This is a genomic window from Streptomyces sp. BV286, from assembly GCF_019090165.1.
Lineage (GTDB): Bacteria > Actinomycetota > Actinomycetes > Streptomycetales > Streptomycetaceae > Streptomyces.
Genome location: NZ_JAHRIB010000061.1, coordinates 110,211 through 166,857 on the forward strand (window position 1 = coordinate 110,211; position 56,647 = coordinate 166,857).

Consider the following 56,647-nt stretch of genomic DNA (forward strand, 5'->3'; position numbering starts at 1 on the left):
GGGGAGCGGGATACGGGGGATGAGGGTGGCCACCCCGACGAGCGCGACAGCGGAGGCACCGCCGACCGCCCAGAACGCGGAGCGCCAGCCGAGGCTCTCGCCGAGGAAGGCGCCCGCCGGGACGCCGAGGACGTTCGCGATCGACAGACCGCCGATCATCACGGCGAGCGCCCGGGCGCGGGAGCTCACCGGCACCATGGCCACGGCCACGGCCGCGCCGACCGCCCAGAAGCCGGCGCAGGCCAGCGCGCTGATCACCCGGGAGGCGAAGAGCACGGCGTAGTTCGGGGCGAGCGCGCCCGCGAACTGGCCGAGGCCGAAGACGGCGATGAGCGCGATGAGGGTCGTACGGCGGGGCAGCCGGAGTGTCGCCACGGCCAACAGGGGCGCGCCGACGACCATGCCGACCGCGAAGGCCGATATCAGCAGGCCGGCCCGCGGAATGGACACGCCCATGTCGTCCGCGACCGCCGGCAGCAGTCCGGAGAGCATGAACTCGCTGGTGCCCAGTGCGAAGACGGAGAGCCCCAGGACGTAGACGGCCAGGGGCATGCGCGTACGGGTACGGTGGGAGGGGCGGGCATCGGTGCTGGTGCTCTTGCGCGTGGGGACGGGCATATCAGGTGCCAACCTCGACGGCGGGCAGACCATTCCATCGGCTGGGGTTCAGGCCGTCAACCGGTCCAGCTCGGCCGTCAGGTTGTGGCGGGCCGGGCCCTCCCATTCCCTTGTGCCGTACGGGGTGTGGAAGAGGCGGGGGAGGTCCAGGAGCTGCCGGAGGATCGAGGCGCGGCCCTCGCGGAAGGCGTCCGGCGGCACGAAGGCGTACTCCTCGCGGACCGCGGCCGTGTAGGCGGTGTAGGCGTCGGCGGACGAGGCGAGGACCGCCAGGTCGGCGTCGCACAGGACCTGGCCGTTCGGGTCGTCGTCGGCCGGGGCGTGCGTGACCGTCAGCCGGACCAGGCGGGCGACCTCGGTGGTGGCGGTGGCGGACAGGCCGGCCTCGGGGAGCGCGCGCTCGGCGAGACGGGCCGAGCGTTCCTCGTTCTCGGAGCGGTCGGGGAGGTAGACCGCGTCGTGGAACCACGCGGCCAGCCGGACCAGGTCCGGGTCGTCCGCGGCCTTCTCCAGCACGTCGACGTGGTCCAGCACCGCCGTGAGGTGATCGAGGGTGTGATAGCGCCGCTGGGGCTCGGACCAGCGGGCGAGGAGGTTGTCCGCGTAGGGCGCGGGGTCGGGGGTCGCCGTCCCACGGCTCCTGTCGAGCGCGTGGGACCAACGAGTGCGGAGGGCGTCGGGGTCGGCCATGGACCCCATTGTCCGCCCGCCGCCACCTTGTATCTGTCCCGGCCGCCACCTGGCATCGGCCAGGCCGCCACCTGGCAACCGTCCCCGTCGCCTCCTGCCCTCCGTCTCGGCCGCCTCAGGTTCCTCCGTCCCGGCTGGTTACCGGTCGTGCGTCCCGGCTGGTTACCGGTCGTCCGTCCCGGCTGGTTGCCGGTCGTGCGCGCCGGCTGGTCACCGGTCGTGCCCGGCGGTCGCCGCGACGAAGGACGACCAGGCGGCCGCACCGAATACCAGCACGCCTCGGGAGGGGGCCTTGCTGTCGCGGACGGGGACGATGCCGGGGAGGTCGTCGCGGACCTCGACGCAGTCGTCGCTGCTGCCGCTGCTGTAGCTGGACTTACGCCACGACAGGGCCGCACCGGCTATGTCGGCGGCAGCGTTGACGCAGTCATCACCGCTGCCGCCACTGCAGCTGCTCTTACGCCAGGTTGCGGTCGTGAGATCGGGCGCGGGGCTCATGCTCGTACTCCTCGGCCGCCTGCTCGATCAGGTCGAGGGACGCGTCAGGCGACAAGGCCGCGGCCCCGAGCAGATCGTAGGTGAGCGAGCATCGGGTCACCACGGTCGGATCGTCCAACAGACGGCCGGTTTCGGCACCTTGGGCGTACACGAGAGGCGGGGCGTCGTCGAAGGCCATGAGTTTGAAGACGCCCGCCATTCCTGCGTGCGCGCCCTCCGAGAGGGGCAGCACCTGGGCGATGATCCGGTTGCTGCGGATCATGGCGGCGATGTGGCGCAACTGCTCGGCCATGATCTCCGGGCCACCCACCGGGCGCCGCAGAATGATCTCGTCCACGATCGCCCAGTAGCGCGGCGTCGCCGGGTCGTCGAAGATGCCTGCCCGGACCAGCCGGGCCGCCACCCGCTCCTCCACGATGTCCGGCGACAGGGCCCGGTCGTACGCCCGGATCACTGCCCGCATGTACGCCTCGGTCTGGAGCAGACCCGGAGCGGTGAGCGGCGCCCAGTCCTTGACCGACTGCGCCAGCCCCTCGAACTCGACGACGTCCGCGAAGTGATGTTCGTAGGGCGATCTCATCGCGGCTGCGAGGTTCCGCACGAAGAACCCGTCCGTCTTCAGGATCTCGTCGGCCATCTGCGCGTACTCCGGCTGCATCCGGCGGATACCGGCCTCCAGTTGCCCGACGAACGAGCCGCTGACGAACATACGGGTGCCCAGCTCCTCCTGGGAGAGACCGGCCTCCTCGCGCTGGTGGCGGAGCTCGGCGCCGTACAGCGCGCGGGGGGACTGGGACGGATCGAGTCGCTTCGACTGAGACATGGGGGCAACTCCCTTTCGCGCGGCTGACGTTGTCGGACGGCGCCAGGTCGAGAGTAGTTGCACACAGTGACGTTGCGCGTGCGAATGGTGATATCCGTGGATCTCCGTCGACGGGCGCGTAGGCTGACTATTGGACTAGACCTGTAGCCGCCCGAGGGAAGAGGTCCTATGAGCAAGCGTGCAGTCCTGGAGGTGATCGCGCTCGACCCCGAGGACGCGGTCGCCGCCGAGGCCGGAGGCGCGGACCGGCTGGAACTGGTCGCCGACATGGCCGCCGACGGGCTCACCCCGCCCGTCGCGGCCTTCGCCGGGATCCGGGACGCCGTCGGTATCTCGCTGCGCGTGATGCTGCGGCTCGCCGACGGGTTCGAGGCCGGGGACGTGCGGGGGCTCGTACGGGCGGCGCGGGAGCTGCGGGCGGCCGGGGCGGACGAGTTCGTGCTCGGGTTCCTGGACGAGGCCGGAGAGCCCGATCTGCCCGCGCTGGAGTCGGTGCTCGCCGAACTGGACGGCTGCCGTTGGACGTTCCACCGGGCGATCGACCGCGCGGCCGACCGTGACGCCCTGCGCAAGCGGCTCTCCGACCTGCCCGGTCTGGACACGTATCTCACGGCGGGGTCGGCGGCCGGGGTGGACGAGGGTCTGCCGACGCTTCTCGCGGAGGCGGCGAGGCGGGGTGAGCCGGGTTATGAGCCGCGGCTCCTCGTGGGCGGGGGTCTTCGCCTCGGTCACGTGGCGCGGCTGCGGGCGGTGGGGGTCGACGCGTTCCACATCGGTGGGGCGGCCCGGCCGGGGGGCTGGGCGGCGCCGGTCTCCGCGGAGGCGGTACGGGAGTGGCGAGCGGCGCTGGACGCCGCCGCCTGAACCTTGGCCTCCGGCCCCGGCCCCGCCTTGGCTTCCGGCCCGCCTTGGCCTCCGGCCCGGCTTGGCCTCCGGCCCTGGGTGCCTCGATCACGGCTGCGGGCAGGTGGGGGCTGGGTGCGCAGTTCCCCGCGCCCCTGAGGTGGTGGGGCCGCGGGGCGGGTTGTCGGGCGCGGGCCCGACGTGGCTGGTCGCGCAGTTCCCCGCGCCCCTGAGGTGGGTGGGGGGAAGCGGGGAGTGCCGGGCGCGGGTGACGCGTACGGGCAGGGGCGCAGCCCCGCCCGCCAGGGGCGCGAGGAACTGCGCGACCAGCCCCCACCGACCCGCGGGTGACTACCGGTCGGGCAGGGGCGCAGCCCGGCCCGTCAGGGGCGCGGGGAACTGCGCGATCAGCCCCCACCGGCCGGCGGGTGACTGCCGGTCGGGCAGGGGCGCAGCCCGGCCCGTCAGGGGCGCGGGGAACTGCGCGATCAGCCCCCACCGGCCCGCGGGCGACTGCCGGTCGGGCAGGGGGCGCAGCCCCGCTCGTCAGGGGCGCGGGGAACTGCGCGAGCGGCTCCCGCCGGTCCGCGGACGGCGGCGCACGCCGGTGGACGGGCGGCGGGAAGCCGGCGGGGCTACGGCGTGGCCAACTGCGTCGGCAAGGCCGCCGCGTGCGTCACGATCAGACCCGACACCGCTCGGGTCAGCGTGACGTACAGCCGACGCAACCCCGTCCGCTCGTCCGGCTCCGCGTCCACGACGGCCCGGGGCTCGTCCAGCACCACGTAGTCGTACTCCAGGCCCTTGGCGAGAGAGGCCGGGACAAGCGTGAGCCGGGCGGCGGCCGTCGTCTCCTCGCCGGGCGCGAGGTGCGGCAGGCCCGCCTCCGCCAACGCCTCCGCCAGCAACGGCACCCGCACGTCGGCCGCGATCAGCCCCACCGAACCCTCGTGGCGCAACAACTCCTCGCAGGCCGCGACCACTTCGCTGTCCGCGCCGATCCCGCGGACCTCGAAGAAGCCCGGATTCTCCCGCACCGACGCCACCGGCGTCAGGCCCGGCGCGATGTGGGGCAGCAGCCGGGACGCGTACGTGATGACGTCCGTCGGCACGCGGAAGCCCGCCGTCAGTTCCTCGACGACCGCCTCCGCCTTGCCCAGATGGGCCAGCGCCTCGTCCCAGCTCCGCGTCGCCCAGGGCGTCGTGCCCTGCGCCAGGTCACCGAGCACGGTCGCCGAACCGGTCGTGCAGCGCCGGCCCACCGCCCGGTACTGCATGGGGGACAGGTCCTGCGCCTCGTCGAGCACCACATGCCCGAGCGAGTGCGTGCGCCGGACCAGGTCCGTGGCCTCGTCCACCAGCACGGCGTCGGCGGCCGACCACCTGACCGACCTGAGCGACCGAGCGGGCTTCGCCCACAGGATCGTCTTCTGCTCGTCCGCCGTCAGGACACCCTCCGCGTGCAGCGACAGGAAGTCCGCGTCGGAGAGCAGCCGGAACACGAGTTTCGGCGGATCCACCGGCGGCCAGAGCGCCTTCACCGCCGCCTTCACCGCGGGGTTGCGGGCGACGGCGTCCTGCACGCGGTCGTCCGGCGCCTCGCCCGACCGCTCCATCTGCACCAGCACCGCGTGCGCGATGCGCTGCGGCAAAGCCTCGCGGGCGGCCCCGTACCGGATGTCCCGGTCCAGCAACTCCTGCACGATGTCCGTGAGTTCGTACGCCGGTACCCGCCAGCGCCGCGAGCCCCGGACTACCACGACGGGCTCGGTGGGCAGGGTCACGTGCGCGCGGACGGCCCGGCGCAGCACCTCGGCCATCCGGGCGTCGCCCTTGACGACCGCGGTCGTCGCGTCGTCCGCGCCCCGCACCTCCACGTGCGCGACCAGGTCGTCGACCGTGGCCTGCTTGACCTCCAGCTCGCCCAGCGCGGGCAGCACCTGCTCGATGTAGTGAAGGAAGGACGCGTTCGGTCCGATGACGAGGGTGCCGGTGCGGGCGAGCCGCTCACGGTGGGCGTAGAGGAGGTACGCGACCCGGTGCAGGCCGACGGCCGTCTTCCCGGTGCCCGGACCGCCCTGCACGCAGACCGTGCCGCCCAGACCGGACCGTACGATCTCGTCCTGCTCCGGCTGGATCGTCGCCACGATGTCGCGCATCGGGCCCACGCGCGGGCGCTCGATCTCCTGCTGGAGCAGCTTGCTGGTGGCCGCGGCCTCGGCGGGGTCGGAGAGGTGCTCGTCCTCGTACGCGGTGAGGTCGCCGCCCGTGTAACCGAAGCGGCGGCGCAGCGCGATGTCCATCGGGGACTTCTTGGAGGCCCGGTAGAAGGGCTGGGACACCGGGGCCCGCCAGTCGATCACCATGGGGTCGCCCCCGGCGTCGTGGACGTGCCGGCGGCCGATGTAGAAGCGTTCCCCCTGCGCGCCCTCCGCCCGGTCGGCGCCGGGGGCGTGCAGGTAGTCGAGGCGGCCGAAGAAGAGCGGGGTGTGGGAGAGGTCGGCGAGGGCCTTGATGCGCTCACCGATCTGGCGGCTCAGGACCTCCGCGTTGACCCAGTTCGCGGTGACGTCCCGGATGTCGAGGGACTGCACGTCCTCCCGCATCGAACGCAGCGCGGCGCGGGAGTGCGAGAGGTGGGCCCGCTCGCGGGAGAGAGGGTCGTCTGACGGAACGGCGCCGGGCACGGCGGAGTCGGGCGGGGTGGACACGGGCGTTGCCTCCGAGGCCTGCGAGAACTGCCGGGGCGTGGTGAGCCCCGCAGAGTGGCGGTGGGCCGACCGGTTTCCGTCCGGACGGCGGCGCTCCACGACGGGAGGCGGGCAAGAGCGGAGATCCTAGGCGAGCCGGGGCGGTCGGGGCCAACTGTTTTCCCGTGCGCGCGTCGCCGTCCCCTAGGGGACGGAGTCCCCCTCCCTACGGGGTGGGAAGGGCCCGGAGTCGTACGAGGGGACGACGGAGGCCAGGTCCCGAGGCCGATGAAAGCGGGGTGCCCGGATCGCACTATGGATACATGAGCGCAGCGACCTTCACCCCAGCCTCCGTCCGCCCCCGGCCGCCGTCCGGCGCGACCGCCCTGCAGGGCAGCCACCGGCACCGACTCGGCGACGCCCTGCGCGCCGTCAAGGTCTTCACCGGCGCAGCCCTGGGAGTGGTCCTCCTCGGCGAGTACGACGAGCAAGCGGGCGTACACCGCCGGTAGGGCCCCGTCCCCGGCCGCGATCCTCGCCAGGGTCGCGCAGCTGTGACACCCGCGCCTCCACCGCACGGCCGCACCCCGCCCACGGACCGCGCCCACGGGCCCCGTCAGGGGCGCGGGGAACTGCGCGCCCAGCCACGACGAACCCAGCAGCCGCACGGCCTTCCTTCGGCCCCCGGGCCTTCCTTCGGCCCCCGGGCCCTCCTTCGGGCCCTCGGCCTGTCCTCGGCCCCCCGGCCTTCCTCCGGGCCCCCGGCCTTCCTCCGGCCCCCGGGCCTTTCCTCGGCCCCGGGCCCCCGGCCCGGCCTTTCCCCGGCCCCCGCGGAGCGCTCCGCTCAGCTGTCCGCCAGGAGCTCGTCCGCGTCCACGATCCGGTACGCGTACCCCTGTTCGGCCAGGAAGCGCTGGCGGTGGGCCGCGAAGTCCTGGTCGATCGTGTCGCGGGCCACCACCGAGTAGAAGTGCGCCTGGTGGCCGTCGGCCTTCGGGCGCAGCACCCGGCCGAGGCGCTGGGCCTCCTCCTGGCGGGAGCCGAAGGTGCCCGACACCTGGATGGCGACCGTGGCCTCCGGCAGGTCGATGGAGAAGTTGGCGACCTTGGAGACCACCAGGACGCTGATCTCGCCCTGACGGAACGCCTCGAAGAGCTTCTCGCGCTGCGCGTTCGGCGTCTCGCCCTTGATGACGGGCGCGTCCAGGTGCTCGCCCAGCTCGTCCAGCTGGTCGATGTACTGGCCGATGACGAGCGTCTGCTGCCCCGCGAAACGGCGGACCAGCGCCTCCGTGACCTTGCGCTTCGTCGCCGTCGTCGCACAGAAGCGGTACTTCTCCTCCGTCTCGGCGGTCGCGTACGCGAGCCGCTCGGAGTCGGTGAGGTTCACCCGGACCTCGACGCAGTCGGCCGGCGCGATGTAACCCTGCGCCTCGATCTCCTTCCAGGGCGCGTCGAAACGCTTCGGCCCGATGAGGGAGAAGACGTCCGACTCGCGGCCGTCCTCGCGCACCAGCGTGGCCGTCAGACCGAGCCGGCGGCGCGCCTGGAGGTCGGCGGTGAACTTGAAGACCGGGGCGGGCAGCAGGTGCACCTCGTCGTAGACGATCAGCCCCCAGTCGCGGGAGTCGAACAGCTCCAGGTGCGGGTAGACGCCCTTCCTCCGCGTCGTCAGCACCTGGTACGTGGCGATGGTGACCGGCCGGATCTCCTTGCGCGTACCGCTGTACTCGCCGATCTCCTCCTCGGTCAGGCTCGTGCGCTTGACCAGCTCGTGCTTCCACTGCCGGGCCGACACGGTGTTCGTGACGAGGATGAGGGTGGTGGCCTTCGCCTCGGCCATGGCGCCCGCCCCGACCAGCGTCTTGCCGGCGCCGCAGGGGAGTACGACCACTCCTGATCCGCCGTGCCAGAAGTTCTCCACCGCCTGCTTCTGGTACGGCCGCAGGGACCAGCCGTCCTCGGCGAGGTCGATGGTGTGCGCCTCCCCGTCCACGTACCCGGCGAGGTCCTCGGCCGGCCAGCCCAGCTTCAGCAGCGTCTGCTTGATCTGCCCCCGCTCCGAGGGGTGCACGGCGACGGTGTCCGGGTCGATCCGGTTGCCCACGAGCGGGATGATCCGCTTCGAGCGCAGGATCTCCTCCAGGATGGGCCGGTCGGTGGTGGTGAGGACGAGGCCGTGGGCCGGGTGCTTGCTCAGCGTGAGACGGCCGTAGCGGCCCATCGTCTCCGCGATGTCGACCAGCAGCGCGTGCGGCACCGGATAGCGGCTGTACTGCACGAGCGCGTCCACGACCTGCTCGGCGTCGTGCCCGGCGGCGCGCGCGTTCCACAGCCCGAGCGGGGTCACCCGGTAGGTGTGGATGTGCTCGGGCGCGCGCTCCAGCTCGGCGAAGGGCGCGATGACCCGGCGGCACTCGTCCGCCAGCTCGTGGTCGACCTCCAGGAGCAGGGTCTTGTCGGACTGGACGATGAGTGGACCATTCACGCGCGCGTCCCCTTCTGCACAGCCGTGCGAAGTGCACGGCCAAACGTCCAGTGTGCCTGATCGCCGGCCGCTCACGCCGTGGTCCGCCGCCGCCCCGCTCCTGTCCTACTGGATGTCTATTCATTCCAATGAGTGGTGTGAATTCAGATTTACGGTCCTGGACCCGAAGAATGGCGATCCCGCAGGTCACTGCCCCAGGTCGCCGCCCAGGGAGAGCTCACCCTTGCCCGGTCACAGCCATGCCCCGCCGCCCGTACCGCTGCCCGCCGTCTCCCAGCCGACCACGACGCTCGGATACGCCCTCTTCGCCACCCGCTGGCTCCAGGCCCCGCTGTACTTCGGACTGGTGGCCGCGCAGGGCGTGTACGTCTACAAGTTCTTCAACGAGCTGTGGAATTTAATCCTCCGGTGCGTGACCGGCCAGGCGAACGAGACGTACGTGATGCTTGCCGTGCTGAAGCTGGTGGACGTCGTCATGATCGCCAACCTGCTGATCATGGTGATCGTCGGCGGATACGAGACGTTCGTCTCGCGCATCGGACTGCAGGGCCACCGTGACCAGCCGGAATGGCTCTCGCATGTCAACTCCAACGTGCTGAAGGTGAAGCTCGCCACCGCCATCGTGGGCATCTCGTCCGTCCATCTGCTCCAGATGTTCGTGGACGTGCACCACACCTCGCAGCATTCGCTGCTGTGGGGGACGGTCATCCACATGGCGTTCATCGCCTCGGCGGCGATCCTGGCGTACATGTCGGGGCCGATGGCGGAGCACGGGGACCGTCCGCACAAGGGGCATGCGCAGGGGGTGGGGCTCGCCGGGGAGGCGGTCGGGTCCGGGGCCGCCGTCTCGTCCGTACCGGCCGAGTTCGCCCTCACCGTGGCGGCTCCGCCCGCCGTGCGGGCCGCGGTCCCGGTCCCGGCCCAGGCGGCCACCGCCCCGTACGACTCCCATGACGGCTACGGCTCGTACGAGACGGGCGCCGAGGCCCGGATCCGGGACGCCGGGTTTCCCGCCCGGAAGCTGCTGGAGGAGTTCGACGAGGAGCATCCCCGGGGCTTCGACCGGGAGACCGTGGCGCGGCTCGGCAAGCTGGACTTCGTCGCGGCGCGGCGCAACGTGGTGTTCGTCGGCCCGCCCGGCACCGGGAAGACGCATCTCGCCGTCGGCGTCGGGATCCGGGCCTGCCAGTCGGGGCACCAGGTCCTGTTCGCGACCGCGGCGCGGTGGGCCGCGCGACTGACCGCGGCCCGGGCGGAGGGCCGGCTCGCCGACGAACTGGCGGCACTCGACGCCCACCCGCTGCTGATCGTCGACGAGGTCGGCTACACGCCCTTCGACGCCGACACCGCCCATCTCTTCTTCCAGCTGGTCGCGCACCGCTACGAGCGCGGCTCGCTGATCGTGACCACCGACCGTCCGCTCGGCCGCTGGGACGAGGTCTTCGGCGGCGCCGCCCCCGCGCTGGTCGACCGCCTCGCCCACCACGCGGAGATCGTCCGTCTCGAAGGGGACAGCTACCGCATGCGCCGGGCTACTTCAGCGTGGGCAGAGTGATGTTGTTGACCAGCGGTCCTTCGACGGTGACCCCTTCGGTGACGAGCGGTTCGAGGGCCGCCGCCGGGAGGGGCAGCGGCAGCGCGGCGGCCTGCGGGGCCAGCACGCCGATGAGCGCGGCCGACGCGAAGAGGGCGGCCGTGGCGGCGGAACGCGTGTGCGTACGGCGCTTGGGACGCACGGGAATCGCGGCGTGCGCGGGTTGCGTGGCGCGAGTGGGACGCATGAGGACTTCGGAGCCTTTCGGAAGCTGCTGAGCCGGGGTGGGGGCCCGCGGAGGGGACGGGCCGGACTCGGATGCCGAGTCCGGCCCGCGGGGCGTGCGGGGGCGACTCAGAGCGTCAGACCCCCGCCGAGATCGATACCGATCGCCGCGGCCTGTGACGCGAGTGCGCCGAGCAGCGCGGCGGTACCGATCAGCACGGTGGCGACACGACGAGCAGTACGCATGGGACTACCTCCTGGTCGGTGTGATCACGCCGTTGCGTGATCACCACCCAGTGGCTGCCCCGCGAGCCGCGGCCCGATGCGGGAGGCCCCGCAAGGTTCCTCATGGGTGGGAAGCGCCCGGCGTGGCGCGCATGAACCGCCGCGTACACCCGGACGAGTGAGACGGCGGCCGCCCGGCGCGGCCCGGCGCTGACCGGTCGGCGCGGATCGGCCCGGCGCGGCCCGGCCTCGTGCGCGACGCGGGCTCAGGCCTGCTCGTCCGCCAGTTCCGCCACGCCCGTCACCCGGTGCAGGGGGTACGTACGGACCTCGTCCGCGGTGTGGTCGTACGCCGTGACGAAGCCGCCCTCCACCCGCACGGGCGCGATGACGCGCTGGCTGGCGGAGCCCTCGGCGTTCACGTAACCGATCCAGAGGGTGCCGCCGGTGAGGACGGCGGCCTGCATGGTGGCGAGGGTCTCGGCGGAGGTGGTGCGGGGCAGGGCGCCGTTCCGGCCGGGCGACGAAGACGGCTTGCGCGGGGCCGTGGACGCCACGTCACCCGCACGGATGGCGCGGATCGCGGCCCCCAGAAGGGTGGTGTCGGGGGACGGCGGCCCGTCGGGAACCGGCTCGGGCGCCGTGCGCGGGGGCGTGCGACGGGCGTCTGCGCGGGTGATCAGCACGTCACCCTCGGCGGACTCGGCGGCCGGTGCGAAACCCATCGCGCGCAGACCGTCGAGAAGCGTGGCCGGGTCGGTCTGGGCGGCCAGGACCGTGGGCGCGAGGCGGCGCAGCCGGAGCCCCTGCGACCGCTTGTCGGCGATGATCTCGTTCAGCAGCGCGTCGTCGTCGCAGCGGACGTACGCCGAGGCCGCGCCGATCCGCAGGTGGCCGTGCCTGCGCGCCACGTCGTCGATCAGGTAGGCGAGCGGCTGCGGTACCGGCGTACGCGAGTGGGCGGTCAGGAACGCCTGCAGGTCGGAGGCCGAGCGGCCCGCGTCCAGCGCCCGGCGGACCGAGCCCGGCGTGAAGCGGTACACCGTCGCCCCGCCCTTCGATTCCACGTCCGCGAGGACACCCAGCACGTCCGCCAGGGGGCGTCGCAGCGGGCCCGGGGCCACCGCCGTGAGGTCCGCCTGGAGCAGGACGTGGTCGAGGGGCTCCGGAAGGAGGGGCGCGAGGAGACGGCCGGCCCGGGAGGCGGCGGCGGCCACCTCGGCGGGGGAACGGGGCTCCGGCGGGGGCGCCGGATGGTGGTGCCGGTGGTGGACGGGGAGCTTGTCGCCCGGACCGGCGGCCCGCTCCGGGGCGGGCGGGCGCGGCGCCGCCGCTCCCATGAGCGCCCGCCCATGCGCGGACAGCGCGCCCCTGCCGGTGATTCCCAGCGACTCGGCCTCGGTCAGCGTCCACCGGGCGAGCCGGGCCCGCAGGTCGTCCGAGGAGGCGGCGCCGCGCAGGGCGCGCTCCCAGTGCAGCCGGGCGACGAGGGAGTCGGGGGACGCGGCGCCGCCCTCGGGCAGCGCGGCGAGCAGCGAGAGAACCCGGTGACGGACCTCGGGGGCCGCCGAGCGGTCCAGGCCGGGGCCCAGGGCCGACAGGGTGCGCTCCTTGGTGTCCCGGCCGCCGACCACACCCGCCGTGCGGGTGGCCGACAGCCACGCCGTGGCCAGCCGCGTCCAGCGCTCGGCGGCCGGCAGGTCCAGCCACTCGTCGTAGGCGGGCGTCGCCGCGTACCGCTCGTCGGCCGCGCCGTCCGAGGCCAGCAGGCCCGCCGCGTAGGCGAGTTCCACCCAGAACGCGGCGACCGGCTCCGGCACGTCCAGGGCCACGGCCGTCCGCTTCAGGTCCCGCACGCTCAGGCCGCCCGCGCGCATGACGGACGGGCCGCCCTCGTCCCAGTCCTTCAGCAGCTCCTCGACGGTGGCGAGCGCCGTGTACGCCTGGCCGGCCGCCGTGGCGTCCACAACCTGTGGACCGTGCACGGCCGTGGGTTCGACCGGCGGAGGCAGCGGTTCCGTCGTGCGGTGCGCCCGTCCCGCGCGCAGATGGAGGGCGACCTCGCGGGGCAGTACGACCGTGCCGGGTGCCGTCGGCAGGAGCAGCCCGCGGTCCAGGAGCCAGCGCAGCCGGGACGCCGGATCGGCGGTCACCTGGCCGTACGGCGGCCCCCAGACCAGCCGCGAGAGAACCTCCAGGGAGTCCGGCGGGGCCGAGTCGAGCAGGGCGGACATCCGGGCGCGGTCGGTGAACAGCCTCGTGAGCGACTCCACCGCCGACACCGCGTCATGGGTCGTGGCCAGCCCGGCCGCCGCGAGGATCTCCTGGATACGGCCCGGGGACATGCCCGCCGTGGCCTCCGCGACCGTCGGACCCAGCCCGGTCGGGGACGGGTGCTGCGGCGAGGGCGCGAGGAGTTCGCGGGCCGTGCGGACCAGCCGGAGCCGGTCGTCCGCGCCCCACACCAGCGCCTGCTCGCGCAGGACGGCCACGGCGTGGGGAAGGGCCTCGGTGACCGCCGGGTCGCCCGCGTCGCCCGCCAGCAGCTCCAGCAGCGTGCCGTACGGAGCCGGTTCCGGGGCCACGGCCAGTGCTTCCGCGCTCTGGAGGGCGAACCGGTCCAGCCGCTCCAGGGCACGGATCACGGACGCGCGCGTACCGGCTCTGGTGGCCAGCTGGGTGAGGTCCGTCGGTACGGGAGTGATGAGGTCCGGGCGGGCCCGCAGCAGCGCGGACAGGGAGGAGTCGTCGCGGGCCCGCAGGTCCTCCGCGAGTGAACGAGGGTGTGCCCCGGCGGGAGCGGGCTCCTCTGCGGACACCCCGCCGGGCTCCTCTGGTGACTGCTCCTGGACGCTCATCCGATCCACGGTAGCGGGTGGGCGGCCGCCCACGTTCCCGTTGGTGTGAGCCACTGCCGTGCCGGGGCCCGTCACGGGCGGCGGGCGCGGTACCGTCGTTCGCGCGGGGACATTTCAACGCGGGCGCCCCGGAGGGGACTTCGTGGGGATCGAGAGCGACCAGCTCGTATTCGACTATCTGAGCCGGGTCGGCGACCTGGCCCAGCAGAGGCAGCTGCCGTCCGGGACGCGCATGCGGCTCGTCACGGAGCTGCGCGGCGAGATCGACCGGCGCCGGGCCAAGGCGGTCGTCGACAGCCCGGCCGCGGTCCGCCGCATCCTCGACCGCCTGGGCACCCCCGAGTCGGTGGTCTCGGCGGCGAACGCCACCGGGGGCACGCAGGACCCGGCACAGCCGCGGGCCGCCGTCCCCACCCAGCGGGCCGAGGAACCGGAACCCCGGCCGAAGACCCGCCGCAGGGTCCCCCGGCCGCGCCCGGCGGAGCCGCGTGCCGCCGAGACGGCCGACGCCGCGCCCTCCCCGCCGCACCTCGCGAGCACGGACGAGCTCGGCTCGTACCAGCCCGACTGGTGGCGGGTGGAGAGCGGACCACTCGGGTCGATGGACAACGTGCCAGGGTTCGTCGGGGGCATCGAGATCCCCGAACTGCTCAAGCCGCCGCCCGGCGAAGAGCCCGACGAGCCGGAGCCGAAGCCCGTGACGGCGGTCGTCGAACCGGTGGCACCCGTCGAGGCGGCCGGCCCGGCCGGGCAAAAACGCCGCCGGTTCGTCCCGCGCCTGCGGCCCGTCGGCGGAGGCTGGACCAACCCCCTGCTGCTGCTCGCCGCCGCCCTCCTCGTCGCCGGCGCGGCCATCGGCAACCTCGTCATGCTGGGCCTCGGCTGGCTCATCGCCTACCTCTCGCGCCGCCTGAGCCCCACCGAGTCGAAGTGGGCGGTCCTCGGCGTGCCCGGCCTGGTCGTCTCGGCGGGTGTCGTCTGGCTCTGGGGCCGCACGGAGGGCCGCTGGGGCACACCCGTCGCCCAGGGGCAGATGAGCGACGCGGTCGCCGAGACCTGGCCGTGGGTCCTGCGGGGCGCGGCTATCGCTTCCGCGCTGTATCTGGTGTGGAGGTCGCAGCGCCGGAGGTAGCGGACTCCTGGGCGGGGACACCGGCATCGGTACGGTCCGCCCCCTCGGACGGGGCACGCCAGGGCGCTCCGGGCACCACCAGCGGCGACCCGGTCACCGGATCCGGTACGACCACGCACTCCAGCCCGAAGACCTCCCGTACGAGACCGGCCGTGACGATCTCCGACGGCGGGCCGGAGGCGACGATCCGGCCGTCCTTCATGGCGACGAGGTGGTCGGCGTAGCGGGCGGCCTGGTTGAGGTCGTGCAGGACGAGCACGACGGTACGGCCCCGGCCGCCGTCGGGAGCGGGCGCGGCCAGCTGCCGTACGAGGTCCAGGACCTCCACCTGGTGCGCGATGTCGAGATAGGTCGTCGGCTCGTCCAGGAGCAGCAGTCCGGTCTCCTGGGCCAGCGCCATCGCGATCCAGACCCGCTGGCGCTGCCCGCCCGACAACTCGTCCACGGGACGCTCGGCCAGCGCCGCCACGTCCGTGCGTTCCATCGCCTCCGTCACGGCCCGCTCGTCCGCGTCGGACCACTGCTGCCACCAGCTCTGGTGCGGCTGGCGCCCGCGTGAGACGAGGTCGGCGACGGTGATCGCCTCGGGTGCCACCGGTGTCTGCGGCAGCAGCCCGATCTGCTGGGCGATCCGCTTGGTGGGCAGCTCGGCGAGCGAGGTCCCGTCGAGGAGCACGGCCCCGCCCCGCGGTTTCAGCAGCCTCCCCAGCGCGCGCAGCGTGGTGGACTTCCCGCAGGCGTTGGGTCCCACGACGACCGTCACCCGCCCGTCCGGAATCGCGAGGTCCAGCCCGCGCACCACGGTGCGGTCCTCGTACGCGAGGGTCAGGTCCCGCGTCGACAGCCTGCTCATGCCCTGCCTCCAGAACGGACGGTACGGCTCCGGACGATGAGCCAGATCAGATACGGCGCCCCGACGGCCGCCGTGAGCACGCCCACCGGCACCTCGGTCGGCGAGAAGAGCCGCCGGGCCAGCAGATCCGCCAGCACGACGACGAAGGCACCGAGCAGCGCCGAGCACACCAGCGGAATCTGCGCGGTACGGGCCGAGCGGCGGGCGATCTGCGGAGCCAGCAGCGCCACGAAGTCCACCGGTCCCGCGGCCCCGGTCGCCACCGACGCGAGCACGACCCCGATCAGCACGAGTCCCAGGCGCACCCGGTTCAGCCGCACACCGAGAGCCGTCGCCGTGTCGTCGTCCACGCCGACCGACCGCTGGGCCCGCGCGGCCCACGCCACCGCCGGCAGGAGCAGGAGCAGCGTCCAGCCGAGGGGCGTGGCCTCCGCCCAGCCGCGGCCGTTCAGCGAGCCCGTCATCCAGATCTGCGCCTGCTGGGCGACCAGGTAGTCGCCCTTCGTCATGAAGAGCGTGGTCACCGAACGCAGCGCGATGGCGAAGCCGATCCCGATGAGCACGAACCGCGTGGCGTGCAGCCCGCCGCGCCAGGCGAACGCGTACACGAGCCCGGCCGCGAGGAGCCCGCCCGCGACGGACAGGTACGGCAGGACCGCGTACGAGGTCACCCCGAACGTCATCGCGCCCACCGTCAGCGCGCTCGCGCCCTGGCTGATCCCGATGATGTCCGGGCTGGCGAGCGGGTTGCGGGCGACGGTCTGGATCAGCGCGCCCGCCACTCCGAAGGCGGCCCCGACGAGCAGTCCGACCACCAGCCGGGGCGCCCGCAGCGTCCCGACCACCAGCTCGTCGGGCGAGGGCCGGCCGGTCAGGACCTTCAGCACCTCACCGGGCGCGACGAAGCTCTCGCCGACACAGAGGTACGCGAGACAAGCGGCCGCGAGGAGCACGGCGAGGACCGCGCACACGCCGGCCGCCCGCCGGTGCAGCAGGAAGGTGGCCCGCCGGACGCGGAGCACCGCGTACCCGGCCGAGGAGGCGGTCGTGGCCGTCGCCGTCGCCGTCGTCATGCCGGTACCGCCTTCCTGCGGACGAGCCCCACCAGGAACGGCACTCCGATCAGGGCCGTCATCACACCCGCCGGGACCTCGCTCGGCGGGAACAGCACCCGGCCGACGGTGTCCGAGACGAGCAGCATGGTCGGGCCGAGGAGGGCGGCGAGGGGCAGCACCCACCGGTGGGAGGGCCCCACGACCGCGCGGGCGAGGTGCGGGACGGCCAGCCCGATGAAGGCCAGCGGGCCGGCCGCGGCGACGCCGACACCGGTGAGCACCGTGGCGCCGAGCCCGCCGACGATCCGTACCGTCGCGACCCGCTGTCCGAGGCCCCGGGCCACGTCCTCGCCGAGGGCGAGCGCGTCCAGGCCGCGCGCCACCGACAGCACCAGGACGGCCCCGGCCAGCAGGAACGGCCACACCTGCCCGACGATCTCCGCGTCCCGTCCCGCCAGCGAACCCACCTGCCAGAAGCGGAACTCGTCCAGTGCGGAGGCCTGGGTGGTGAGCACGGCGGTGGTGACCGACACGAGCAGCGCGTTGATCGCGGCGCCGCCCAGTGCGAGTTTCACCGGGGTCGCGCCGCCGCGTCCGCTCGACGCGACGGCGTACACGGCGACCGACGCGACGGCCGCGCCCGCGAAGGCGAACCAGACGTACCCGGTGAGCGTGTGGATGCCGGCGAAGGCGATGGCGAGGACGACCCCGACCGAGGCGCCCTGGCTGATGCCCAGGATCCCGGGGTCGGCGATGGGGTTGCGGGTGATGCCCTGGAGGGCGGTGCCGGCCAGGGCGAGGCCCGCGCCGACCATCAGGCCGACGAGTGTGCGGGGCACCCGCAGGCCGCGTACGACCTCCGCGTCGGCGCTGTGGCCGCCGTTCAGGAGGGCGTCCCAGACGGCGGACGGCGGGACGGCACGGGCGCCGACGGCCAGGCTGAACAGGACCGCCAGCAGCAACGCGACGACGGCTGCCGCCAGTGCGGCCGCACGTCTGGCTTGCATGGGCTGGGGCTCCGGGGGCTGGAAGGACCGGCTGGTTCGGTAAGGCGTGGCTGAGTCTATGTGGCCGATCCGGGCCGCTCGCCGGGTGCGGGTGGGCTGTGGCCGATCGCGCAGTTCCCCGCGCCCCTGGAGGGGGCGCCGCCTGGCGTCGTGCGTCCGCCGCGGGCCGTCTTGGGCCGATCGCGCGGTTCCTCGCGCCCCTGGGTGTGTGGGTGCCGGGGACGTCCGGAGCGTTCGCCGCGCGGCCGCGCCCGGGAGCGCGGACGCTCACCGGAGCATCACAAGTGCGTCGTATTCGCTGGGCACAATGGCCCATATGACTTCTCGTGCGCTGACCGTCGGCTTCGACCTCGACATGACCCTCATCGACTCCCGTCCCGGCATCCACGCCTGCTACCGGGCGCTCTCCGCCCGGACGGGGACGTACATCGACGCCGATCTGGCCATCACGCGGCTCGGACCGCCGCTCGCGGACGAGCTGGTCCACTGGTTTCCGGCCGAGCAGGTCGAGGCCATGGCGGACGTCTACCGGGAGATGTATCCCACACACGCCATCGCGCCGACGCCCGCGATGGCCGGCGCCCGTGAGGCGATAGCGGCGGTACGGGCGGCGGGCGGGCGCGCGATCGTCGTCACCGCCAAGTACGAGCCCAACGCCAAGCTGCACCTCAGCCACCTCGGCATCGACGCCGACGCCGTCATCGGCGGCCTGTGGGCCGAGGGCAAGGCCGAGGCCCTGCGCGAGTACGGGTCGGCTGTCTACGTCGGCGACCACACCGGCGACGTACGGGGCGCCCGCAGCGCGGACGCCCTCTCCGTCGCCGTGGCCACCGGCCCGTGCGACGCGGACGAACTGCGCGCGGCGGGCGCCGACGTGGTGCTCAAGGACCTGACGGAGTTCCCGGGTTGGCTGGCGGGGCACCGGGGCGCACGCCGATAGGCGCCCGGGAACCCGCGCGCGCCTGCCGACGCCCGCGGGCGATCGACTGGAACACCCCCGCTCCCGCGATGAGGAATCCGACTCCCATCAACATGCTCAGTCCGAACATGTACGTCGGAAAGGGCGTCGTACCCAGGAGCAGTGGGGCAACGGTGACCAGTGTGGCCGCGGCGCCGACGAAGAACACGATGGCACCGGCACGGATCAGTCCGTCTCCGGCCGCGGCGGAATTCGGTGGGGTTTTGTCACGCACCCGACCAGGGTAGTTCGGAGCCGCTGCCCTCACTTGGCGGGGCCCAGTCCTGTTTCCGGGCGTGATTAAGCCTGTGTGTCGTTGGGGAGAGCCTCGGTAGGCTGTTCAGCGGCATTTCTGACTAGCGTCCGGCCCCGTCCGGGACCGATCGAGGGAGCGTGTGCTTTGCCGACTGGCAAGGTCAAGTGGTTCAACAGCGAGAAGGGCTTCGGCTTTCTCTCCCGCGACGACGGCGGCGACGTCTTCGTCCATTCCTCGGTCCTGCCCGCCGGAGTCGATGTTCTCAAGCCGGGTCAGCGTGTGGAGTTCGGTGTGGTCGCCGGGCAGCGCGGTGACCAGGCACTTTCGGTGACGATTCTGGACCCCACGCCCTCCGTCGCGGCGGCCCAGCGCCGCAAGCCGGACGAACTGGCGTCCATCGTCCAGGATTTGACGACTCTTCTGGAAAACATCACGCCGATGCTGGAGAGGGGCCGCTACCCCGACAAGGCCTCCGGCGCGAAGATCGCGGGCCTTCTCCGCGCGGTCGCGGACCAACTGGACGTCTAGTCGGCGAAAGGCTGAGCCCCGCGTCCCTTCAAGGGCGCGGGGCTCAGCCTTTTTTCGAGGAGCGGGTGGAACCGCGCGAGCGATCAGCCCTCACCGGGCCGCACTCCGCGAACGACCCCGTGGCACCCCCTACGCGGGAAACTCCAGCGACCCCGGCGCGAGAGCCGGCACCAGTCCTTCCGCCGCGGCCCGGGTGAGCAGGCCGCGGACCGCGGCGTACCCGTCCTCGCCGAGGCCGGCGGTGAACTCGTTGACGTACAGCCCGATGTGCTGGTTCGCCACCGACTCGTCCATCTCCTGGGCGTGCTCCATCACATACGGCCGGGACGCCTCGGGATCGTCCCAGGCCGCCCGCACGGACGCCCGCGCGCTCTCGGCGAGCAGCCGCAGCGTGGCCTCGCCCAGCGACCGCCTGGCGATGATCGCGCCCAGCGGGATCGGCAGCCCCGTCGACTGCTCCCAGTGCTCGCCCATGTCCGCGAGCTTGTGCAGCCCGTAGTTCTGGTACGTGAAGCGGGCCTCGTGGATGACGAGCCCGGCGTCCACCTTGCCGTCCCGCACGGCGGGCATGATCTCGTGGAACGGCAGCACCACGATCTCGCCGACCCCGCCGGGCACGACGTCCGCGGCCCACAGACGGAACAGCAGGTACGCCGTCGACCGCTCGCTCGGCACCGCGACCGTGCGGCCGGTGAGGTCCGCACCGGGCTCCCGGGTGAGGACCAGCGGCCCGCAGCCCCGCCCGAGGGCGCCCCCGCAGGGCAGCAGCGCCCACTCGTCCAGGACGTACGGCAGGACGGCGTACGACACCTTCAGGACGTCGAGCTCGCCGCGTTCGGCCATGCCGTTGGTGAGGTCGATGTCCGCGAAGGTCACGTCCAGCGCGGGTGCTCCCGGGATCCGGCCGTGGGCCCAGGCGTCGAACACGAAGGTGTCGTTCGGGCAGGGCGAGTAGGCGATCCTCAGCGGCTCCGCGCCGCTGTCGGTCTCATTGAGTGCGCTCATGTCCGTTCCAACTCTCCAATACGGGCGGGAGCTTCCCGAACGCCCCGGTCAGTGCCGCGAGGGCCTCGCCGATCCGCCAGGCGGTGCGGTCCCGGGGGCCGACGGGGTTGGACACGGCACGGATCTCCAGGACGGGCACGCCGTGTGCGGCGGCCGCCTCCGCGACGCCGAAGCCCTCCATGGCCTCGGCGAGCGCCCCCGGGTGGCGCCGGCGCAGCTCCGCGGCCCGCTCCGCGCTTCCGGTGACGGTGTTGACCGTCAGAACTGCCCCGGAACGCGCCCCGGTGACGGCCGCGACCTCTCGTACGAGTGATTCCGGCGGCCGGTGGGTGACTGCTCCGAACCCCAGTTCGGTGACCGGGACGAATCCGTCGGCGGTCTCGGCGCCCAGGTCCGCGGCGGTGATCTCGTCGGCCAGGACGAGCGATCCGACGGGCGCGTCGGGCGGGAACCCGCCGCCGATGCCTGCCGAGACGACCAGGTCGTACGGCTCACCGGCCAGCGCGGCGGCGGTGAGCGCGGCGGCGGTCGACGCGGCGGCGGCCGCCGGACCCACGCCCGCGGCGAGGAGGTCGAAGACGGCGGAACCGGCGAGGGGTCCAGCGGTGAGGGGTTCAGCGGTGAGGGCGGAACCGGCGGGAGCGGGATCGCCCGCGGGGGAGCGGTCCGCCGGGACGGCCACCCTGCTCAGGCTCGCCCCCGGAACCACGTGCTCCCGCGCCGGGAGCGCGAACGCCGCGGCCACCGCGTCCCGTTCGACGGCGACCGCGGTGGCTACGAGGACACGCGTGAGCGGCGGCACGGGCGGACCGGGCGGCTCAGGCGTCCGCGTTCTCGAGCTTGAAGTTCCAGACACCCTGGACCTGCGTACCGGCCTTGTTCTGCTGGACGACGCTGATGTAGATCGTCTTCGGGGCGGCCTGGCCCTGCTGCTCGGCGAAGAGGTCGACGCCCTCGAAGGCGTAGTACGTCTTCTTGAACGGGGAGGTGACCTGCTGCCCGTTGAGCCACAGGGCCCAGCCCTCGTCGGCGATCTCGGGGTCGACACCGATCCGCAGCGTCTCGCCCTGCGGGACGCTGATCGTTTCGGTGGCCTTCTTGAGGGCGCACTTGGCGGCTTCCGCCTTGCCGATGTTCTTGCCGTCCTTGTAGCACTCGGCCTCGGTGCTGACCGAGTGGCCGCCGACCGTGACGGTGGCCATCGGCGTCGGCTTGTCACAGGCGGACAGGACGAGAAGTCCGGCGGAAACGGCGCCGGCGGCGGCGACGGCGCGGCGACGGCGCGCAAGGGGACGCTGGGAGCTCATGGGCGAAGGTTATCGGGCGGGTCCGGTGGCCCGGCTATGTGGGTGGGGTACGCGGCGTGCCGCGGTCCGGCACATCGGCCCCCGGCGGCCCCTGGCGGTTCACGCCACGCGTGCGTGCTGCCGTCCGCCGTGCCGGGCCGCGCTCAGCAGCCCGCGGACCGTGGTGAGCCAGCCGACCGCGACGATCGCGGAGGCCACGGCCATGCCGAGCGTGCCGTTGAGCGGCAGCGCGATGCCGATCGCCCCGCCGACCACCCAGGCCATCTGCAGCAGCGTCTCCGAGCGCGCGAACGCCGACGTCCGCACCAGCTCCGGCACGTCCCGCTGGATCAGCGCGTCGAGCGACAGCTTGGACAGCGCCTGCGCGAACCCGGCGAACGCGGCGAGGACCGCCACCAGGATCACTCCGAAGAACACCGCGGCCGTGATCGCCACCGCGAGCACCACCGCGACGACCGTGACGATGATCAGCTCCGGCGCCCGGGATCTCAGCGCCGCCCCGACCGCCGTGCCCAGCGCGTTGCCCGCGCCCGCCGAGACGCCCACGATGGTCAGCGAGACCGCCGCACTCGCGCCCGCCAGCGGGTGCTCCCGCAGCAGGAACGCCAGGAAGAAGATCAGGAACCCGGAGAGACCGCGCAGCGCGGCGTTCGCGGCGAGCGCGTGCGTGACCCCCGTACCGACCGTCCGCAGGCCCGGGCGCTTGGGCTGCTTCAGGTGCGGCCCGTGCAGGTGCTGCTCGTCCGCGGCGAGCAGGGCCTTGTCCTCGCCCTTCGCCGAGTCGACCTTGCGTGGCAGCGAGAACGACAGGAACGTACCCGCCACGAAGAGCAGGAAGGCGCCGTAGAGCGGATAGCGCGGGCCGAGGGCCTGGAGCCCCGCTCCGATGGGAGCCGCCACGCCCGTCGCCAGCAGGCCGCCCAGCGTGACCCGTGAGTTCGCCTTGACCAGGGAGAACGACGGTGGCAGCAGCCGGGGCACCACGGCGCTTCTGACGACGCCGTACGCCTTCGACGCCACCAGGACGCCGAGGGCCGCCGGATAGAGCTCGATGCTGCCCGTGACGACCGCGCCCGACAGCAGCAGGGCCATGAACGCGCGGGCCATGAACGCGCCCGCCATCGCGGCCCGGCGGCCGTGCGGGAGGCGGTCCAGGAGGGGGCCGATGACCGGGGCGAGCAGCGTGAACGGAGCCATGGTGATCGCCAGGTAGAGCGCCACGCGGCCGCGCGCCTCGTCCGTCGGGACCGAGAAGAACACCGTCGAGGCGAGCGCGACGGTGATCATCATGTCGCCGGCGCCGTTCACCCCGTGCAGTTCGATCAGCTTTCCGAGGCCCGACTCGCCCGCGCCGTGCGCGTGTGTCGCTTTTCTGATGCCCTTTGCCGTACCGGTGAACGGCAGGTGCAGGGCACGCCCGACGGAACGGAGCGCCCCGCGCACCGCGCCCGCTCCGCCTGTACTTCCCGCCCCTGCGCCACCGATCCCGGTGGCGCCTTGGGGCGACCTTGCTGCTGCCACTCCGCAATAGTGCCCCGAGAACGGCGGATGTAGCGTGGTTACCGCGCGTATAGAGGCTGAGTGGACGCTGTGGAACCGACGCCGGGCGGGCCCGGAAGACGCCCGGCCGGGGGCGCCGCGAAGCGGTGAAGGCAACGCCGGTGTAGGCCCAGGGCCGACAAGGCGGTAGCGTGCGTAGCGCGCCCGCGGCGGTTGTTCTCGGCCGCGCGCCTCTCGGTCATCCCGCAGAATGGATGGCGTAGGCGCGCCCGAGTGCGATCGGGCGCGGACGTCGACGCGGCCCACTGGTCCGCTCCGTCCGCACCCCCGTCGAGGGACGGCGCACTCGTGAGACGGCGTAGGAGAGAAGCGATACCTGTGAGCGCGACAACGCGAAGCCGAACCCCCGACCGTCTGTGTGCCGAGGCCGTGGACCTCGCCCGGGCAGCCGCCGAGGAGGCCGCCGCTCCCGGCGTCGTCGGGGAGCACGCGGGAATGGTCAGCGAAGGGGACCGCGTCGTCACGCACTTCTTCGAATGCAAGGAGATGGGCTACCGCGGGTGGCGCTGGGCCGTGACCGTGGCCCGGGCCTCGCGGGCGAAGATCGTCACCCTGGACGAGACCGTGCTGCTGCCCGGCTCCGACGCCCTCCTTGCGCCCGAGTGGGTGCCGTGGAGCGAACGGCTCCGGCCCGGCGACATGGGCCCCGGTGACCTGCTGCCCACGGACGCGGAGGATCTGCGCCTGGAGCCCGGGTACTCCGGCGAGGACGAGCCCGCTCCGAACGCGCCGATCTCCGAGGAGATGGCCGAGCTGGCCGAGGCGGAGGACGCCGAGGTCCTGCCCGGGGCGCCGTCCGCGCTGCCGCTGGTGCCCTCCCGCGGGTCGATCGCCTCCGTCGCCGAGGAACTGGGCATGCGGCGGGCGCGGGTGCTGTCGCGGTACGGGCTGCACGTCGCGGCCGACCGGTGGGAGGAGTCGTACGGGGCCAAGACGGCGATGGCCCAGGCGGCGCCCGCCACCTGTGTCAGCTGTGGCTTCCTGAACCCCGTCGGCGGATCGCTCGGACAGGCGTTCGGTTTGTGTGCGAACGAGTTCTCGCCCGCGGACGGTCGCGTGGTCTCGCTGTCGTACGGCTGCGGCGGTCACTCCGAGGCCGCGGTCATGCCGAAGCCGATGCGGCCCGCGCCGCCGGTCGTAGACGAGACCCGGGTCGACCCGTTCCCCCTGCGGCCGGCCGCCGACTCGGGGTCGGTCCCGGTGGGGCCGGACGAGTCCACGGCGGAATTCGGCCACAGTTAGGCTGCCGCTTGGCTGCCGCCGGCTGGGCCGGGAGCGGTTCGGGTCGGCTCGGGCCCGCTGTGATGTGCGGGTTGTGTGTGGCTTGTCGCGCCCGCGCGGCGGAGCCGCAGGACGACACAGCCCCGCGCCCCTGGAGGGGGTGGCCCGGGGTTGGTTGTCGAGTGCGGGTGCGGCGGTGGCCGGTCGCGCCCGCGCGGCGGAGCCGCAGGACGACACAGCCCCGCGCCCCTGGAAGAAGCCGGGGCCGCGGCGGTCGTCTTTTCAGGGGCGCGCTCAGCCACCGCCGGTCCGCGCCCGTATCCCGGTGGGGCACCCCGAACCCTGGCCCCCCGCCAAGGGGCACGCGCGGTACCTTCTTGCGGCGACCGGGCCACCGTGCGCGGCCGTACGACGTGAGATGGAGAGTGAACCGTGAGCAACTTCGTGCGGCCGGCTGCCGAGGGCGCGGATCCGTTCGGGACGGCACGGCTGCGACGCGGGGTGCTGGACGCCTGGGCGACGAGCCCGGCGCGGTTCCGTGAGGACGCCAACTCCGAAGAGGACCTCGTCCTCGGCGGATACCGGGACCGGCTGGTCGTCGAGCTCGCGCAGAACGCCGCCGACGCCGCGTCCCGTGCGGGCGTCCCGGGACGCCTGCGGCTCACCCTCCGCGACGGCGTCCTCGCCGCCGCCAACACCGGCGCCCCCCTGGACGCGACCGGCGTCGAATCCCTCTCCACCCTGCGTGCCTCCGCCAAGCGGGACGACAGCGACAGCGCGGTCGGCCGCTTCGGCGTCGGCTTCGCGGCCGTCCTCGCCGTGACCGACGAACCCGCCCTGCTGGGCCGGCACGGCGGCGTCCGCTGGTCCCTCGCCGAGGCCCGCGACCTCGCCGTCGGCACCGCCCGCAACAGCCCCGGGCTCGGGGACGAGCTGCGCCGCCGCGACGGTCATGTGCCGCTGCTCCGGCTGCCGTTCGCGGCCGAGGGCGCCGCGCCGGCCCCGTACGACAGCGTCGTGGTCCTGCCGCTGCGGGACCAGGCCGCCCAGGCCCTCGCGGAGCGGCTGCTCGACGGGATCGACGACGCCCTGCTGCTCGCCCTGCCCGGCCTCGAAGAGGTCGTCGTCGAGACCGGCGACGGCGACGTACGGACGATCAGGCGCCGCGCCGACGACGCGGGCGGCGTGGTCGTCGAGGACTCACGGGACGGCACGACGCACTGGCGCACCGTCTCCGCCCACGGCTCCCTGGAACCCGCGCTGCTCGCGGACCGGCCCGTCGAGGAGCGGCTGCGCCTCCACTGGTCGGTCACCTGGGCCGTCCCGGTCGACGACGACGGCACCCCCGGGCGCCCCCGCACCGGCCCCGTCGTGCACGCCCCCACCCCCAGCGACGAACCCCTCGGCGTGCCCGCGCTGCTGATCGCCTCGCTGCCGCTCGACACCACCCGCCGCCATGCCGCTCCCGGACCGCTCACCGACTTCCTGGTGCAGCGCGCGGCGGACGCGTACGTCGAACTGCTGACCGCCTGGCGGCCCGTGACCACCGGAACCATCGGCCTGGTGCCCGGCCCGCTCGGCAAGGGCGAGCTGGACGGGGCCCTGCGACTGGCGATCCTCGACCGGCTGCCGCGGGCCGCGTTCCTGCCGCCCGCCGTCGAGCCGGGCGACGACCCCGACCTCCCCGAGGCCCTGCGCCCCCGCGACGCCGAGGTGGTGGAGGGCGCCGGAGCCGAGACCGTACGGGTCCTCGCGGAGGTGCTGCCCAGCCTGCTGCCCGCCGGGCTCGAACGGCGTGCGGAACTGCGCACGCTGGGGGTGGCGCGCGTGCCGCTGACCGAAGCGGTCGACCGGCTCGCGGGCCTGGAGAAGGACCCCGAGTGGTGGCGTCGCCTGTACGACAGCCTGGCCGGGGTCGACCCGGACCGGCTGTCCGGACTGCCCGTTCCGCTCGCCGACGGACGTACGACGATCGGGCCCCGGCAGGTCCTGCTGCCCACCGCGGAGGGGGCCCAGGCCGCGCCCGACGCCCTCGCCCGGCTCGGCCTGAAGGTCGCCCACCCGGACGCCGTCCATCCGCTCCTGGAGAAGCAGGGCGCCCTGCCCGCCACCCCCCGGGCCGTCCTGACCACACCGCAGGTCCGCGCGGCCGTCGCCGCCTCCCTCGACGACGACCGCGGCGGCTGGGACGACGACACCCCCGACGCCGAGGAACTGGCCGACACCGTCCTCGCCCTGGTCCGCGACGCCGCCCTCGAACCCGGCGACGAACCCTGGCTCGGCGCCCTCGCACTCCCCGACGAGGAGGGCGAACTCGTCCCGGCCGGCGAACTCGTCCTCCCCGGCAGTCCTTTCGCCCGCGTGATGCGGGAGGACGAACTCGCCTCGGTGGACGGCGAGTTGGCCGAGCGCTGGGGAGAGCAGCCGCTCGCCGCCTGTGGCGTCCTGGCGAACTTCACCCTCGTACGCGCCACGGACGTCGTCCTGGACCCCGACGAACTGGAGCCGCGGGAAGGGGACTTCGCCGAACCCGACGACGCGGGACTCCTCGACGCCGTGGACGTCTGGTGCGAGGACGTCCTCGACCGGCTGCCGGACTCACCCGTGCCGCCCGTCGCCACGGAACTCGTCGCCGTACGGGATCTCGACCTCGTGGACGACGACCGCTGGCCCGAGGCCCTGGCCCTGCTGTCCCGCCCCCCGCTGCGGGACGCCATCACCCAGCCGGTCCGGGTCCTGCTGGCGGACGGGACGCACGAGATCGTCCGGCCGTACACCGCCTGGTGGCTGCGCGGGCACCCGGTGCTCGACGGCCGCCGCCCGGCCGGTCTGCGCGCCGAGGGCGGCGACCCGCTCCTGCACGGTCTGTACGACGCCGTCGACGCCACCGGATTCGACGACGAGCAGGTCCTGCGGGCGCTGGGCGTCCGCACGTCCGTGTCCGCCCTGCTCGCCGAGCCCGGCGGCGGTGCCGAACTCCTCGACCGGCTCGCCGACCCCGACCGGGAGGTCTCGGCGACCCAGTTGCACGCCCTGTACTGCGCGTTGGCCGACCTCGACCCCGACCAGGTCACCCTGCCCGACGAACTGCGGGCCGTCGTGGACGGCCAGGTGCGGGTCGTGGACGCGGCCGACGCCGTGGTCGTCGACTCGCCCGACCTGCTGCCCTTCACCGGCGGCACGCCCCTGCTGCCCGTACGGCCGTCGCGGGCCGCCGACCTGGCCGAGCTGTTCCAGGTCCGGCGGCTGAGCGAGTCCGTCACCGGCGAGGTGACGAGCGAGGGCTCCGAGCACGACGTACCGGAATCCGTACGGGTCCTGCTGGGCCCGTCGACCCCCGCGACCTACGTCGAGCACGAGGAGCTCTTCGTCGACGGCACCGAACTCGACTGGCGCCGCACCCGCGACGGCGTCCTGCACGCCGCCACCCTGGAGGGCGTCGCCGCCGGTCTGGCCTGGGCGGCCGGCCAGTGGCCCCGCCGCTTCGAGGTCGCCGCCCTGCTGGAGGACTCGTCCAGGACGGACGAGCTGGCGCGGGACCGCTGGTTCGACTGAGCTCGGCGTGAACCGGGCCGACCCCGGGCCCGGTTCACGCAGGTCCGGTTGGTGCAGGTCCGGTTCGTCCGGGTCCGGGGGTGAATGCCGATGACCTTGGTCACGCGTGTGCAAAAGATTCACCACACGTACAACCATTCACCCCTGACACGCATCTGATCACCCGAGTCAACAGACTCCCCGATCACTCGGGCCCCAGACGTGAAGAACTGCCGTCGGGGTCCCTTTCTCCATCAGGGGAACGCATGCGTATACGTGCCACCGTGGCTGCCGTCACCGGCGCCCTGGCTCTCTCCGCCTTCGCCGTTCCGGCCGCACAGGCCGACGGCTCCGCGATCTCGCGCGCGGACGTCGCGAAGGTTCTCGACGCCGCTCACGCCGCTTCCGGCAAGGCCGGCTCCCGTGTCGCCGCCGGTGCGGCGGCCGACGCGCCGTACGCGCTCGACGCGAGCGTCTCCGACGTGAAGATCAACAACGGCAAGGCCATCGTGGCCGGCACGACCAAGCAGGTCACCGTCCCGACGACGTTCACGCTGACGCACGCCGCCGACGTGGACATCGCCGCCCCCGACTTCATCGTCGACGTGGAGATCTACCGCGGGTCCTTCGCGGAGCCGGACAACTACCTCTTCGGCGACCTGCTCCCGACCTGCACGCCGGTCTCCGCCACCGTCGCCTCCTGCAAGGGCACCATCGACGCCCGCCCGGGCGACGGTGAGCTGTTCAACTCCGACGCCGGCACGTGGACGGCCAACGCCTACGCCGTCGCCTTCAACGGCCAGGACCCGGGCGCCGACGACTTCGACGTCACCAAGGTCGGTGTCGCCGAGCAGGACAAGGTCGGCACCACCAAGGTCCAGCGGTTCTCCAAGCTCACCGTCAACGCCTCCCCGGAGCCCGTGAAGAAGGGCAAGACCATCACGGTCAAGGGCGCCCTGACCCGCGCCAACTGGGACACGAACAAGTACGCCGGCTACACCGTCCAGCCGGTGAAGCTCCAGTTCAAGAAGAAGGGCACGACCACCTACGTGGACGTCAAGACGGTCAAGTCCGCCTCGGCCGGTGCCCTGAAGACCACGGTCAAGGCTTCGGCCGACGGCTACTTCCGTTACAACTTCGCGGGTACGACGACGACTCCGGCGGTCAAGGCCGCGGGTGACTTCGTCGACGTGAACTAGTTTCCTCGGTTTTCTCGGTCTGCTCCGACTTCTCCGTCGGCCGACGGCCCCATGCCCGGGTGGGTGTGGGGCCGTCGGCGTGTGCGGCTGGTCGCGTCGCAGTTCCCACCGGGCCCCTTTTCAGGGGCGCGGGGAACTGCGCGACCAGCCTCCACCGGGCCACACCTGGCCCACGGCCGTCAGCGCCCCTCCCCGCGGAAGCCCTACGCGGGGAACCGCCGGTCGACCAGCCTCCACGCGAGTTCCAGCACGGCCGCCCCGGCCACCGCGATGCCGACGGCGGTCCACGGCATCGTCGTCCCCACCAGCTTCAGCGCGAAGAACTCCTGCAGCCACGGCACCACGAGCACGATCAGGAACCCGAACCCCATCGCGGCCACCAGGCCCACCCGCCACCACGTGTACGGCCGGGCGACGATCGCCAGCACCCACATGGACACCAGGAACAGCGTCAGCGTCGCGGCACTCGTCTCCGCGTCCAACGCCCCCTCACCCGTGTAATGGTGACGGGCGATCAGATACGTGCTGAAGGTGGCGACGGCCGCGACGACCCCGCCCGGAATCGAGTACCGCATCACCCGCCGTACGAAGTGCGGCCGGGCCCGCTCCTTGTTGGGCGCGAGCGCCAGGAAGAACGCCGGCACGCCGATCGTCAGCGTCGACAGCAGCGTCAGGTGCCGCGGCAGGAACGGGTACTCCACCTGCCAGCACACCACCAGCACGGCCAGCAGCACCGAGTACACCGTCTTCACCAGGAACAGCGTCGCGACGCGCGTGATGTTCCCGATGACCCGGCGCCCCTCCGCGACCACCGAGGGCAGCGTCGCGAAGCTGTTGTTGAGCAGCACGATCTGGGCGACCGCCCGGGTGGCCTCCGAGCCCGAGCCCATCGCCACGCCGATGTCGGCGTCCTTCAGGGCGAGCACGTCGTTCACCCCGTCGCCGGTCATCGCCACCGTGTGACCGTTCGACTGGAGCGCTCCCACCATGTCGCGCTTCTGCTGCGGGGTGACCCGCCCGAACACCGCACCCTCGTCCAGGGCCTTGGCCATCTCCTCCTGCCCGGCGGGGAGCCGGCGCGCGTCGACCGTGGCGGAGGCGCCGGGCAGTCCCAGCTTGGCGGCGACGGCGCCGACCGAGACGGCGTTGTCGCCGGAGATCACCTTGGCCCGTACGTCCTGCTCCGCGAAGTACCGCAGGGTGTCCGCCGCGTCGGGACGCAGCCGCTGCTCCAGTACGACGAGCGCGGTCGGCAGCGCGCCCTCCTGCGCCCGCGGGTCGTCGAGGTCCCGGTCGGCCCGGGCGAGCAACAGGACCCGCAGCCCCTGCTCGTTGAGGTGCTCGGTCTCGGCCAGCGCGGGGTCCTCGGCGGGCAGCAGCACGTCCGGGGCGCCCAGCAGCCACGTACTCGATCCGCCGTCGCCCTCGTCGAAGGACGCCCCGCTGTACTTGCGCGCGGAGGAGAAGGGCAGCGCTGCGACACAGCGCCAGCCCTCGCTGTCCGGGTAGGCGTCGATGATCGCCTGGAGCGAGGCGTTCGGCCGGGGGTCGGACGCGCCGAAGGCGCCCAGCACCTTCCGCAGGTACGACTCGTCGCCGCCGTCCAGGGGCCGCAGCGCGGTGACGTCCATGCCGCCCTCGGTGAGCGTGCCCGTCTTGTCGAGGCAGACCGTGTCGACGCGGGCGAGGCCCTCGATGGCCGGAAGTTCCTGCACGAGGCACTGTTTCCGGCCGAGTCTGATGACGCCGATCGCGAAGGCCACCGAGGTGAGCAGGACCAGGCCCTCCGGGACCATGGGCACGATGCCGCCGACGGCACGCGCGATCGAGTCCTTGAAGTCGTTGTCCTTGCTGACGAGTTGGGTGATGGCCAGGCCGACGGCGGCCGGGACCAGCATCCACGTCACGTACTTGAGGATGGTGGAGATACCGGTCCGCAGTTCGGAGTGGACGAGGGTGAAGCGGCTCGCCTCCTCGGCGAGTTGCGCCGCGTACGCCTCGCGCCCCACCTTCGTCGCGGTGAACGCGCCGCCGCCGGCCACCACGAAGCTGCCCGACATGACCTGGTCGCCGGGCTGTTTGACGACCGGGTCGGCCTCACCGGTCAGCAGCGACTCGTCGATCTCCAGGCCGTCGGTCTCGGCGCACTCGCCGTCCACGACGATCTTGTCGCCCGGACCGATCTCGATCAGGTCCCCGAGCACGATCTCGGAGGTGCCGACCTCGGCGGCGGCCCCGTCCCGCCGGACGGTCGGCCGCGCCTCACCGATCACCGCGAGCGAGTCCAGGGTCTTCTTCGCGCGCAGCTCCTGAATGATGCCGATCCCCGTGTTCGCGAGGATCACATAGCCGAACAGGCTGTCCTGGAACGGCGCGACGAACATCATGACCAGCCAGAGCACACCGATGATCGCGTTGAACCGGGTGAAGACGTTCGCCCGGACGATGTCGGCCGTGGAACGACTGCTGCGCACGGGTACGTCGTTGACCTCGCCCCGCGCCACCCGCTCGGCGACCTCGGCCGAGCTGAGGCCCGCCGCCCTCGGCGCGGGGCCGGGTATGGGCCGGGGATGCACAGGGTCGAGTTCGGTGCCCGCGTCGATGTGCGTCATGCATCCGACGGTACGGGGGGATATACGGCTTCACCCGCCGAGTGCGGCAAAGATCCGACCAGGGGAGGACCCGAATGCTGCCGTGGTAGTACGGGACGCTCCCCGGCCGGCATGCCTCGTCCGCGACGGGCGGTGGCGGACGGTGGCTGGTGAGGCCGGTCGCGCGGGTTCCCGGCCCGGGAGGGCGCAGGCGTCCGGCGATCCGGAGCTACTGCGGGTCGGTGCGGGCCGGGTGCGCGGACCCCTGCTGCGTCCCCTGCGTGTCCTGCGGCGCCTGCGTGTCCTGCGGGGCGTCCGGACCGGCCGCGTCCCGCCTGATCGCCGCCTCGCGTCCGCGCACGTACCAGATGCCGATCAGGCCGAGGCCGGATCCGGCCAGGCAGGTCCACAGCCACCACAGGTGTCCGTCGTCGTCGAGACGGCCGTAGAACGGCAGCTGCGCCAGGAAGAGGACGAACCAGAGGATCGTGCCACCCGTGATGGTGGCGACCACGGGACCCTCCAGGGGTTCCGGTGCCTCATGTGTCGGTGTCCACTTCGCCATGGGCCACAGCTTACGAGGTGATCAGGTCTACGCGCGGAGATAGCGTTCTCCGTGACGTATGTTCATACTGAAACTGTTTACTTCTGGCCACTTACATTCGTATGAAACGCCAAATGGGCATCGGGATGTCCGCTGGTGATGAGGTCTTCACATGCCCACCTCGGCCCCCGCCAAGGCTCCCGCGCCCAAGGAGCCGGACCCCCGGTCCGCCCACGGCGCCCTCGACCGCTACTTCCGGATCTCCGAGCGCGGCAGCACCCTGCCGCGTGAGATCCGGGGCGGGTTCGCCACCTTCTTCGCGATGGCCTACATCATCGTGCTGAACCCGATCATCCTGGGCAGCGCGAAGGACATGTACGGGCACCAGCTCGACAACGGACAGCTGGTCACCGCGACCGCGCTGACCGCCGCCTTCACCACCCTCCTGATGGGCGTCATCGGCAACGTACCGATCGCCCTTGCCGCCGGGCTCGGTGTGAACACGGTCGTCGCGCTGCAGCTGGCGCCCCGCATGTCCTGGCCGGACGCCATGGGCATGGTCGTACTGGCCGGCTTCGTGGTCATGCTGCTGGTCGCCACGGGTCTGCGGGAGCGCGTGATGAGCGCCGTGCCGCTCGGCCTGCGCAAGGGCATCGCGATCGGCATCGGCCTGTTCATCATGCTGATCGGCCTGGTCGACTCGGGCTTCGTCTCGCGCATCCCGGACGCCGCTCAGACGACCGTGCCGCTGCAGCTCGGCGGGACCGGGCACCTCGACGGCTGGCCCGTCCTGGTCTTCGTCCTCGGCACGCTCCTCACGCTGGCGCTGATCGTGCGCAAGGTGCCGGGCGCGATCCTCATCTCGATCGTCGCGATGACGGTGGTCGCCGTGGTGATCAACGCGGTCGCCGAGGTGCCCTCCTGGGGCCTGACCACGCCGAAGTGGCCCGGCAACCCGGTCGCCAGCCCCGACTTCGGGCTGGTCGGCGAGGTGAGTCTCTTCGGTGGCTTCGGCAAGGTCGGCGTACTGACCGGCGTGCTGTTCGTCTTCACGGTCCTGCTGTCGTGCTTCTTCGACGCGATGGGCACGATCATGGGCATCGGCGACGAGGCGGAACTGACCGACAAGAACGGCAACATGCCGGGCATCAACAAGGTGCTCTTCGTCGACGGCATCGCGGTCGCCGCGGGCGGTGCGACCTCCTCGTCGGCGACCACCTGCTTCGTGGAGTCCACGGCGGGCGTCGGCGAGGGCGCCCGCACCGGCTTCGCGAACGTCGTCACCGGCGGTCTCTTCGGCGTCGCGCTCTTCCTCACCCCGGTCGCCACGATGGTCCCGTCCCAGGCCGCCACGCCCGCGCTGCTCGCGGTCGGCTTCCTGATCCTGTCCGGCTCGATCCGGCAGATCGACTGGAGCGACCACACCATCGCGATCCCGGCGTTCGTGACGATGATGATGATGCCGTTCACGTACTCGATCACGAACGGCATCGGCATGGGCTTCATCACGTTCGTCGTGCTGCGGCTGGCGGCCGGGCGCGGGCGTGACGTGCCGGTCGCGATGTACGTGGTGTCGGCGGTCTTCGCCTTCTACTACCTGATGCCGGCGCTGGGCCTGACCTGAGCCCCGGCCCGCCGCGGGCTCACATGACCGCGCGGAATGGCCGGGTTCACGTGACCCCGTAGAACTTTTCCGTCTCCTCGACCGCGGTCCGGAACCGCTCGTCGAAGTCGTCCCGAATGAGCGTCCCGACGACATAGTCCTGGACGCTCATTCCCCTTCTGGCCGCATGGTGCCGGAGCCGCTCGAGCAGCTCCCCGTCTATCCGCAGGCTGAGCACGCTGGTCCCCATGGAGTCGAGGGTCGCCGCACCCGGCGCGACATCGGGTCACTTTCTGGAACAGTCTCACTCGTATGAGTGATGTATGGGTGCGGGGAAGCGTCAGTGGCCCGTTTCACGCGCTTCACGGGCGCGTCGCGGTGGTCTTTAGTTAGGGTAATGAGTTACTCTAAAGAACATGCCTGACCTGACCCATGGCGACGACGTAGCCGCCGTGAACTCCCTGCGATCCGCCGTGATGCGCCTGTCACGTCGACTCAAGCACCAGCGGGTCGACGAGTCGCTGAGCCCGACAGAGATGTCGGTCCTCGGCACCCTCGCCCGCTGCGGCACCGCCACACCCGGCGAGCTCGCCCGCAAGGAGCATGTGCAGCCGCCCTCGATGACCCGCATCGTGGCGCTCCTCGAAGCCAAGGGCCTGGTCAAGCTGGAGCCGCACCCCGAGGACCGTCGCCAGAAGGTCGTCACGCAGACCGAGCGGGCCGAGGCCATGCTCGACGAGAGCCGCCGCAAGCGGAACGCGTGGCTGGCCGGACTGGTCGACAGCCTCGACGAGGACGAGTGGGCGAAGCTCCGCGAAGCCGCCCCCGTCCTGGAGAAGCTGGCCCACCTGTAGGCCGGACACACGGAAGCCACCGAGCTCACCCACGGGCCGGGCTCGCCGAAACACGCAAGGAGGCGAACGCCGTTGAGTACGGGATCCGGAGCAGACTCCGCCCCCGCACCAGCCGCCCACAACTCCCCGTCCGCACCCAAGACCCGTTCCTCGATGTTCAGCTCGCTGAAGATCAGGAACTACCGCCTGTTCTTCACCGGCCAGGTCGTCTCCAACACCGGCACCTGGATGCAGCGCATCGCCCAGGACTGGCTGGTGCTGAGCCTCACCGGCTCCTCCGCCGCCGTCGGATTCACCACGGCCCTGCAGTTCCTGCCGATGCTGCTCTTCGGCCTCTACGGCGGCGTCCTCGTCGACCGGCTGCCGAAGCGCCCGACCCTGCTGGCCACCCAGTCCGCGATGGGCCTCACCGGCATCGCGCTCGCCTTCCTGACCCTCTCCGGCCACGTCCAGGTCTGGCACGTCTACGTCGCCGCCTTCGCCGTCGGCCTCGCCACGGTCATCGACAACCCGGCCAGGCAGTCGTTCGTCTCCGAGATGGTCGGCCCCGACCAGCTGCAGAACGCGGTCAGCCTCAACTCCGCCAACTTCCAGTCCGCCCGCCTGGTGGGCCCCGCCGTCGCGGGTCTGCTCATCACCGGCGTGGGCACGGGCTGGGCGTTCCTGCTCAACGGACTGTCGTTCGTCGCGCCCATCGCCGGACTCCTCCTGATGCGCTCCCGCGAGCTGAACCAGGTCCAGCGCACCCCGCGCGGCAAGGGACAGCTCCGCGAGGGACTGCACTACGTCGCGGGCCGCCCCGACCTGATGTGGCCGATCATCCTCGTCGGCTTCATCGGCACCTTCGGCTTCAACTTCCCCGTCTGGCTCTCCGCCTACGCGGACGACGTCTTCCACGCCGGCGCGGGCGCGTACAGCCTCTTCAACACACTGATGGCCGTCGGTTCGCTCGCGGGCGCGCTGCTCGCCGCCCGGCGCGGTACGGCCCGGCTGCGGGTACTGATCGCCGCCGCCGTGGCCTTCGGTGTCCTGGAGATCGTGGCCGCACTGGCCCCGTCCTACTGGCTGTTCGCCCTGCTCATGGTCCCGATAGGAATCGCCGGCCTGACGGTCAACGTCACGGCGAACACCGCGGTCCAGATGGGCACCGACCCGGCCATGCGCGGCCGCGTCATGGCCCTGTTCATGATGGTCTTCATGGGCGGTACGCCGCTGGGGGCGCCCGTCGTCGGCTGGATCACCGACGCCTACGGCCCCCGGGTGGGCTTCGCGGCCGGCGGAGTCGTCTCGTTCCTGGCCGCCGTCACCGTCGGTCTGGTCCTCGCCCGCGTGGGCGGTCTGCGCCTGTCGGTGGGCTGGCACCACGGCCACCCACAGGTCCGCTTCGTCCCGCGCGAGCGGGAACTGGCGACCGCGGCGTAGGCCGGGACCCTGGTTGCCATGAGACTCTTCGCCGCTGTGCTGCCCCCGAAGGAAGTGACCGACGAACTCGACTCGGCGGTAGGTGAGTTGCGCAAGCTGCCTGGCGCGGACCATGGGCTGCGCTGGACCGCCCGGTCCGGCTGGCACTTCACGCTCGCGTTCTATGGCGAGGTCGACGAGGAGGTCGTGCCGGAGCTGTCGGTCCGGCTGGAGCGGGCGGCACGGCGGACCGGCCCGTTCCCCCTGTCCCTTCGGGGTGGCGGCCGTTTCGGGGGCCGCGCGCTGTGGGCGGGCGCCGCGGGAGACGTACGGACCCTGCGGCTGCTCGCCGAGCGGGCGGCGGCGGCCGGGCGGAAGGCGGGCGTGGACCGGGAGGAGCACCGCCGGTACCGGCCGCACCTCACGCTGGCCCGCAGCCGTGAGGAGGCGGACTTCGCTCCGTACGTGTCCGCGCTGGACGGCTTCGAGGGGCGGGCCTGGACCGTCGGCGAGCTGTCCCTGATGCGGAGCCGGCTGCCCGCCTCGGGCGTGCCGGGGGAGCAGCCGCGGTACGAGTCGCTGGCCCGGTGGCCCCTGGGCGGGCCCCTCGGCGGGGATGCCTGAAGGAGCCGGTTACGCTCGACGCGTGGACCCGAAGACGCGGAACCGGATCATGGCCGGTGTGCTTGTGCTGATGTTCGTTGTGGTGGCGATGGCGGCGGCCGTCGGTAGATGACCGGCCGCCACCCGGCGAAGAACGCCCGCTACCAGGCAAAAGCCTCCGGGGACGGGCCCGGGCCCGGGAAGATCTCGTCCAGGCCGGTCAGGAGCTCCTCGCTCAGTTCGAGCTCGACGGCTCGCAGCGCCGACTCCAGCTGACCGGCGGTGCGCGGACCGACGATCGGACCGGTCACGCCGGGCCGGGTGAGGAGCCAGGCCAGGGCGGCCTCGCCGGGCTCGATCCCGTGCTTGTCGAGCAGGTCCTCGTACGACTGGACCTGGGCGCGGATCGAGGTGTTCGCGAGGGAGTCGGCGGCCCGGCCGCTCGCCCTGCGCCCGCCCTCGACCTCCTTCTTGATGACGCCACCGAGCAGCCCGCCGTGCAGCGGCGACCAGGGGATCACCCCGAGCCCGTACTCCCGCGCGGCGGGAATCACCTCCATCTCGGCGCGTCGCTCGGCGAGGTTGTAGAGGCACTGCTCGCTGACGAGACCGATCGTGCCGCCCCGGCGAGCGGCGATCTCGTTGGCCTGGGCGATCTTGTAGCCGGGGAAGTTGGAGGATCCGGCGTACAGGATCTTGCCCTGCTGGACCAGGACGTCGACGGCCTGCCAGATCTCCTCGAAGGGGGTACGGCGGTCGACGTGGTGGAACTGGTAGACGTCGATGTAGTCGGTCCCCAGCCGCTTCAGGCTGGCGTCCACCGCCCGCCGGATGTTCAGCGCGGAGAGCTTGTCGTGGTTGGGCCAGGCGTCGCCGTCGGCGGCCATGTTCCCGTACACCTTCGTGGCGAGGACCACCTTGTCGCGCCGCTCGCCGCCCTGGGCGAACCAGCTGCCGATGATCTCCTCGGTACGGCCCTTGTTCTCGCCCCAGCCGTACACGTTGGCGGTGTCGAAGTAGTTGATGCCCGCGTCCAGCGCCGCGTCCATGATGGCGTGGCTGTCGGCCTCGTCCGTCTGCGGCCCGAAGTTCATGGTGCCGAGCACGAGTCGGCTGACCTTGAGTCCTGTGCGTCCCAGCTGCGTGTACTTCATGGCTCCTAGCCAACGGCGTGGAGTGCGCTCTAGGCAACACCCCGCCTGGGACACGCCCGGCCGATCAAGCGCGCACGCGGGGCGGACGCCCGCCCCGCGTGCGACAGGGAGCTCAACCTCCAGGGATTCCTAGGGACCCCTAGGGCTTGGAGCCGGTGTTCGCCGGGCCCGTCCCGCGGACGTGCAGCACGCTGCCGTCCAGGGGCAGCGCGGACACGCCCACCAGGGTGAGGCCCGCCTCGGCGAACAGGCGGGCGTAGTGTGCGGCGCTCCGTTCGCGGCCGCCGACGTTGCACATCATGTGCAGGTCCCAGGCCGTGGCCAGCGAGGCCGAGCCGTCGGCGGGCAGGACGCGTTCGATCACGAGCAGATCGGCGGCGGGCGGCATCGCGCGGGCGCAGTGGCGCAGGATCTCGATGCAGCGGTCGTCGTCCCAGTCGTGCAGGACGCGCGACAGGACGTAGACGTCACCGCCCGCGGGGACGTCCGCGAAGTCGCCCGCCCTGAAGGCGCACCGCTCCGCGTGGCCGGCCGCGCCGAGGAGACGGCGGGCGGTCTCCACGGTGTGCGGGCGCTCCAGCAGGAGGCCGTGCAGGCGGGGATGTGCCGAAAGGATTCGGCCGAGCAGTTCCCCGTCGCCGCCCGCGATGTCGACCACCGTGGCTCCTTCGGCCGCCGCGGTGAGGACCGGGTGCACGGGCAGCGGGTCGAACATCCGTGAACCGGCCGCCATCGACCGGTCGAAGAGCTCGGCGAGCGCGGGATCGCGCGCGAAGTGGTCGAAGTGGTTCTCGCCGAAGCGCCGCTCGAAGGCGACCTGCCCGGTGCGCACGGTGTGGTCGAGCCCGGCGAAGGACTCGTAGAACGGTCCCCCGTACATCAGCGCCAGCGCCCGCATCGACCCTTCGGCGTCCGCGCGCAGCAGCCTGCCGGTCGCCGTGAGCCGGAAACCGTCGCGGTCCTCGCTCACCACGCCGAGCATGGCGAGGTAGCGCAGCAGGGTGGCCAGGTTCGGCGCGAGGGCACCGACGTCACACGCCAGTTCCGCCACGTCGACGGACCGGTCCTCGTCCATCGCGTCGGCCACCTCGAGGCGTGCGAACGCGGCCAGGGCCTGCGTCGTCCACGCCCCGGTCAGCAGGCGCAGCAGGCTCTCGGCGGGCTGTCGCCTGCGGTGCTCGTCGAGGTGCGCGGCGAGGACGTCACGGTGGTCGCCGGGGACGTACAGCTCCACGCGCCGGTACCCGGCCTTGGCCTCGGCGGGCGCGCTGAAGTAGAACACCGTGCCGTTCTCGTGCGGGTTGTAGCCGCCGCCGTCCGGGGTGGCGCCGTACCGCCCGAAGGCCGCGCACAGGCCGCGCAGCACCAGCGGGTCCGGTGTCGTGACCTCGAACGCGACATGCGTCTCGTGCTGGTGCTCCCGCTCGTGCGCGGCGACCGTGTCGAGGTCCGACCCCGGCGGCACGGTCAGCGCGAACACCTCGACCATGCGCCGCGCCCCGTCCAGGCACTCCACCGCGGGGCGCAGAATGCCGACGTCGAGCTCCGCCGCACTCCGCCCGTGCCGTACGGCCAGACGCTCGCGCACGACGACACTCGGCCGCGGTGGTGCGTCCGCGACCAGCCCGCAGTCGGCGAGTGCGGCGCTCAGCGCCGCCTCGTCGGGCGGGAAGACGAGCAGCGCCGCGTGCGAGAAGTCGCAGCGCTCCGCCAGGGCCCGCAGCTCCGGGCCGTCGAGCCCGGGGAGCAGGAGCTGGAAAAGTGTGGCGGTGTCCTGTTCCTTGACGAAGCCGACCGTCGCGCGCAGGCGGGACGTATCGCCCGACAATGCCGTGATCATTGCGGGTGGATCCTCATTCCGGTGTTCGGATGTACGCGTACGGACGTACGCGGGTGCGGAGTTGGCAAGCGGTGGGGGATCCCGGGAAGCGGTGACGGGATATCGGGGGAGGGGGCTATACGCCGACGTAGTGCTCGGCGAACCAGTCCTGCTGGCTGCGCGAGGTGCGCAGCGAGGTGAGGCGGGAGCGGCGCAGGGAGTTGTGGAACAGCGACTCGCCGTCCGCGCCGGACGGGCCGTGCAGCAGCCCGATCATCCAGTGCGAGAAGTCCTGCGCACGCCAGATGTGCGTCAGGCACCGCGCCGAGTAGGCGTCGAGGCCCTTGGAGTCCCCGACGGCGAGGTCGTCGATCAGGGCGCGGCCCAGGACCTCCGCCTCCAGGACCGCGAGATTGGCGCCCTTCGCGGCGGACGGGCTGATCAGAGCGGCGGCGTCACCCACGAGGAACAAGGAGCCGTGGCGCAGTGGTTCGAGCACGTCGGACTCCAGGTCGACGACGGATCGCTGCACGAGGCGCCCGCGGTTCAGCGGACCGTATGTGCGCGCCCGCATCCGCAGCTCCAGCTCGTCCCAGATCCGCTCCTCGGACCAGGCGTCGGCCGGGGTGCCGCGCTCGCACTGCAGGTAGTAGCGGGTGACCTCACTGGTGCGGGCCATGTGCCCGGCGAACCCGCGCTCGTGCACCGCGTATCCGACGGCGTCCAGACTGGGCGGCGCCTCGGCGAGCAGACCGAGCCAGGTGACGCCGTGATCGCGGTGGTGGCGGACCGTGCCGGCCGGCAGCGAACGCCGGGCCGCGCCGTGCCGCCCGTCGCAGCCGGCCACGTACCGCGCCCGCCACAGGCCGGGCCGTCCGTCGGCCTCCCGCACCGCCACCTCGGGCCGCTCGCTGTCGGCCGCGCGCACGGCCACCGCCTCGGTGCCGAAGCGGATCTGTCCGCCGCGCTCCAGGAACCGCGCCAACAGGTCGGTCACCAGGTCCTGTTGGGGGTAGACGGTGTGCGACTCGCCCTGCCCGAGCCCGCCGTAGTCCAGCCGGAACCGGCCGTCCTCGGTACGGAACTCGCAGGTGCTGTGGAGCTGCCCGCGCCGGTGCAGGCCTTCGGCGAGACCGTGCCGCTCCAGCGTCCGTACGGTGTTGGCGGCCAGGAACCCGGCACGTGCCCGCGTCTGCACATGCGTGCGCTCCGCCCGCTCCAGGACGACGCAGTCGATCCCCCTGTCCACAAGGATGTTGCCGAGCACGAGCCCGGCCGGCCCGGCCCCGAGGACGACCACACCGGTCGCGTGTTCGGCCGCTTGCCGCCGACTTTTCCCGTCTGTCACGGAAGCAGATATTAAGTAGCCTAAAACCGGTTGTCTCACCAGAATCACCTGAATGCCTGGCTTGACCGCCAAGATCACCACAGGGGGCGGGCGCTGGTGTATTGACCCGCGGTGGTTCACACGGCTGACCGGCGGTGGTCACACGGCTAACCGGCGGTGGCTCACTCCGGCAGGTCGAGAGCCTGGACGACCGGGAGGAAGGCGGACCAGGTGGCGGGGGTGACCTTGAGCGTGGGGGCGGCGGGGGCGGTGAGGGCGGTGAGGGCTTTGGAGTCGCGGATGTGGATGGTGGCGGCGGGGGTGAGGGGGGTTTCGGCGATCGCTATCTCGACGCATTCGCCGCCCTGGTCACCGCTGTAGCTGCTCTTGAACCACTTCAGGTCGGTGCTCATAGTCCGTCTGCCACCTGTTCGATCAGTTGGGCGGAATCCTCGGGGCTGAGGGCCTGAGCTCGCAGAATGCCATACCGCGCGAACAGGTCTCCCAGGTCGGGCTGTTGGTCCACGAAGTACCCGCCACTGGGACCCTCGACGTAGGCGAGGCGATCGCGTTCAGCCGTCTCCAGCAGAATCATGGGGCCGTTCAGCCCGGCGTGGACCTCGCGGTTGTGGGGCAGCACCTGGATCTCGACATTGCGCCGTCGGCCGATCTCAAGGAGGCGGCTCAGCTGGTCCTTGAGAGCCGTGGGGCCGCCGAGAGGCCGGGTCAGCGTGTGCTCCTCCAGCACGAAGCCGACGAGCGGGGCGGGTTTGCGCTGAAGGACCTGTTGGCGTTCCAGCCGGGCCGCCACTCGGGCCTCGACCTCGTCGTCCTCCAAGGGCGGGCAGTGACAGTTGAAGATCGCCCGTGCGTACCCCTCCGCCTGGAGCAGGCCAGGAACCACGTGGTTCGCGTACATGCTGATGGCGGCGGCCTTGGCTTCCAACTCGGCGTAGTTCTCGAACCATGAGGGAAATCGGCTGGTCTTCAACTCCTTGCCCGCCGCAAGGAGTGCACCTTGTGCACCGAGCGCCTCGTCCGCGATCTCGACGAGCTTTCCCTTCGGCGGACGCTCGCCCCGTTCCACCATCGCCACTTGGGACTTGGAATACCCGACCTGTCCGCCCAACCCCTCCTGCGTGATCCCAGCCCGTTCGCGGAAGAACCGCAGCAACGAGCCGAACATCTCCAGGTTGCTCGAAGCCTGATCACCGGAGTGCACAACGACCTCCCCAAGTGCACAGAGGTGCACGGACCTTGTGTAACCCTGGTCACAGTATGTGACGGCCCGTAAGCATTTGCTCCATGAACCCGAAAACTCCCCACGCCACCGCTCACGCCTGGATCCCCGCCTCCGGACACGGCCTCCGTCATGCGGGCATCCACTTCGACGCCGTACGCATCGCGGGCGTACTCGCAGAACAAGTGGCGTACGAGCTGATGCAGTTCACGGACTTTCAGGCGGGGCCGATCGTCCGGGAGGCGACGGGGCACCGGTACATGTACTTCCTGTTGCCCCCGCAAAGTGCGACGGGCCACCGCTGGCCTGCCGGGGTGCGCGCGCTGGGGCGGGACGCGCAGGGATGGGCGTACGTGGGGGTGCCCGCGTTGGGTGGGCTGACCTGGCCGTTGGAGTGGCGGTCGGAGCCGACGGCCGAAGTGCCGTTCGTGGAGGCGGGCTTGCTGCATGAGGTGGTGAGCCGCTTGATCGGTGCTGTACGGTGACCGCGACATCACACTCCGTGCACGTCTGTGTGCGGAGCGGTCCCCGGAGGTGCTACCAACACCGTCCGAGGACCTTCACCACCAGTGGAAGCCTCGAGGTCCACCAAGGATGCTTCGGCATGCTATCGCGCCGGTTCGGCGCTACACGAAAGCCTCGCACGACGTCGTACGGCACTCGCGGCTCAACAATGACGCGAAGGTTCTGCTGCTGTACGTACAAGGGCTCCCTGAGTCCGAGGCCGCCGCCACCAAGCCGCTCAGCGAACACGCGGCCAGGCTGGGCCTGAAGGGCCGGGCGTACCAGAAGGCCAAGCAACTCCTCTCCGACTGCGGCTACTTGCACGAGTGGCGCGAGCAGGGTGCGCGGGGCCGCTGGGTCACGGAACAACTCCTCGCCAACGTCACCCTCACGCGTGACGAGGCGTCCCGGGTCCGAGAGGGAGGGGCGGACATGGGGGTGGGCGACGACGTACCGAGTGAGCGGCCACCGACGGTCGGCGGACCGAGGGAGCGGACGGTCGGTGACTCTCCCCAAAGAGAAGACCTGGGAGAGAAGAACCTTCCCCACCCACCACCCCAAGACCCGACTCCGGGTGCCGATGAAGCTGCTGTCGGCGAGGAACCCGAGCCCGAGCCCGTACCCAACTCCGGGGCCGACTCCGAGGCCGAATCCGAACTCGTCCAGGCGGAAGGGGTGTTGCTGTCCCTCCGTCACGCGCACGGGGACCTGCTCCTCGGCGTACGCGAGGCCCGGCTGCTGGCCGACGCGGCGGCGGAGTGGCTGCGACGGGGTGTCTCGGCGGCCGACCTTCGGCGCGCCCTGACCACCGGTCTCCCGACGGACGGCGTCCGCTCGGCGGTCGGGTTCCTGCGCCACCGGCTGGTGCAGAAGCTCCCGTCGGCGAGGCGCCAGGTCACTCCTCCGCCACCGCCCGAGCGAGCCGTGGCCCCGGCCCGGCGTGGCCTGGTGACCTGCCCGGGGCCGGGGGCCGAACACGTCTTCCGCCCCCGGAGCGAGGAGACCCACTGCCTCCGCTGTCGTACGGCCGCCGCGTTTGAGGTGACACTCCAGCCGCTCTCCGACGGTTGGCGGACGCGCGTACAGGAGTGTGCCTCCGGTGCCTAGGGCGTCATACGCTGCTGCCGCAGCCCGGAAGGCGGCCTCGGAGAGGAGCAGGGACATGGCGGCATGGAGCGAGATCCTTCAGGAGGCCCGCGAGGCCGTCGGATTCACCGGGCGCGTGGTGCCGCGCAACCTTGAGGGGATCCGCGCGGCCCTCCGCCCCGACCGGCTGCCGGACCTCGATGCCGAACTGGCCACCCTCTCCGAAGGTGCCGCCTTCGAGGCGTTCCTCGACCACTGGTGGACGCAGTCCCTCGCCGACACGGCCACCGACGCGGATGCCAAGGCCCTTGCCATCGATTTCGCCGACCTCGTGACCGCGCTGCGGGCCAAGGCGACCCGTGGCGGTGCATACACGCAGGCCGAGGTCGAGGACATGCTGAAGGGCAAGGCCTCATGAGGCTCACGATCATCTGGGAACCGGCCGCGGCGGCCGGCCTGCGACGCCTCAAGTCGCGCGACGGAGACGCCGTCAAGCCGCTGGTCCAGGCGATCAACTCCCTCGCCCTCGAACCCGAGCCGCCCGAGAGCAGCAAGCTGGGCGGCACCGATCTGCGGCGGTTACGGGTGGGCGCGTACCGAGTCACGTACGAGATCGATGGCGCACGAGTGGCGATCAAGGTGCTGATGGTGGGCCGGACACAGGTCTGACGGCTGCCACCGATGAGCTGGGCGGCGAGCTGGTCACGGGGAGGAGCTGCGTCCGGGCGGTCGGCAACGTCCCCTCTCACTAGGGGTGTTGGCTGTCAAGCGCCCTCGGCAGATGTCAGTGGCATGAGCCATGATGTGCGCCACGGATTCAGTGGGGGGCGTCTGTTGAGGACCCGTGTGTTCAAGTGGGCGTTGTCGGCGTTTGTGGGACTGCTGTGGGTGCTGGTCGTACCGGCGGGCGCTCGGGCGGCAGCGCCGTCGCAGGACACCTGCGAGAGAGCGGGGCTCGCCAAGGCGCGGGTCAGCACGTCGGTGGAGTTCCAGCATGACGACCGGACGTACACCAAGGTCGTCACCCGGCTGACGGTCGATGTGCCGGGCAGTTGGCCCCTGGCACCGGACCTGTTGCTCAGCGAGGGCAGTCGCCGGTACATCAGGGCCATGGCCTGTCTCACCAGGAGTGAGCAGAAGAAGCAGCAGCGACACTGGGCGGAGTGGCGGGTCAGCGATCCCGTGGTGGTGTCGAAGGGCGGGCGCGTCAAGGTCGTCGACAGGGTGCACTCATGGGTCGACCAGTACCGGTCCGACCTCACGGTTGGGGTGTGGAGCGTACGCACCGGTGCTGAGCGGTGGTTTGTACGGCTCCAGGCACCACCCGCTCTCGCAGGTGCTCGGTGGGACAGGATCACGGTGGACCCGGGGGAGCCGGGTGCCGAGTCGGCGAAGCCGAAGCCCTACTCGGGGCAGGGAGACACAGCTCTTGTGTGGCGGCCTGAAGCCGTGCAGCAGCAGAAGACGACGGCGGACGACGCGGCGGAGAAGAAGGGCGCGGAGAGCAGGGCCAAGGAGAAGGACGCTCCGGCCCGGCAGAAGGCCAAGGCTCGTTCACTGCCCGCCGTCACCGTTTGGCTCCGGCCTTCCTGGCAACGTACCTGGGCCGCGCAGAACAACAGGCTCATCGTGCTGGGGGCGAACAAACTCGGCATGTGGCTGTGGACGGTCGTGGTGTCCGCCCTGCTGTTGGTTGTGGCCCGAGGCTATGGAGCGCGTTCTGCTACGCCGACCGACCGGCAGCGGAGCACGCGGCGCAATCTCGTCGCGTGGGCCTGGGTCGCCGTCGCCGTCGACGGGCTGACCCTGGCGGACGACCTGATCAACAGGTATGTGCAGCGCAGGCGCGACGACCGGTGGCTCGACGAGTGGATCTTCCACGGGCACGGCCTCGCCCTGACGGTCGTCGTTCTGCTGCTGGCTTTCGCCAGACCGCCTCGGCGGATCTGGGCGATAGCGGGACTGCTGGCTCTGCTGCCGCTCGCGGAGATGAAATGGCCCGAGCGCTTCGATCTACGTCCGGTCCGCCCTACCCCGGTGGACTACGTCTATATCGCCTCGGACAAGGCGCTTGCCGCGCAGACAGCCTCTGTGTGCTGTGTCATGGCGTTGACCCTGCTCGCCTGTGTCGCCGCCGCCTGGCGGCTCGCCACTGACGGACAACTACTCCCGGAGAGCCGCCGGGTTCCTGGCACGGACCGGGCTCTGCGCCTGCGTTTCGTCCTGCCGGCGGTGATGGCCGCGACCGTATTCATCGCCGTGTGCGTCGCGTTGGCACAGGAGCGCAACTGGCAGCGCGCCTCCTGGCTGAGCGAGCCCGTGGACTTCGACTACGGCAATGACCACCGGGTCAATTTGCTCTGGGACGCGATGTGGGCCGTTTCCAACGGGCAGGACTGGATCACCGGTTACCTGTGGATGCTGACTGCACTGGCCGCACTGGCCGCGCTTCGTGCCTGGCACACCTCCTCCGCCCTGTCGCCACTGGACCGGCCGGGAGACCGCGCCGAACGTCTGTTGTTCCTCACCTTCTTCACCGTCGGGGTAGGGCTGGGCGGCGGCTGGCCTTTGGGTGTGGCCCTTCCCTTGAGCGTGTGGGTGCCCCTGCACATGCTGGCTCTCTACTGGGTAGTCACCCTCGTCACCCGCCGCTCCGTCCTGGCGCAGTCCCTCACCCGTTCCGGTCGCACGTTCGCCAAGATTTTGGAGCCCGGCGCCCGCACCGAACTGCTCACCAGGGCCCGCAAGTACCGCGAGATCCATGCCATTCTGCGCCGCCTCGACCAAGGGCTCTTTGGTGACCAGCCCCCCCGTACGAGAGGCCGAGGAAGGCAAACTGAGCGGTCTGCACGACTGGCCCGCAGGCGGCGTGCTCACCGCCCCGGACCGGCTCCCGCCAAAGGTGTCAGTGGTGGACGTGGCCCTGGCGCTGGGTCCGCGCGACACCTGGTGGGCCAACGGAAGCAGGGGTGCCCGCTTCGCGCTGATACCAGGGATGCCGGCGGCCGTCCTGGCGACCTGGGCATGGATGGTCCGAGGAGAGGCGTGGGAGTCCACCCTCTCCAACCAGTTCGGTTTCCCGGACATGGTGCTCGCGCTGGTCTTCTGGATGGTCACCTGGGCGGGAGGAGGGTTCGTGCTGGGAGCGTTGTGGCGTGTGCTCCCAGGGCGGCGCGGAGCGGTCAAGGCGCTTCCGGTCACCTTGGCGTTCGCGCTGCCCGCCGGGCTCGACGCCCTGCTCGCCTGGTTCACCCACGAAGGCGTCGGCAATCTCGCTCTGCACATCTCGGCGATGCTTTTCGTCCTCACGGTCACTGGAATCGCGCTCGACCTCGACACGTTCCGGGGCGAACGGCGCTACTGGCAGAGCCGTCTCGGGCTGCTGCTGTCCGTCTACCAGATGCGCTACTACTCGCTGCAGGTCGCCTATCTGGTCGCCCAGATCATTGCCATGATCACCATCTGGCAGTTCTTCGCGGAACCCGCGGTGACTCCCGAGCCTCCGGAGGGCAAGTGACCGAGGCGGGGTCCCGTCGAAGGGCGCGGCGTCAGTCCCGGGGGAACTCGTCCGTCCTGAGCGTGAGGCCGAGAGGCGTGTTCGTCATGTCGACGTCCGCGCCGAAGGTGACGGAGAGTTCACTGATGTACTCCCCGTCCTTGGGCTGGGTGAAGAGGTGACACTTGCCCTGGTACGGGTCGGCGATGAGGTAGACGGGGACCTCGGCGAGGGCGTACGCGGTCTTCTTGGGGCCGTAGTCGTTGGGGGCGGTGCCCCTGGAAATCACTTCGGCGACGAACTGGACGTCCTGGCAGCGCCAGTACCCGTTGTCCGCCTTGGTGGCATCCTCGGCCACCAGCGTCACGTCACTCGCGAAGCCGTTGAGCTGACCCGGGTAGTCGACACGGACGTCGGACTTCACGCGCTTCCGCGGGTACTTGGTCCGGAGTTGCTCGAAGAGGTCCGCGATGATCTCCCAGTGAGTGTCCCGCTGCGGCGACATGAAGATGGCCCCCTCGACGATCTCAACCTTGTATCCCTCGGGGACGGGCATCCGCTCCAGGTGCTCGAACAGCACGTCGAGCGTGAGCCCTTTGCTCTCGTCGGCCATCTCGATCCTGTCGTCAAGGACGGTCATCGTGGCGTTCCTCCCCGGCCGCTCCTCGGACGAGTGCAGCCGCGCAGTACAACGATACGCACGGTGACCAGGGCACGTCGTGATCCGGTCAGGTGGTTTCGGCCCGGTACGGCTCGCCCACGCCCCACGCCTGGTGCATCGCGTCGGTGAAGGCCGCCGCCAGTTTGTGTTCGCCGGAGGCGTTGGGGTGCGTGCCGTCGTACGTGTCCAGGCTGATGTCGTACGACTCCGGGACCGAGGCCAGGAGGAGAGGGGACGCGGGCTCGTCCAGGTCCGCCACCGTCTTCGCGAGGAGCTCGTTGAAACGGGCGACCTCGGCGGCGAAGGGCGCGTCGGTCTCGGCGCGGACGTTCGGGATCACCGGCAGCAGCACCATCGACACGCGGGGGTTCGCCGTGCGGGCCCGCGCCACGAACGAGCGGGCGTTCTCCGTCGTCTGCGTCGCGTTCGTGTAGAAGCCCAGGTCGATCAGGCCCAGCGAGACGAGGAGCACGTCGGCGCGGGTCGTGCGGACCGCGTCGCCGATCAGCGGGGCCAGGTGCTGCCAGCCCTCGCCCCAGCCGGCGAGGTGGCCGCGGGGGAAGCCGGGGTCGGCGTACTCGTACGAGTCGGCGGCGGCCGTGGCCTTGTCGTAGAGCGTCTCCCGGGGGCCGACGATCTCGAACGGCCTCCCGTACGTCCCGCACAGGTGCTGCCACAACCGGTAACGCCATGTGTGTTCGCCGGCGCTTCCGATGGTCATGGAGTCGCCGACCGGCATGAACCTGAGCATCCGCTCATGATGGACGATCACCGGCGGAGGCGGGGTGTGAAGCTGGACACGCCCCGCTGAACCGGCGGCGGGGATGGCAGTCTTGGGGCATGCGTCGCTCGCTCGTGCTCCTTGCCGGGGCCCTACTCGCCGGGGTGCTCGCCGCGCCCGCCGTTGCCGCCGATGACGACGGGGCGGAGGGCGCGGACGGGTTCACGCTCAAGGACCCCCGGATCACCGAGTCCAGCGGGCTCGCCGCCTCCCGGGCCCACCCGGGCGTCTACTGGACCCACAACGACAGCGACGACGGCGCCTTCCTCTACGCCGTCGACAGCAGGACCGGCGAGACCGTCGCGACCGTCACCATGACGGGCGTCGGCCGGCCCCGCGACGTGGAGGCCATCTCCGTCGGGGCGAACGGCCATCTCTACGTCGGCGACATCGGCGACAACCTCGGCGGCAAGTGGGACCACGTGTGGATCTACGAGCTGCCCGAACCGAAGCAGCTGAAGGACCAGACCGTCCGGGCCACGCAGTACGACGTGAAGTACGCGGAGGGGGCACGGGACGCGGAGGCGCTGATGGTGCATCCGAAGACCGGCCGGGCCTACATCGTCTCGAAGAACGAGAACGGGGGCGGCCTGTACGAGGGGCCCGCCGAGCTCTCCGCCTCCGGCACCAACATCTTCAAGCGCACCGCCGACATCGACCTCTGGGTCACCGACGGGGCCTTCTCGCCCGACGGCAAGCAGCTCTCCGTACGCGGCTACTTCAACGGCATCGCGTACAAGTGGAACGACGGGAAGCCCAAGCGGCAGGACGGACTGAGCGTGCCGCTCATGGGGCAGGGCGAGTCGATGACGTACACCCGGGACGGCTCCGCCCTGCTGTACGGGAGCGAGGGTGCCGGGAGTTCCGTGGAACCGGGGAACTTCCCCGGTGGCGGTGGAGACGGCAAGTCGTCTTCGGGCGGGGGTGGTTCGGGTGACGGGGCCGAGGGCGACGACGGGTCGGGCACCGGCCTGAAGACGGGTGCGATCGCCTTGGCGGCGGCGCTCGCCGTCCTCTACGGACTCAAGCGGTTGTTCCGCCGTCGGGGGTGAGTGGCTCCGCCGGAGGTCCGGGCGTCGGCTGCGGGCCCGGTCGCTCAGTTGCCCGCGCCCCGGCGCTGGGTGACGAGGGTGTCGAGGCCGTCCAGGATGCGCTGGAGGCCGAAGCCGAAGTGGTCGAAGTCCGAGCTGAAGGAGTCCTCGGAGAGTGAGGACATCACGGGGAAGCGGTCGCTCGTCATGACCTTCTCCAGGATCGGTGCATGGGCGGCCCAGAACTCCGCGTCCGTCAGGCCTGTCCTGCGCTCCGCCTCCTGGGTGTAGAGCTGGGAACGGGCGGCCCCGGTGACGTACGAGTCGATCATGATGACCACCGAGACCAGCTCGGGGTCGCTCAGGCCCATGGGCTTGATGCAGGAGATCACCTTCTCCATGCCGTCGATGGCGCTGGGGCCGAGGACCGGGCGGGACTGGTTGACCTTCAGCAGCCAGGGGTGGCGCTGGTAGAGGGCGAGGCTCTCGCGGGCCATCGCCTCCAGAGCCGAACGCCAGTTGTCGCCGAAGACGGACATGTCGCCCTCGGTGCGCTGGACGTGGTCCAGCATCAGGTCGAGCAGCTCGCCCTTGCCAGGCACGTACCGGTACAGGGACATCGTGCCGGTGCCCAGCGCCGTGGAGAGGCAACGCATCGAGACGGCCTCAAGGCCCTCCGCGTCCGCGATCTGGACCGCCGCTTCCACGATCCGGTCGAGCGTGAGCCCCGGCTTGGGGCCGCGGCTGGGCCGTGGGCCCATGTCCCACAGCAGGTGGAGGGTGCGGACGATGTCGCCGCTGCCGCTGGTGTCCGTGCCACCCGAACCGCTTGTCATGAGCCTCAGGGTAATCCCTTGGAACGAAACTGGGTACGGTGTACTCTCATCAGAGTACGATGTACTCAGTTTCCGGGATGGGGGAGTTCTGTGAGTGGATACGCGGTGCGGGCCGAAGGGCTCGAGAAGAGGTACGGCGAGAAGCGCGCCCTCGACGGCTTCGACCTGACCGTGCGCGAGGGCACGGTGCACGGCCTGCTCGGGCCGAACGGCGCGGGCAAGACCACCGCCGTCCGCATCCTCTCCACCCTGGTCAAACTGGACGGGGGGAGCGCGCGGGTGGCCGGGCTGGACGTGGCCGCGCGGCCGCGGGAGGTCCGGGCGCGGATCGGTCTCACCGGTCAGTACGCGGCGGTGGACGAGGTGCTCACCGGCCGGCAGAACCTGGAGATGTTCGGGCGGCTCTTCCACCTGGGCGGGCGCCGCGCGCGGCTGCGGGCGACGGAGCTGCTGGAGCAGTTCGACCTGACCGACGCCGCCGGCAAGGGCGTCGGCAAGTACAGCGGCGGCATGCGGCGGCGCCTCGACCTCGCCGCGTCGATGATCCTCACCCCGAGCGTGCTGTTCCTGGACGAGCCGACGACGGGGCTCGACCCGCGCGGCCGGGGCGAGGTGTGGGACGCCGTACGGGCGTTGGTGACCGGCGGCACCACTGTGCTGCTGACCACGCAGTACCTGGAGGAGGCCGACAAACTCGCCTCGCACATCACCGTCATCGACCAGGGGCGGGCCATCGCCGACGACACCCCGGACGGGCTGAAGAGCGCGGTGGGCGGCGACCGGATCGAGGTCGTCGTCGCCGAGCGCGCCGACATCGCCCGGGCGGTGAAGGTCGTCGCCCGGGTCTCGGACGGCGAACCGGAGTCGGACGAGACGGAGTTGCGGGTGCACGCGCCCGTGACCGACCGGGTCGCCGCGCTCACGGAGGTGGCGCGGACGTTGCAGGACGAGGGAGTGCGCGTGGAGGACATCGGGCTGCGCAGGCCCAGCCTCGACGACGTGTTCCTGCACCTGACCGGCCACCGCACGGACGTGCCCGGGGGAGGCGCACAGGGTTCGGAAGGCGGCAAGGGCTCCCAGGGCACGGGGGATCACGCGGGTGCCGGGAAGACCGAGAAGACCGAGGAGGTCGCGGTATGAGCGGGACGCTTGAGGTGACCGCCCCGAGCGGGCGCGGCCGTACGTACTGGGTGCTGGCCGACTGCTGGAACATCGTCCGGCGCGGACTCACCCACTACCAGCGCCAACCGATCAACATCGCCTGGCAGTTGGGCTTCCCGATCCTGTCCGTGCTGCTGTACGGATACGTCTTCGGCAGTGCCATGCAGGTGCCGGGCGGCGGCGACTACCGGGACTTCCTCATGCCCGGCATGTTCGTGATGACGATGGCCTTCGGGTTCATCAACACGGCGACGCTCGTGGTGTACGACTCCACGAAGGGGGTCATCGACCGGTTCCGCTCCATGCCGATGTCGCCGTCCGCCGTCGTCGCCGGGCGCGGGGTCACCGATCTCATCGTCGCCTGCGCGGAGTTGTCGATCCTGATGCTCACCGCGCTGGCCATGGGCTGGCGCCCCGACGGCGGCTTCGCCTTCCTGGGGGCGTTCGGGCTGCTGCTGTGGCTGCGGTTCGCGCTGATCTGGCTCGGCGTGTGGCTCGGCCTGCTCGTGCCCAACCCGGAGGCGGCGGGCGGTCTGTTCGCGGTCGCGTTCCCGCTGACGATGATCTCCAGCATCTTCGTCGCGCCGCAGCTGATGCCCGACTGGCTCGGCCACGTGGCGGCCTGGAACCCGATCTCGTCCACGGCGGCGGCCACGCGTGAACTCTTCGGTACGCCGGTCGGCAGTGGCGACTCGTGGGTCGAGCAGCACGCCCTGCTGATGGCGGGGGTGTGGCCGCTGGTCCTCACGCTGATCTTCGTGCCGCTGGCGGTCCGCAGGTTCCAGAAGCTCAGCAGGTGAGCAGTCGCGGCAGGTGAGGTGCTCGGCGAAGGCAAGGTCGTGCGGTGTCCGGGGCGGTTCGTTCGTCCCGGATGTCGCACGACTTCTTGACGTGTTCACGCTGGCTTACTTCCATGGGGGTGCGTGGTGCGGTGGGAGCGCTCCCACCCGTTCCGGGTCCGCGCCTCCCGAGAGGAAGCAGCGACATGTTCCGCAGCTTGCGAAGAGCGCTGGGTGCTGCCGCCGCGGCGCTCCTGTTACCGCTTGCCGGTGTCCAGGCCGCACAGGCGGGGACGGCGGGCACGGCAGTCACCGCTGAGGCCGCCGTCCCCGGAGCCGGGTACTGGCACACCGACGGCCGTCAGATCCGGGATGCCGCGGGTCAGTCCGTACGGATCGCCGGCATCAACTGGTTCGGGTTCGAGACCGCCAACCACGCCGTCCACGGACTCTGGGCGCGCGACTACAAGAGCATGATCGACCAGATGAAGTCGCTCGGGTACAACACCATCCGGCTGCCGTACAGCGACGACATCCTCAAGAGCGGCTCCGTGCCCAACAGCATCGACTTCTCCGGCGGCAAGAACGCCGACCTCCAGGGCCTCTCGCCCCTGCAGATCATGGACAAAATCGTGGCGTACGCGGGTCAGGACGGCCTGAAGGTCGTACTGGACCGGCACCGGCCGGACGCGGGCGGCCAGTCCGCGCTCTGGTACACGTCCGCGGTTCCCGAATCGACGTGGATCACCAACCTCAAGGCGCTCGCCACCCGTTACAAGGGTGATTCGACGGTGATCGGCATCGACCTGCACAACGAACCGCACGATCCGGCCTGCTGGGGCTGCGGCGACACGGCGAGGGACTGGCGGCTCGCCGCCCAGCGCGCCGGGAACGCCGTCCTGTCCGTCAACCCGGAGCTGCTGGTGTTCGTCGAGGGCGTGCAGACCTTCGACGGAGTGTCCGGCTGGTGGGGCGGCAACCTGATGGGGGTCGCGCGGTACCCGGTGCAACTGGACGTGCCCAACCGGGTGGTGTACTCGGCCCACGACTACGCCACGAGCGTGGCCCAGCAGAGCTGGTTCAGCGATCCGTCGTTCCCCGACAACATGCCCGGCATCTGGGACAAGTACTGGGGCTACATCTTCAAGCAGAACATCGCGCCGGTGTGGGTGGGCGAGTTCGGCACGACGCTCCAGTCGACCGTCGACCAGAAGTGGCTCGCGGCGCTGGTGAAGTACCTCCGCCCCACGAGCACGAACGGCGCCGACAGCTTCTCCTGGACCTTCTGGTCGTGGAACCCCAACTCCGGTGACACGGGCGGGATCCTGAAGGACGACTGGCAGACCGTGGACACGGTGAAGGACGGGTACCTCGCGAGCGTCAAGGCGCCCGGCTTCCCGCCCGGGGGCAGCGACCCCGGTGATCCCGGCGATCCAGGGGACCCCGGTGGGGGCACGGCCGCCTGCACCGCCGCGTACACCGTCAGCAGCGACTGGGGCGGCGGGTTCAACGCCGAGGTGAAGGTGACCAACTCCGGTACGACCGCGCTCAAGTCCTGGAAGGTGACGTGGACCTGGCCCGGCGCACAGAAGGTCACGAACATGTGGAACGCGTCCTACACACAGAGCGGGGCGACCGTGACGGCCGTGAACGCCGGTCACAACGGGGCCGTCGCGGCGGGCGGTTCGGCGAGCCTTGGCTTCGGAGGCGCACCCGGAGCCGGGGGCGTACCGGCGGTCAGCTGCACGGCGACGTGACGGGTACGGCCGTGCGGCCGTGTCGCCGGGCTGACGGGCGGCGGCATCGTGAGGCAGCCGTGCGCGTCGTGCATGTCATGCGCGGCCTGCGAGGGCTGTGGGGGCTGCGGGGGCTGCAGGGCCCTGACGACGCCGCCTAGTACCGCGGGACGTACGAGAAAGGGCGCCCGGTGGTTCGCCGGGCGCCCTTGTCGTCGTACGTACGGGAGAAGGTCAGAGCTTCTCGATCACGTAGTCGATGCACTTGGTGAGTGCCTCGACGTCCGCCGGGTCGACCGCCGGGAACATCGCGACCCGCAGCTGGTTGCGGCCGAGCTTGCGGTAGGGCTCGGTGTCGACGATGCCGTTGGCGCGCAGGACCTTGGCGACCGCGGCCGCGTCGACGTCGTCCGTGAAGTCGATCGTGCCGATGACCTGCGAGCGCTTGGCCGGGTCGGTGACGAACGGGTTCGCGTACTTGACGTCCTCGGCCCAGCCGTAGAGCGTGCGCGAGGAGGCCGCCGTGCGGCGGACCGACCAGTCCAGGCCGCCCTGGCCGTTGATCCACTCCAGCTGGTCGTTCAGGAGGAACAGCGTGGCGAGGGCCGGGGTGTTGTACGTCTGGTTCTTGCGGGAGTTGTCGATCGCCGTCGGCAGCGAGAAGAACTCCGGGACGTGCCGCCCGCTCGCGTGGACGCGCTCGGCGCGCTCGATCGCGGCCGGGGAGAAGATCCCGATCCACAGGCCGCCGTCCGCGGCGAAGGACTTCTGCGGGGCGAAGTAGTAGACGTCCGTCTCGGCGATGTCCACGGGCAGGCCGCCCGCGCCGCTCGTCGCGTCCACGAGGACGAGGGAGCCGTCGTCGGCGCCCGCGACCCGCTTGACCGGGGCCGCCACACCGGTGGAGGTCTCGTTGTGGGTGAGGGCGTAGACGTCCACACCCGACTGGGCGACCGCCTCCGGGTGGGTGCCCGGCTCGGAGGTCAGGACGTCCGGGTCGGCCAGCCACGGCGCCAGCTTGGCGGCCTTCGCGAACTTCGACGAGAATTCGCCGAACGTGAGGTGCTGCGACTTGTTCTCGATCAGTCCGTGGGTCGCCACGTCCCAGAACGCGGTGGAGCCGCCGTTGCCGAGGACGACCTCGTAGCCCTCCGGCAGCTGGAAGAGGTCGCTCACACCCTGGCGGACCCTGCCCACGAGGTTCTTGACCGGGGCCTGACGGTGGGACGTGCCCATCAGGGACGTGCCGGTGGCGGCGAGCGCGGTGAGCGACTCCGTACGCACCTTGGAGGGGCCCGCGCCGAAACGTCCGTCGGCGGGCTTGAGGTCTGCGGGGATCTGGATATCAGCCACGACGGGAGCGTATCCGTTTCCGGAAACCTGGGTGAAACGTCGTCCGTCGGATGAGACGCGTCGCGGAGGGCACCGGGCCTGCGACGGCGGCGCCCCCGCCGGGGCGGCGCGGGACGGTCATCCGCGCGGCGCCGTCGGCGTGAAGCGGACCGGCAGGTTCGTCAGGCCGCCCAGCCACGGGGACGGGCGGCGCGTCAGGGCGGCGGCGGGCACCGCAAGATCGACGTCGGGCAGCCGGTCCAGCACCACCTCGACGGCCGTACGCGCGACGACCTCGGCGATCTCCTGCGCCGGGAACGGACACCGGTGCTGCCCGTGCCCGAAGGAGAAGTGCGCGCTGTTGCCGCCGGTCAGGGCGGTCCCGTGGGTGCGGACCTGCGGGTCGTGGTTGGCGGCCTGGAGGCCGAGCAGCAGCAGGTCACCGGCGCGGACGGGGCGGCCGCCGAGCCGGGTGTCGCGGGACGCCCACCGGCCGGCCACGTTCTGGGTCGGGGTGTCCTCCCACAGGACCTCGTTCATGGCCTCGGCGACACTGCGCCGGCCGCCGAACAGCGAGGCCGCGAAACGGTCGTCCGTCAGCATCAGCCGCAGCGAGTTGCCGATCCAGCCGGCGGTCGGCTGGTGGCCCGCGGCCATCATGACGACGAGGTCCTGGGCGACCTCCTCGTGGGTGAGGGCCGGGCCCCGCGACGTACGTCCCGAGGCGAGCAGGCGGCTGACCACGTCGTCCGCGGGCCGCGCCGCCCGGTCCGCCACCAGGTGTGCCATGGCGGCGGCCACGTGCCGCTGCCCGGCGACGGCCTCCTCACCCCCGTCGACCATGTCGTTCAGAGCGGCGACGAGACCCGGCCCCTGCTCGTCGGCGAAGCCGTAGAGGGTGGCGAGGACGCGTACGGGGAGCAGGGCCGCGTAGTGGCCGACGAGATCCGCCTCCCCCTCGGCGCACACCGCGTCGATCAGCTCGTCGGCGAACCGCTCGG

50 protein-coding genes and 1 pseudogene (2 of these 51 only partly in view) are annotated in these 56,647 nt (G+C 71.7%); 22 read left to right on the plus strand and 29 right to left on the minus strand.

The window, feature by feature from the left end:
- From KUF83_RS09095 to KUF83_RS09110, 4 genes are all read right to left on the minus strand, one after another.
- Window positions 1-552 carry the beginning of a Cmx/CmrA family chloramphenicol efflux MFS transporter gene (locus KUF83_RS09095; RefSeq protein ID WP_217454128.1) on the minus strand. It extends 672 nt beyond the left edge of the window, so the window shows 552 of its 1,224 coding nt (coding positions 1-552); it begins with the start codon at window positions 550-552; its stop codon lies off the left edge, out of view.
- 114 nt (window positions 553-666) lie between these two features.
- Window positions 667-1,308, minus strand: coding sequence for a hypothetical protein (locus KUF83_RS09100; RefSeq protein WP_217454073.1), 642 nt, complete (start codon window positions 1,306-1,308; stop codon window positions 667-669).
- 210 nt (window positions 1,309-1,518) lie between these two features.
- Window positions 1,519-1,806 carry a DUF397 domain-containing protein gene (locus tag KUF83_RS09105; RefSeq protein WP_217454074.1) on the minus strand — a complete coding sequence of 96 codons (288 nt, stop codon included), beginning with the start codon at window positions 1,804-1,806 and terminating at the stop codon, window positions 1,519-1,521.
- Window positions 1,766-2,629, minus strand: coding sequence for a helix-turn-helix transcriptional regulator (locus tag KUF83_RS09110; RefSeq protein ID WP_217454075.1), 864 nt, complete (start codon window positions 2,627-2,629; stop codon window positions 1,766-1,768). The genes KUF83_RS09105 and KUF83_RS09110 overlap by 41 nt, the downstream gene beginning before the upstream one ends.
- Window positions 2,630-2,797: 168 nt before the next feature.
- Here KUF83_RS09110 and KUF83_RS09115 point away from each other — a divergent pair, with 168 nt between their 5' ends.
- Window positions 2,798-3,493: a copper homeostasis protein CutC gene (locus KUF83_RS09115; RefSeq protein ID WP_217454076.1), complete on the plus strand. Its 696-nt coding sequence runs from the start codon at window positions 2,798-2,800 to the stop codon at window positions 3,491-3,493.
- Between the two features lie 614 nt (window positions 3,494-4,107).
- Here KUF83_RS09115 and KUF83_RS09120 read toward each other — a convergent pair.
- Window positions 4,108-6,183, minus strand: coding sequence for a UvrD-helicase domain-containing protein (locus KUF83_RS09120; protein ID WP_217454077.1), 2,076 nt, complete (start codon window positions 6,181-6,183; stop codon window positions 4,108-4,110).
- 302 nt (window positions 6,184-6,485) lie between these two features.
- On the opposite strand from KUF83_RS09120, the gene KUF83_RS09125 reads away from it, so the two are divergent.
- Window positions 6,486-6,674, plus strand: coding sequence for a hypothetical protein (locus KUF83_RS09125; RefSeq protein WP_217454078.1), 189 nt, complete (start codon window positions 6,486-6,488; stop codon window positions 6,672-6,674).
- Window positions 6,675-7,006: 332 nt separating this feature from the next.
- On the opposite strand, the gene KUF83_RS09130 is transcribed toward KUF83_RS09125, so the two are convergent.
- Window positions 7,007-8,650 (minus strand): DNA repair helicase XPB, encoded by a 1,644-nt coding sequence (locus KUF83_RS09130; RefSeq protein ID WP_217454079.1) that lies wholly within the window; start codon window positions 8,648-8,650, stop codon window positions 7,007-7,009.
- Window positions 8,651-8,873: 223 nt separating this feature from the next.
- Here KUF83_RS09130 and istB point away from each other — a divergent pair, with 223 nt between their 5' ends.
- Window positions 8,874-10,205 (plus strand): IS21-like element helper ATPase IstB, encoded by a 1,332-nt coding sequence (istB, locus tag KUF83_RS09135; RefSeq protein WP_374106025.1) that lies wholly within the window; start codon window positions 8,874-8,876, stop codon window positions 10,203-10,205.
- On the opposite strand, the gene KUF83_RS09140 is transcribed toward istB, so the two are convergent.
- Both KUF83_RS09140 and KUF83_RS09145 read right to left on the minus strand, forming a co-directional pair.
- The gene (locus tag KUF83_RS09140; protein ID WP_254643593.1) at window positions 10,183-10,431 is read right to left on the minus strand and encodes a hypothetical protein; all 249 of its coding nucleotides are present in this window, start codon (window positions 10,429-10,431) and stop codon (window positions 10,183-10,185) included. The two genes, istB and KUF83_RS09140, sit on opposite strands and share 23 nt — an antisense overlap.
- Before the next feature lie 469 nt (window positions 10,432-10,900).
- Window positions 10,901-13,492 carry a helicase-associated domain-containing protein gene (locus KUF83_RS09145; protein ID WP_217454080.1) on the minus strand — a complete coding sequence of 864 codons (2,592 nt, stop codon included), beginning with the start codon at window positions 13,490-13,492 and terminating at the stop codon, window positions 10,901-10,903.
- 142 nt (window positions 13,493-13,634) lie between these two features.
- Between KUF83_RS09145 and KUF83_RS09150 the strand changes: the two genes are divergently transcribed.
- A complete protein-coding gene (locus KUF83_RS09150; RefSeq protein ID WP_217454081.1) occupies window positions 13,635-14,624 on the plus strand; it encodes a hypothetical protein in 990 nt (329 codons plus the stop codon).
- On the opposite strand, the gene KUF83_RS09155 is transcribed toward KUF83_RS09150, so the two are convergent.
- From KUF83_RS09155 to KUF83_RS09165, 3 genes are read right to left on the minus strand one after another with little or no spacing between them, the layout of a single operon-like run.
- Window positions 14,575-15,477, minus strand: a complete 903-nt coding sequence (locus KUF83_RS09155) for an ABC transporter ATP-binding protein (protein ID WP_217454082.1) — start codon at window positions 15,475-15,477, stop codon at window positions 14,575-14,577. The two genes, KUF83_RS09150 and KUF83_RS09155, sit on opposite strands and share 50 nt — an antisense overlap.
- Complete coding sequence (locus KUF83_RS09160) at window positions 15,474-16,550, minus strand: iron chelate uptake ABC transporter family permease subunit (RefSeq protein WP_217454083.1); 1,077 nt, start codon at window positions 16,548-16,550, stop codon at window positions 15,474-15,476. Before KUF83_RS09160 ends, KUF83_RS09155 begins: the two co-directional genes overlap by 4 nt.
- A complete protein-coding gene (locus tag KUF83_RS09165) occupies window positions 16,547-17,539 on the minus strand; it encodes an iron ABC transporter permease (protein ID WP_217454084.1) in 993 nt (330 codons plus the stop codon). Before KUF83_RS09165 ends, KUF83_RS09160 begins: the two co-directional genes overlap by 4 nt.
- A gap of 307 nt (window positions 17,540-17,846) precedes the next feature.
- Between KUF83_RS09165 and KUF83_RS09170 the strand changes: the two genes are divergently transcribed.
- Complete coding sequence (locus tag KUF83_RS09170; RefSeq protein ID WP_217454085.1) at window positions 17,847-18,479, plus strand: HAD family hydrolase; 633 nt, start codon at window positions 17,847-17,849, stop codon at window positions 18,477-18,479.
- On the opposite strand, the gene KUF83_RS41855 is transcribed toward KUF83_RS09170, so the two are convergent.
- Window positions 18,421-18,732, minus strand: a complete 312-nt coding sequence (locus KUF83_RS41855) for a hypothetical protein (protein WP_308402950.1) — start codon at window positions 18,730-18,732, stop codon at window positions 18,421-18,423. The genes KUF83_RS09170 and KUF83_RS41855 overlap by 59 nt on opposite strands.
- Window positions 18,733-18,897: 165 nt before the next feature.
- On the opposite strand from KUF83_RS41855, the gene KUF83_RS42575 reads away from it, so the two are divergent.
- Complete coding sequence (locus KUF83_RS42575; RefSeq protein WP_055610283.1) at window positions 18,898-19,281, plus strand: cold-shock protein; 384 nt, start codon at window positions 18,898-18,900, stop codon at window positions 19,279-19,281.
- Window positions 19,282-19,410: 129 nt separating this feature from the next.
- On the opposite strand, the gene KUF83_RS09180 is transcribed toward KUF83_RS42575, so the two are convergent.
- From KUF83_RS09180 to KUF83_RS09195, 4 genes are all read right to left on the minus strand, one after another.
- Entirely contained in the window at window positions 19,411-20,286 is an 876-nt protein-coding gene (locus KUF83_RS09180) for a 1,4-dihydroxy-6-naphthoate synthase (protein ID WP_217454086.1), read from the minus strand.
- Window positions 20,270-21,088, minus strand: a complete 819-nt coding sequence (locus tag KUF83_RS09185; protein WP_217454087.1) for a futalosine hydrolase — start codon at window positions 21,086-21,088, stop codon at window positions 20,270-20,272. The genes KUF83_RS09180 and KUF83_RS09185 overlap by 17 nt, the downstream gene beginning before the upstream one ends.
- 16 nt (window positions 21,089-21,104) lie before the next feature.
- Window positions 21,105-21,593 (minus strand): hypothetical protein, encoded by a 489-nt coding sequence (locus tag KUF83_RS09190; RefSeq protein ID WP_217454088.1) that lies wholly within the window; start codon window positions 21,591-21,593, stop codon window positions 21,105-21,107.
- A 99-nt stretch (window positions 21,594-21,692) separates the two neighbouring features.
- Window positions 21,693-23,114, minus strand: a complete 1,422-nt coding sequence (locus KUF83_RS09195; RefSeq protein ID WP_217454089.1) for an MFS transporter — start codon at window positions 23,112-23,114, stop codon at window positions 21,693-21,695.
- A 357-nt stretch (window positions 23,115-23,471) separates the two neighbouring features.
- Here KUF83_RS09195 and KUF83_RS09200 point away from each other — a divergent pair, with 357 nt between their 5' ends.
- The 3 genes from KUF83_RS09200 to KUF83_RS09210 all read left to right on the plus strand — a co-directional run bounded on the left by KUF83_RS09200 (window position 23,472) and on the right by KUF83_RS09210 (window position 29,107).
- Window positions 23,472-24,395, plus strand: a complete 924-nt coding sequence (locus KUF83_RS09200; RefSeq protein WP_217454090.1) for a DUF3027 domain-containing protein — start codon at window positions 23,472-23,474, stop codon at window positions 24,393-24,395.
- A gap of 411 nt (window positions 24,396-24,806) precedes the next feature.
- On the plus strand, window positions 24,807-27,929 hold the full coding sequence (locus KUF83_RS09205; protein WP_217454091.1) for a sacsin N-terminal ATP-binding-like domain-containing protein: 3,123 nt from the start codon (window positions 24,807-24,809) through the stop codon (window positions 27,927-27,929).
- Between the two features lie 245 nt (window positions 27,930-28,174).
- Window positions 28,175-29,107, plus strand: a complete 933-nt coding sequence (locus KUF83_RS09210; protein WP_217454092.1) for a hypothetical protein — start codon at window positions 28,175-28,177, stop codon at window positions 29,105-29,107.
- Between the two features lie 203 nt (window positions 29,108-29,310).
- Here the strand turns inward: KUF83_RS09210 and KUF83_RS09215 are convergent, their stop codons facing one another.
- Together KUF83_RS09215 and KUF83_RS09220 are read right to left on the minus strand one after the other, a co-directional pair.
- Complete coding sequence (locus tag KUF83_RS09215; protein ID WP_217454093.1) at window positions 29,311-31,719, minus strand: HAD-IC family P-type ATPase; 2,409 nt, start codon at window positions 31,717-31,719, stop codon at window positions 29,311-29,313.
- 208 nt (window positions 31,720-31,927) lie between these two features.
- Window positions 31,928-32,263, minus strand: coding sequence for a DUF2530 domain-containing protein (locus KUF83_RS09220; RefSeq protein WP_217454094.1), 336 nt, complete (start codon window positions 32,261-32,263; stop codon window positions 31,928-31,930).
- A gap of 151 nt (window positions 32,264-32,414) precedes the next feature.
- Between KUF83_RS09220 and KUF83_RS09225 the strand changes: the two genes are divergently transcribed.
- Window positions 32,415-33,866, plus strand: coding sequence for an NCS2 family permease (locus tag KUF83_RS09225; RefSeq protein WP_217454095.1), 1,452 nt, complete (start codon window positions 32,415-32,417; stop codon window positions 33,864-33,866).
- Between the two features lie 46 nt (window positions 33,867-33,912).
- Here the strand turns inward: KUF83_RS09225 and KUF83_RS09230 are convergent, their stop codons facing one another.
- Window positions 33,913-34,095, minus strand: a complete 183-nt coding sequence (locus KUF83_RS09230) for a ribbon-helix-helix protein, CopG family (RefSeq protein WP_217454096.1) — start codon at window positions 34,093-34,095, stop codon at window positions 33,913-33,915.
- A 166-nt stretch (window positions 34,096-34,261) separates the two neighbouring features.
- On the opposite strand from KUF83_RS09230, the gene KUF83_RS09235 reads away from it, so the two are divergent.
- From KUF83_RS09235 to thpR, 3 genes are all read left to right on the plus strand, one after another.
- A complete protein-coding gene (locus tag KUF83_RS09235; RefSeq protein ID WP_217454097.1) occupies window positions 34,262-34,699 on the plus strand; it encodes a MarR family winged helix-turn-helix transcriptional regulator in 438 nt (145 codons plus the stop codon).
- Between the two features lie 72 nt (window positions 34,700-34,771).
- Complete coding sequence (locus tag KUF83_RS09240) at window positions 34,772-36,121, plus strand: MFS transporter (protein ID WP_254643568.1); 1,350 nt, start codon at window positions 34,772-34,774, stop codon at window positions 36,119-36,121.
- A gap of 18 nt (window positions 36,122-36,139) precedes the next feature.
- Window positions 36,140-36,724 (plus strand): RNA 2',3'-cyclic phosphodiesterase, encoded by a 585-nt coding sequence (gene thpR / locus KUF83_RS09245; protein WP_217454098.1) that lies wholly within the window; start codon window positions 36,140-36,142, stop codon window positions 36,722-36,724.
- Window positions 36,725-36,864: 140 nt separating this feature from the next.
- On the opposite strand, the gene KUF83_RS09250 is transcribed toward thpR, so the two are convergent.
- The 5 genes from KUF83_RS09250 to KUF83_RS09270 all read right to left on the minus strand — a co-directional run bounded on the left by KUF83_RS09250 (window position 36,865) and on the right by KUF83_RS09270 (window position 42,225).
- A complete protein-coding gene (locus KUF83_RS09250) occupies window positions 36,865-37,857 on the minus strand; it encodes an aldo/keto reductase (RefSeq protein ID WP_217454099.1) in 993 nt (330 codons plus the stop codon).
- Between the two features lie 139 nt (window positions 37,858-37,996).
- A complete protein-coding gene (locus KUF83_RS09255; protein WP_217454100.1) occupies window positions 37,997-39,697 on the minus strand; it encodes a methyltransferase in 1,701 nt (566 codons plus the stop codon).
- A gap of 115 nt (window positions 39,698-39,812) precedes the next feature.
- Window positions 39,813-40,976, minus strand: a complete 1,164-nt coding sequence (locus KUF83_RS09260; protein ID WP_217454132.1) for a 4-hydroxybenzoate 3-monooxygenase — start codon at window positions 40,974-40,976, stop codon at window positions 39,813-39,815.
- A 209-nt stretch (window positions 40,977-41,185) separates the two neighbouring features.
- A complete protein-coding gene (locus KUF83_RS09265) occupies window positions 41,186-41,416 on the minus strand; it encodes a DUF397 domain-containing protein (protein ID WP_217454101.1) in 231 nt (76 codons plus the stop codon).
- Window positions 41,413-42,225: a helix-turn-helix transcriptional regulator gene (locus KUF83_RS09270; protein WP_308402951.1), complete on the minus strand. Its 813-nt coding sequence runs from the start codon at window positions 42,223-42,225 to the stop codon at window positions 41,413-41,415. Before KUF83_RS09270 ends, KUF83_RS09265 begins: the two co-directional genes overlap by 4 nt.
- Window positions 42,226-42,308: 83 nt before the next feature.
- Between KUF83_RS09270 and KUF83_RS09275 the strand changes: the two genes are divergently transcribed.
- The 5 genes and pseudogenes from KUF83_RS09275 (at window position 42,309) to KUF83_RS42955 (ending at window position 47,350) form a co-directional block, all read left to right on the plus strand.
- Complete coding sequence (locus tag KUF83_RS09275; protein WP_217454102.1) at window positions 42,309-42,728, plus strand: hypothetical protein; 420 nt, start codon at window positions 42,309-42,311, stop codon at window positions 42,726-42,728.
- A gap of 109 nt (window positions 42,729-42,837) precedes the next feature.
- On the plus strand, window positions 42,838-43,854 hold the full coding sequence (locus KUF83_RS09280) for a hypothetical protein (RefSeq protein ID WP_217454103.1): 1,017 nt from the start codon (window positions 42,838-42,840) through the stop codon (window positions 43,852-43,854).
- A 55-nt stretch (window positions 43,855-43,909) separates the two neighbouring features.
- A complete protein-coding gene (locus KUF83_RS09285) occupies window positions 43,910-44,251 on the plus strand; it encodes a hypothetical protein (RefSeq protein ID WP_217454104.1) in 342 nt (113 codons plus the stop codon).
- The gene (locus KUF83_RS09290; RefSeq protein ID WP_217454105.1) at window positions 44,248-44,502 is read left to right on the plus strand and encodes a type II toxin-antitoxin system RelE/ParE family toxin; all 255 of its coding nucleotides are present in this window, start codon (window positions 44,248-44,250) and stop codon (window positions 44,500-44,502) included. The genes KUF83_RS09285 and KUF83_RS09290 overlap by 4 nt, the downstream gene beginning before the upstream one ends.
- Before the next feature lie 123 nt (window positions 44,503-44,625).
- Window positions 44,626-47,350, plus strand: a pseudogene (locus KUF83_RS42955) (DUF6185 family protein).
- Window positions 47,351-47,381: 31 nt separating this feature from the next.
- On the opposite strand, the gene KUF83_RS09300 reads toward KUF83_RS42955, so the two are convergent.
- Both KUF83_RS09300 and KUF83_RS09305 read right to left on the minus strand, forming a co-directional pair.
- Window positions 47,382-47,969 carry a Uma2 family endonuclease gene (locus KUF83_RS09300; RefSeq protein WP_217454107.1) on the minus strand — a complete coding sequence of 196 codons (588 nt, stop codon included), beginning with the start codon at window positions 47,967-47,969 and terminating at the stop codon, window positions 47,382-47,384.
- Window positions 47,970-48,057: 88 nt separating this feature from the next.
- On the minus strand, window positions 48,058-48,741 hold the full coding sequence (locus KUF83_RS09305; protein WP_217454108.1) for an SGNH/GDSL hydrolase family protein: 684 nt from the start codon (window positions 48,739-48,741) through the stop codon (window positions 48,058-48,060).
- 89 nt (window positions 48,742-48,830) lie between these two features.
- Between KUF83_RS09305 and KUF83_RS09310 the strand changes: the two genes are divergently transcribed.
- Window positions 48,831-49,823 carry a WD40 repeat domain-containing protein gene (locus KUF83_RS09310; protein ID WP_217454109.1) on the plus strand — a complete coding sequence of 331 codons (993 nt, stop codon included), beginning with the start codon at window positions 48,831-48,833 and terminating at the stop codon, window positions 49,821-49,823.
- Window positions 49,824-49,867: 44 nt separating this feature from the next.
- On the opposite strand, the gene KUF83_RS09315 is transcribed toward KUF83_RS09310, so the two are convergent.
- Window positions 49,868-50,638, minus strand: coding sequence for a TetR/AcrR family transcriptional regulator (locus KUF83_RS09315; RefSeq protein WP_217454110.1), 771 nt, complete (start codon window positions 50,636-50,638; stop codon window positions 49,868-49,870).
- Between the two features lie 90 nt (window positions 50,639-50,728).
- On the opposite strand from KUF83_RS09315, the gene KUF83_RS09320 reads away from it, so the two are divergent.
- The 3 genes from KUF83_RS09320 to KUF83_RS09330 all read left to right on the plus strand — a co-directional run bounded on the left by KUF83_RS09320 (window position 50,729) and on the right by KUF83_RS09330 (window position 54,335).
- Window positions 50,729-51,778 (plus strand): ATP-binding cassette domain-containing protein, encoded by a 1,050-nt coding sequence (locus KUF83_RS09320; protein WP_217454111.1) that lies wholly within the window; start codon window positions 50,729-50,731, stop codon window positions 51,776-51,778.
- A complete protein-coding gene (locus KUF83_RS09325) occupies window positions 51,775-52,599 on the plus strand; it encodes an ABC transporter permease (protein WP_217454112.1) in 825 nt (274 codons plus the stop codon). Before KUF83_RS09320 ends, KUF83_RS09325 begins: the two co-directional genes overlap by 4 nt.
- A 185-nt stretch (window positions 52,600-52,784) precedes the next feature.
- On the plus strand, window positions 52,785-54,335 hold the full coding sequence (locus KUF83_RS09330; protein ID WP_217454113.1) for a cellulase family glycosylhydrolase: 1,551 nt from the start codon (window positions 52,785-52,787) through the stop codon (window positions 54,333-54,335).
- Between the two features lie 213 nt (window positions 54,336-54,548).
- Here KUF83_RS09330 and serC read toward each other — a convergent pair whose 3' ends face one another.
- Window positions 54,549-55,667 (minus strand): phosphoserine transaminase, encoded by a 1,119-nt coding sequence (serC, locus tag KUF83_RS09335; protein WP_217454114.1) that lies wholly within the window; start codon window positions 55,665-55,667, stop codon window positions 54,549-54,551.
- A 117-nt stretch (window positions 55,668-55,784) separates the two neighbouring features.
- Window positions 55,785-56,647, minus strand: the 3' portion of a protein-coding gene (locus KUF83_RS09340; RefSeq protein ID WP_217454115.1) for a cytochrome P450. 361 nt of this gene lie beyond the right edge of the window; only the last 863 of its 1,224 coding nucleotides appear in the window; its start codon lies beyond the right edge, outside the window — the gene reads right to left on this strand; it ends in the stop codon at window positions 55,785-55,787.

Coding starts and splice junctions, on each gene's coding strand:
- KUF83_RS09100 (WP_217454073.1), bottom strand. CDS start 1,308: ATGGCCGACCCCGACGCCCTCCGCACTCGTTGGTCCCACGCGCTCGAC.
- KUF83_RS09105 (WP_217454074.1), bottom strand. CDS start 1,806: ATGAGCCCCGCGCCCGATCTCACGACCGCAACCTGGCGTAAGAGCAGC.
- KUF83_RS09110 (WP_217454075.1), bottom strand. CDS start 2,629: ATGTCTCAGTCGAAGCGACTCGATCCGTCCCAGTCCCCCCGCGCGCTG.
- KUF83_RS09115 (WP_217454076.1), top strand. CDS start 2,798: ATGAGCAAGCGTGCAGTCCTGGAGGTGATCGCGCTCGACCCCGAGGAC.
- KUF83_RS09125 (WP_217454078.1), top strand. CDS start 6,486: ATGAGCGCAGCGACCTTCACCCCAGCCTCCGTCCGCCCCCGGCCGCCG.
- KUF83_RS09140 (WP_254643593.1), bottom strand. CDS start 10,431: ATGCGTCCCACTCGCGCCACGCAACCCGCGCACGCCGCGATTCCCGTG.
- KUF83_RS09145 (WP_217454080.1), bottom strand. CDS start 13,492: ATGAGCGTCCAGGAGCAGTCACCAGAGGAGCCCGGCGGGGTGTCCGCA.
- KUF83_RS09155 (WP_217454082.1), bottom strand. CDS start 15,477: ATGAGCAGGCTGTCGACGCGGGACCTGACCCTCGCGTACGAGGACCGC.
- KUF83_RS09160 (WP_217454083.1), bottom strand. CDS start 16,550: ATGACGACGGCGACGGCGACGGCCACGACCGCCTCCTCGGCCGGGTAC.
- KUF83_RS09165 (WP_217454084.1), bottom strand. CDS start 17,539: ATGCAAGCCAGACGTGCGGCCGCACTGGCGGCAGCCGTCGTCGCGTTG.
- KUF83_RS09170 (WP_217454085.1), top strand. CDS start 17,847: ATGGCCCATATGACTTCTCGTGCGCTGACCGTCGGCTTCGACCTCGAC.
- KUF83_RS09180 (WP_217454086.1), bottom strand. CDS start 20,286: ATGAGCGCACTCAATGAGACCGACAGCGGCGCGGAGCCGCTGAGGATC.
- KUF83_RS09190 (WP_217454088.1), bottom strand. CDS start 21,593: ATGAGCTCCCAGCGTCCCCTTGCGCGCCGTCGCCGCGCCGTCGCCGCC.
- KUF83_RS09210 (WP_217454092.1), top strand. CDS start 28,175: ATGCGTATACGTGCCACCGTGGCTGCCGTCACCGGCGCCCTGGCTCTC.
- KUF83_RS09215 (WP_217454093.1), bottom strand. CDS start 31,719: ATGACGCACATCGACGCGGGCACCGAACTCGACCCTGTGCATCCCCGG.
- KUF83_RS09220 (WP_217454094.1), bottom strand. CDS start 32,263: ATGGCGAAGTGGACACCGACACATGAGGCACCGGAACCCCTGGAGGGT.
- KUF83_RS09225 (WP_217454095.1), top strand. CDS start 32,415: ATGCCCACCTCGGCCCCCGCCAAGGCTCCCGCGCCCAAGGAGCCGGAC.
- KUF83_RS09230 (WP_217454096.1), bottom strand. CDS start 34,095: ATGGGGACCAGCGTGCTCAGCCTGCGGATAGACGGGGAGCTGCTCGAG.
- KUF83_RS09235 (WP_217454097.1), top strand. CDS start 34,262: ATGCCTGACCTGACCCATGGCGACGACGTAGCCGCCGTGAACTCCCTG.
- thpR (WP_217454098.1), top strand. CDS start 36,140: ATGAGACTCTTCGCCGCTGTGCTGCCCCCGAAGGAAGTGACCGACGAA.
- KUF83_RS09250 (WP_217454099.1), bottom strand. CDS start 37,857: ATGAAGTACACGCAGCTGGGACGCACAGGACTCAAGGTCAGCCGACTC.
- KUF83_RS09255 (WP_217454100.1), bottom strand. CDS start 39,697: ATGATCACGGCATTGTCGGGCGATACGTCCCGCCTGCGCGCGACGGTC.
- KUF83_RS09265 (WP_217454101.1), bottom strand. CDS start 41,416: ATGAGCACCGACCTGAAGTGGTTCAAGAGCAGCTACAGCGGTGACCAG.
- KUF83_RS09275 (WP_217454102.1), top strand. CDS start 42,309: ATGAACCCGAAAACTCCCCACGCCACCGCTCACGCCTGGATCCCCGCC.
- KUF83_RS09280 (WP_217454103.1), top strand. CDS start 42,838: ATGCTTCGGCATGCTATCGCGCCGGTTCGGCGCTACACGAAAGCCTCG.
- KUF83_RS09285 (WP_217454104.1), top strand. CDS start 43,910: ATGGCGGCATGGAGCGAGATCCTTCAGGAGGCCCGCGAGGCCGTCGGA.
- KUF83_RS09290 (WP_217454105.1), top strand. CDS start 44,248: ATGAGGCTCACGATCATCTGGGAACCGGCCGCGGCGGCCGGCCTGCGA.
- KUF83_RS09300 (WP_217454107.1), bottom strand. CDS start 47,969: ATGACCGTCCTTGACGACAGGATCGAGATGGCCGACGAGAGCAAAGGG.
- KUF83_RS09305 (WP_217454108.1), bottom strand. CDS start 48,741: ATGCTCAGGTTCATGCCGGTCGGCGACTCCATGACCATCGGAAGCGCC.
- KUF83_RS09310 (WP_217454109.1), top strand. CDS start 48,831: ATGCGTCGCTCGCTCGTGCTCCTTGCCGGGGCCCTACTCGCCGGGGTG.
- KUF83_RS09315 (WP_217454110.1), bottom strand. CDS start 50,638: ATGACAAGCGGTTCGGGTGGCACGGACACCAGCGGCAGCGGCGACATC.
- KUF83_RS09325 (WP_217454112.1), top strand. CDS start 51,775: ATGAGCGGGACGCTTGAGGTGACCGCCCCGAGCGGGCGCGGCCGTACG.
- KUF83_RS09330 (WP_217454113.1), top strand. CDS start 52,785: ATGTTCCGCAGCTTGCGAAGAGCGCTGGGTGCTGCCGCCGCGGCGCTC.